Consider the following 57,671-nt stretch of genomic DNA (forward strand, 5'->3'; position numbering starts at 1 on the left):
GCGCCAATAGACCGCAAACGCCCAGGCAAAACCAATCCACAGTGGCAACTGGCTCAGCTGTGGTAGCAGGGCGACAAACTGCGCAGCGAAAATCCACAGTAGGCTTTCGCGCGGCAATAGATCCCGGTTGCTCGCCATCAGCCACCCCACTTGGGAAACAGGGCCAGCGCTGACAACACTCGCTGCTGGTGCTCGGTGCCGAGAGAGGGCGGCAAAGTAGTGCCGGGGATGCGCAGGCCATAGGCAATTCCCTGCTTCTCCGCCTGCAAGACCCAATCACACAGGTTGCTCAGGCGGGTCTCTACATCGCGCCCATCCAACAACTCCCAGTCGAGCCAGAGACGGGTATCGGTGCGGCTCTCATACTCCTTGCTATAGAGATCGCGACCGGCGGCATATTGCTTCCAAGCCAAATGGCGCAAGGAATCACCGGGCTGGTAGGGTTTGAGAGAGGCATAATCATCCCCGCCGCGACGTACCTGGCCGGATGTACCCTCTGCCTGGGCCTTTCCCAACGGCAGGGGGCCAGCGGCGAGTGGTCGCGGACACACCAGGAATTCAACATCCAGGTCGATGCGGCTCCAGCAGCGAAACAGCCCCAGTGGAAAGCGGCTCTCGACTCTTAAGCGCGGCGCCTGAATTCGCCCCCGCTGCAGGGCTGGCAGCGCAATACGGAAGTCCGCCGAGGGCTCCTCACAGAGATCCACATATGCGCCCTCTTCCGGTGGCCAACAAATTTGTATCCACTCCCGTTGGCGTTTGTCCGCTCGGCTCAGATTAATATGTGCCTCGGCGAAATCGCCGGCAAAGGCCGCTTCAGTGCCCAGCAATTGCAGGCGCAGTCCACTCAAATTGGCGAAGGTATGCACAGGCAAGATAACGAAGACACTGATCAGCAAAAAGGTCAGGGCAAAAACCAGATTGTTCTCGTAATTGGTGGCCAGCAGCCAAAGCAAAGCGGTTATCAATAAATAACCAAGCCCCGCGCGGGTGGGCAGGATAAATAGGCGGCTGTGATTTAGGGTGATGTCCCGTGAGCGAGGCGCTCGTCGGCTGAGCCAGCGCTCACCCAGCCTGCGAAAAAAATTTCGCGAGCTTGTACTGGAAGCCTGTCGGGGAAGGTCGCGGATCACACTCATCTGTTTAGGCCGCGATAATATCCACCTGGCGCATAAGGCGCTCTACCAGCTGATCGCCATTGCCGCCATCACTCTGCAAACGGTGCCCAGCCACCGAGGGCAGCACCGCCTGGATATCTTCCGGCAGGACATGGCCGCGATTATGAATCAGCGCCCAGGCCTTGGCAGCACGCAGCAGCGCCAGTGCCCCTCGGGGCGATAAACCCACCGCACAATCTGGGCTCTGGCGGGTATGCAGCACCAAACGCTCTAAATAATCGAGCAGACTGTCAGAGGCCTTCACCTGCCCCACCAGACTTTGCATTTTTTTCAGAGTAGCGAGATCGATACGCGGCTTTAGCTTGGCCAGCTGTTGGCGGGGATCAGCGCCTAAATACAGGGCCCGCTCAGCTTCGCGGTTGGGGTAACCTAGGCTGATGCGCATCAGGAATCGGTCCAGTTGTGACTCCGGCAGGGCAAAAGTACCGGACTGCTGCAGTGGGTTCTGGGTGGCAATCACAAAGAAAGGCTGTGGCAACGCGCGGGTTTCGCCGTCGACACTGACCTGGCGCTCCTCCATTGCCTCAAGCAAAGCACTCTGAGTTTTGGGAGAGGAACGATTGATCTCATCGGCCAGCAGTAGCTGGCTGAAAACCGGCCCCTCATGAAAATGAAACTGCCCGGATTCCCGCTCAAAAATTGATACACCGAGAATATCCGCCGGCAGCATATCGCTGGTAAATTGCACGCGTTTATAGGAGAGACCGAACACCTGCGCCAGAGCATGGGCCAGGGTGGTCTTGCCCATACCTGGCAGGTCTTCAATCAACAGGTGACCTTTTGACAAAAGGCAGGCCAAGGCCAACTTCACCTGACGCTCTTTTCCCAGCAAAACACTGCCAATATCGGAAACGATGGCGGAAACTATTTTTTGCACGGCAAATCCATTACTGCTCATTTTTTTCTCAGGCCAAGGAGCGGCCCGGTGTAAGCACCCGCCAACGCTGTGGGGCGGGTGCTATGGTGCCAAACTCGCAAAAATCGAATTTGGCACCCGCTATTAATCATAGGAAGACAGGGAGTGCCCTGGTTTAAGCAAAGGCCCTGCAAAGCGCCTACAACAAAGACAGCCCCCGCATCAGATCGCGCTTCAGGTCTTCTGCATTCTCCAATCCGACGGAAATACGAATCAGGTTTTCGGTGATGCCCGCGCGGGCTTTGTCCTCATCACTGAGACGCCCGTGGGTGGTAGTAGCCGGGTGTACGATAGTGCTCTTGGCATCGCCGAGGTTGGCGGTGCAAGACAGGATTTTACAGTTGTCAATCACCTTCCAGGCTTCCTCGCGACCACCGCGCACGGAAAAGCTCAACACCGCACCAAAGGCATCCTGTTGTTCGCGGGCCAAGCGGTGCTGGGGGTGTTTGGGCAGGCCGGTGTAGTTGACCTTTTCCACCATCTCCTGTTCATCAAGCCACCAGGCCAGGTCCAGGGCGTTGGTGCAGTGGGCCTGCATACGCAGCTTGAGCGTTTCCAAGCCTTTAAGGAAAATCCAGGCGTTAAACGGGCTCATACTGGGGCCGGCAGTGCGCAGGAACACCACCAGCTCATCCATAACCTCTTTGCGACCCACGGCGACACCGCCCAGGGCGCGCCCCTGGCCATCGAGGAATTTGGTTGCGGAGTGCACCACGATATCGGCGCCAAGCGCCAGTGGGCGCTGCAGGGCCGGAGTACAGAAACAGTTATCCACCACCAATAGAGCGCCGGCGCTGTGGGCCACCTCCGCCAGCGCGCGGATATCCGCCACTTCACACAGGGGGTTGGAAGGGGTTTCCATAAACAGCAGCTTGGTGGAGCCATCCACCGCCTGCTTCCAGGCATCCATATCGGTGAGATCCACATAGCTCACACGCACGCCGAATTTTTCCATATAGCGGCCAAACAGCGCGGTGGTGGTACCAAACACACTGCGAGAGCAAATCACCCGGTCGCCACTTTTCAGCAGCGCCATACAAATACTGAGGATCACGGCCATACCACTGGCCGTGGCTACCGCAGCCTCGCCACCTTCGAGTGCGGCGATGCGCTGCTCGAACATACGAACGGTGGGGTTGGTGTAGCGAGAGTAAACGTTGCCGACACTCTCGCCGGTAAAGCGCGCAGCGGCTTCTGCAGCAGAGGGGAATACGTAACTGGAGGTGAGATAGAGGGCTTCGGAGTGCTCGCCCTCTTCCGAGCGGACCTGCCCGGCGCGAACGGCCAGAGTTTCCAGAGCGTAACCGTCGTCTTCAAACATATACCGCTTCCTAGTCAGTATTTTTTGGAAGCGGTCATATTAACCGAAACAGTCGTGCATGGCGCCCTCTTCTGCCGTGAACAGAGCGCCGCCGGAGATAACTTACAGAGTGCTGGTGTCGGCCTTCTTGTGCTTGGCCTCGTCGTTGCGCGCCGCGTGAAGGCTATCGAGGTAATCTTCGTCAACATCGCCGGTAATATAGTTACCGTCGAAAACGGAGCAGTCGAACTGATCGATTTTCTGCTTACCTCCGCTGGAACTTACGACCAAGTCTTCCAAGTCTTGGTAAATCAACCAGTCTGCACCGATTTCTTCACAGATCTCTTCAGTCGTGCGGTCGTGCGCAACCAGCTCACTGGCAGACGGCATATCAATACCATACACGTTGGGGTACTTCACCGCTGGCGCCGCGCTGGCGAAATAGACTTTCGCGGCACCCGCATCGCGAGCCATCTGAATGATCTGCTTACAAGTGGTACCGCGCACAATGGAGTCATCCACTAACAGCACATTCTTACCGCGGAATTCCAGCTCGATGGCATTCAGCTTTTGGCGCACCGATTTCTTACGCTGTTTCTGCCCAGGCATGATAAAGGTACGACCGATATAGCGGTTCTTCACCATCCCTTCACGGAATTTCACCCCCAGCCGGTGTGCCACAGTCTGGCCGGCGGTGCGGGCGGAATCGGGAATGGGGATCACTACGTCGATATCGTGGTCGGGGCGCAGGCGCAGAATCTTATCTGCCAGGTGCTCACCCTGACGCAAACGCGCCTTGTGTACGGAAACGCCATCCATAATGGAATCCGGGCGGGCGAAGTACACATGTTCAAAAATGCAGGGGGTCAGGGTCGGGTTTTCCGCGCACTGCTCAGAGTGCACAGTACCGTCCAGCTCGATATACAGCGCTTCACCGGGGGCCACATCGCGCACCAGGGTGTAACCCAGTACATCCAGGGCAACAGACTCAGAGGCCACCATATACTCGGTGCCTTTCTCGGTCTCACGCTTACCGTAAACCAGCGGGCGAATACCGTTGGGATCGCGGAAGGCGACGATACCGTAACCCACAATCAGGGCCACACAGGCATAGGCGCCGCGCACACGTTTGTGCACACCGCGCATGGCAGTGAAGATATCTTCAGCCTTAGGCTGCAGCTTATGTAACTTATGCAGCTCATGGGCGAATACATTGAGCAGCACTTCGGAGTCGGAATCCGTATTAATGTGGCGCAGATCCTGCTGGAAGATCTCTTCAACCACATCCCGCACATTGGTGAGATTGCCATTGTGTGCCATGGCAATGCCATAGGGAGAGTTCACATAGAAAGGCTGCGCCAGGGCAGGACCGGAACTGCCCGCAGTGGGGTAGCGCACATGGCCGATACCAAAGTTACCTTTCAGGCGCTCCATATGGCGCGCGCGGAACACATCGCGCACCAGACCGTTGGCTTTTTGCTGGTTCAGGCGATCATCGTCACAGGTCACGATGCCCGCAGCATCCTGCCCCCTGTGCTGCAACAGAGTGAGCCCATCATAGAGCTGCAGATTGACATCACTCTTACCGACGATACCGACGATACCACACATATATTTGACCCTATTGATCGAAAAAGCGGCGCTAGCGCCCGATTAAAATAACTCTACGAAATAGTCCTTCACAGACTTGGCCAGCTCCCGCGCACTGCCCTCAAATTCGAGGAAATGGGGGATTAACACCGACTCACTCCACCAACTATCCTGCTCCACCGGCACCAGTGCCGGGGCCAGAATCAGCAGTGCCATCACCACAATGGCCCCACGCGCCAGACCAAACACCATGCCCAGTACCCTATCGGTACCCGATAAGCCAGTGGCCTCAACAAAAGCGGAGAGCATCATATTCAAAAGCGCCCCAGCCAGGAGCGTTCCGAAGAACAGAATGGCGAAGGCGGCAATCGCCTGGAGGGATGGGGTGTCGACAAGGTTTGAAAGCAGTGGCGCCAGCTGTTCGCGAAACATCATCGCGACCACAAAAGCGGCAATCCAGGTGAGCAGTGACAGGGTTTCGCGCACGAAACCTCGACTAAGGCCGATAAGTGTGGAGATACCCACAATAGCCAGAATGGTCCAGTCAGCCCAATTCATTCAACCCTACCTGCGTGGCGGCTGCTGCCGCGAAGAGCGCGCATTCTAACTTAAGGGACTAAGCGCGTGAAGCCGTAGACGAATCGATTGGAATTTCCTTTCCAAACTGCAAAACTCCGTAGATTAATCACCTTACGGCAGTGGATTTATGCAAAAAAAAGCGCAGATGAATTGCCCTTTAGACGTGCCTCTGCGTGAGGACAGCCACGGGGCAAACAACCAGAGCAAGAAGTGAAAGAAGCCCAGCCAATATCCCAGCCATCCGCGAAATACTGGCACAAGCTGGATAGGTTGCCGCTACTTTGGTGACCAGACCGGCACACCCTCTTTACCAAAGTGCCAACCCGCCGCAAGCCACAGAAACCTCAAGCTTTGAAGCGAAGCACCAGGGTTTGCGCCTGCAGTAGTGCGTCCAGCTCCCGCTTAATAGTCTGTGCGTCGGCTTTATTCACTTTCGGCCCTACAAAGACCCGCACAAAGCGCCCCTTATCCGTTTCCACAGCGCGGGTGTACGCGCGATACCCCTCATCCATCAAACGCATGCGCAGCTGCTGTGCACGGGAATCATCTTTGTAGGAGGCCACCTGAACCACCCAGGCCGTCGGCTGCCCCTGATCATCAACCAATGGCGATGCCGCCTGCTTGGCAGTATCAACTTCCACTGATGAAGTGGAATCATTTGTATCTTTTCCCTTCCCCGGCTGTGTATCGGAGACAGCAAATTTTGCCGCACCCTCTGCGGGGTTAGAGAACTTCTCGGGTACTTCCGGCTGAAAAATTTCCCCAGCCTCCGGTGCTGGCGCCACACCGGCAACAGGCTCCGGCTGAGCAATCTCAATAGGGCTGATATCCGGCTCTGCCGGGATCTGGCTTACCTCGCTGATATGCCCCTTTGACTCCCGGTCCAGTAGACTTGGCAGGAAAATCACGGCGAGCGCAATCAGCACCAGCGCACCGACAATACGCTGTTTAAAGCCGTCGTTCAGCCGCCCTCTGCGGGAGGCCTTATCCTCGCAATTCTCCATTACCCTCGTCTCGCATCTGCTGCAGAACTTCCGCCACAGTAAAGAAGGATCCATATACAAGCAACCTATCCTGTGGATTGAGGGTTGGCAGCAGTTGCCGCAACCCTTCAGCCACTATTGGACAGCGACGATCCACATTCGTCTCATCTACCCCAGCTTCTAGCAGACCGGTGCACAGTGCCTCACCCTCTGCGGCACGACCATTTTCCGGCAGCAAGGCCGGGTGCCAACGGTCTACCAACTTACGCAGAGGAGCGAATAGACCGACGAGATCTTTATCTTCCATCGCCGCAATCAAGGCGTGGGTCTTCCCCTCCACCGGATTGTCCTTCAACCAAGTAGCCAAGTGTTCAGCCGCCGCCGGATTATGCCCCACATCCAACAGCAGATTTCGCTCACGCCAGTAGACTTGCTGACAGCGCCCTGGCAGGGCTATTTGGGCCAAGGCAGCCTCTACTCCCTCCTGGGGTAGCGCATCCAGAAGCGTCAGCGCGGTAAGCGCAGCAGCAATACTGGGGCGCGGCAAAGTGATATCCGGTATTGACAGAACCAAATCGTCAAAGTGATAAATCTCACTCTCACCACTCGAAGTGATACTGAAATCCTGGCCGATAAAATAACTGGAACTGGCCTGCTTTTCTGACGCAGACAGCACAGATTGGGGTGGAGAGCTATCTGCACAGACAAAAGGAGCCCCGGGACGCAGGATGCCCGCTTTCTCGCGGCCGATGACTTCCCGATCGCTACCAAGCCAATCCTCGTGATCTACTGCCACGCTGGTAATAACCGCCAAGTCGGCATCCACCAAGTTGACTGCATCCAACCGACCACCGAGACCGACTTCCAGCAAAGCATATTGCACCCCCGCGCGCTGGTATAACCACAGTGCAGCCAGGGTAGTGAACTCAAAATAGGTAAGGCTGGTCGCCCCGCGAGCAGCCTCCACCGCGACAAAGGACTCCACCAACTGCTGATCCGATACCTCCTCGCCATTGATACGTATCCGCTCATTAAAACGCAATAGGTGTGGAGAACTATAAGCGCCGACGGAGTAGCCGGCGCGGCACAAGAGTGCCTCCATAGTCGCTACGCAGGAGCCCTTGCCATTGGTTCCAGCCACGGTAATCACCGTAGGGGCGGGTTTTTGTACCCCCAGGGCAGCTGCAACCGAAGAGACACGCTCAAGACCGAGCTCGATTTCAGAGGGGTGCAACCGCTCCAGGCGGGTGAGCCAATCTTGTAGTGAGGACATAATTGGATAGATCGCTGGTGGGAGGCAGCAGCCAGGCGTTCTTACTGACTGCTCTTAAGGACCTCCGGGGAATTGGGAAATAATTAATTACCGCTCAGTTTACCCAATAAGCGCGAGACGGTGGTACGCATATCCTTGCGTGGAATAATCATATCGATGGCGCCATGTTCCAGTAGAAATTCACTGCGCTGGAAGCCCTTGGGCAACTTCTGGCGGATGGTCTGCTCGATAATATTGGGGCCGGCAAATCCGGCACGCGCACCTGGCTCGGCCGCATTGATATCGCCCAGCAGGGCCAAAGAGGCTGAAACGCCGCCGTACACAGGGTCGGTCATAATGGAGATATAGGGTACTCCCGCCATCTTCATTTTTTCCAACACCGCCGAGGTCTTGGCCATCTGCATCAAAGAGATCAGGGCCTCCTGCATACGCGCCCCACCGGTGGCAGAAAAGCACACCAGCGGAATACGCTGTTCCAAAGCGCGTTGAGCCGCGCGGGTAAAGCGTTCACCCACCACATAGCCCATGGAGCCGCCGTGGAAGGCAAATTCGAAGGCCACCGCTACCAAGGGCTCTCCATTCAGGGTGCCTTGCATGGCGATCAGTGCATCTTTTTCGCCAGTGGATTTTTGTGCTTGCAAAAGACGGTCTTTGTACTTTTTGACGTCTTTAAACTTCAGGCGATCCACTGGCAACACATCGGTAGCCAGCTCTTCGCGTCCATCTTCATCGAGGAATATATCCAGGCGACGGCGGGCGCCGATGCGCAAATGGTGGTCGCACTTGGGGCACACATCCAGGTTGCGCTCCAGCTCCGGGCGGTAAAGCATGGCGTCACATTTGACACACTTCTTCCATACCCCCTCTGGGACCTTGCTGCTGCCGGCACGTCGCTCGGTGCGAATTACCGCGGGAACAATTTTTTCTAACCAGCTCATCTCGTTTCCAAATCCGGATGCTTTCTGTAGGCCGGTGCATTTTACCGACCGGTGAGTTTCAGGCTACGAATTAAAACACTAAGCTGAACATCAAACTGAGCCAGATCAGCCGCTATTTTTGGTGATCTGGCCAGTTTTTCGCTTAAACTTGGGTGAAAGCCTAGCGGTCCAGTGCCTGGCGCATCTCGCTGACGATTTCCCCCAGCCTCGCCTTGGCTGCAACTAGGTCCGCAGCTTCATCCACCGCGGACACCAGTACACTGCCCACTACCGCCCCGTCGCCATGGGCACTGACTGAGCGCGCTGAGCTGCCATCTTTGATACCGAAACCCACACACAAGGGCAGATCGGTGAAACGGCGAATATGTTCGAGGTTATCGCGCACAGAATCCAGGTCCAAATGGCCAGCACCTGTGACCCCTTTCAGGGAGACGTAATACACAAAACCGCTGGCCAGGCCGGTAATCTCGCGAATACGCTCCTCAGTGGTGGTGGGCGTCAGCAAGAAGATATTGCGCAAATTGCGATCGGCCAATAGCTTGTTGAGCGGACCCGACTCTTCCGCAGGTAAATCCACCGTAAGGGCACCATCAACACCGGCCTCTAGCGCCGCATCGGCAAACTCGCGCTCGCCCATACGCTGGATCGGATTGGCATATCCCATCAGGATAACCGGGGTCTCCGCATCCACCTGGCGGAACTCTTTCACCAACGCCAGGCACTTGCGCAGCGAGGCGCCATTGGCCAGGGCGCGCTCATGCCCCTTTTGGATTACCGGCCCCTCAGCCATGGGATCGGAGAAAGGCACACCCAACTCAATAATATCCGCCCCATTGGCCACCAGCTGGTGCATCAACGGCACGGTATTATCCAGGCCGCCATCGCCGGCGACGATATAAGTTACCAGGGCCTTGCGGCCCTCACCACGCAGTCTCGCAAAGCGGCGATCAATTCTATTTTGTTCTGTCACTGTGTATTCCCTGAGCTACTTCTGGCCTAGTGCCAGCTCACTTGGTCACGATTATTTCGATACGCCCACCCGGGCAGGAGGGCAGAACGCCTCTAAACCTCAATGCCATCGATAGCGGCAACGGTGAAAATATCTTTGTCCCCCCGGCCGGAGAGGTTCACCACGATATTTTGCTCAGGCGCCATTTCAGCTGCGAGCTTCATCGCATAAGCAACCGCGTGGCTGGACTCCAACGCCGGCAGAATACCCTCGGTGCGGGTGAGACGACGGAAGGCATCGAGCGCTTCTTTATCATCGGCGGTAACATACTCCACACGGCCGATATCTTTGAGCCAGGCGTGCTCGGGGCCAACACCGGGGTAATCGAGGCCAGCAGAAACGGAGTGGGTTTCGATAATCTGGCCGTCCTCATCTTCCATCAGGTAAGTACGGTTGCCATGCAGAACACCGGGAATACCATCGTTGAGTGGCGCCGCGTGCTTACCGGAGGCCAGGCCTTCACCGCCAGCTTCAACGCCAAACATCTTCACCTCTGAATCATTGAGGAAGGGGTGGAACAGACCAATAGCATTGGAACCACCGCCGACACAGGCCACCAGGGCGTCGGGCAACTGACCAAAGCGCTCCAGACTCTGACGGCGCGCTTCGCGACCGATAATAGAATTGAAATCCCGCACCAATTGCGGATAGGGGTGAGGACCAGCCACTGTACCAATAATGTAAAAAGTATTATCGACATTCGTTACCCAGTCACGCATGGCCTCATTCATGGCGTCTTTGAGGGTCTTGGAGCCGGACTCCACCGGTACGACTTCGGCACCCAACAATTTCATACGGTAGACATTGGGGGACTGGCGTTTGACGTCTTCAGCGCCCATATAAACGGTGCACTGCAACCCCAAACGCGCGGCCACGGTAGCGGTGGCCACACCGTGCTGGCCTGCGCCGGTTTCGGCAATAACACGACTCTTACCGCTGTGCTTGGCCAACAACGCCTGACCCACGGTGTTATTTACTTTATGTGCACCGGTGTGATTGAGATCTTCGCGCTTAAGCCAGATTCGCGCACCGCCCGCCTGCTCAGTCAGTCGCTCAGCAAGATACAGCGGCGATGGCCTGCCTACGTAGTGCGCCAGATCGTGATCAAAGGCAGCGACGAAATCCGGATCATCTTTCAGGCGACTATACATTGCCTGAAGCTCATCCAGTGCGCTGATCAGCGTCTCCGATACAAAGCGACCGCCGTAGGGACCAAAATGTCCGCTCGCATCCGGGAAGGTGGAAAAATCGATAGCACCTGGCTTACTCACACTCATACTCCGTGGGTCACGTGGTTTTTAAACTATTTGCCTATTTATTAATGCTTGAATAGTTCCTCCTGAACTATTCAAGCATCGCCAGAAAATACTGGCGCAGATGCGTGGATCTGCTGGTATTTACTGGCTCGCGCCGGCACTGCCGGCGGCGGCACTTCCCTGTGCCGCTTTCATCCTATGTAGCGATAGTTCCTCCTGAACTATTCAAGCATCGCCAGAAAATACTGCCGCAGATGCGTGGATCTGCTGGTATTTACTGGCTCGCGCCGGCAATGCCGGCGGCGCCACTTCCCTGTGCCGCTTTCATCCTATGTAGCGATAGTTCCTCCTGAACTATTCAAACACCGCCAGAAAATACTGTCGCAGATGCGTGGATTTACTGGCTCGCGCCGACATTGCCGGCAGCGACACATTCTTGTGGCGCTAAAATATTCTGTCTCGCCAGCTAGTTGTTCTTAGCTGCACGAATAAAAGCACTCACTTTTTGTCGATCCTTGATACCCGGCGCCTGCTCTACGCCGCCGCTGACATCCACGCCCAGAGGCCGCGCTGCCGATATTGCTGCAGCAACATTATCCGCTGTCAGTCCACCGGCAAGTACTATGGACCGGCCGCTTTCCTGAGGAACCCTATCCCAGTCAAAAGTCTCACCGGTACCACCGGGAACACCAGGGCGATAGGCATCCAGTAAAAACCCGCGTGCTTTGGGGTGCTCCTGCATTGCTGCGACAACATCCAAGCCCTCCTTCATACGCAGGGCCTTGATATAGGGCCGGCGAAACTGTTCGCAGTAACGGGCAGCTTCCTCACCGTGAAATTGTAATAAATTAAGAGGAACCAACCCCAAAGTCTGGTCCACTTCACTCTGGGCAGCATCCACAAACAGGCCGGTCAGGGTAACAAAGGGAGGAACCGCCTCGGCAATCACTGCCGCAACCTGCGGATCGATATAGCGGGGACTCGCCTTGTAGAAAACCAATCCCAGTGCATCCGCACCGGCATCAATCGCCATCAGGGCATCTTCTACACGGGTGATGCCGCAAATTTTCACTTGCATCGCTTAACCTGGAGCCAGCCGAGCGGCCAACAAAAATGAGGGAACGCTGGATACTAGCAGATTGACACCGGGGGCGAAACGCGTGCTATTCAAGTGGCGTAGCAGCCTCACGGCTGCATCGGAAGCAAAAGCTAGCTGTTAAGGCTGTGCAAGTGAGCCGAGCGGCAGAGGCACCAGCAGAGGACCCGGATCACAGCTAGGCAACTGAAACTCCTTCGGGTATTGCACATCCACCAGATACAAACCAAATGGCGGCGCGGTAACTCCACCCGCGGAGCGGTCGCGCCTCTCCAGCACTTCTCCCACCCAACTCGAGCTGCGCTCACCCCGGCCCACCGCCATCAGCACACCGGTAATATTGCGCACCATATGATGCAAGAACGCATTGGCGCTCACTTCCAGCACGATCAGCTGGCCAACACGGGCAATATCCAAGCGGGTAATTTCCCGCACAGGGCTTTTGGCCTGACACTGGGAAGCGCGGAAACTGGTGAAATCCTGGCGGCCAATCAAGTGCTTCGCCCCCTCGCGCATGGCATCCAGATCCAGTGGATGCTGGGTCCAGGTCACCTCTGACGAGCTGTGCGCCGAGCGGGTCGGGGCACTGTGAATCAAATAGCGATAAGTCCGCGCATGGGCGGAAAAACGCGCATGAAATTGCGCCGGCATCTCACGAACCCAGCGCACACGCACAGAATCCGGTAACTTGGTATTCACCCCTTGAACCCAGGCGCGCTCCGGGCGCTGGGCACGGGTATCGAAATGAATCACCTGATTGGTGGCATGCACACCGGCATCAGTGCGCCCAGCACAGACCAGGGTGACCGGCTCTGCCGCAATATTTGACAGGGCACGCTCCAGGTGGGCCTGCACAGTTTCCGCCGCTGACTTCTGCTTTTGAAAACCGTGTAACCGCGCACCGCAGTACTCAACTCCCAGCGCAATACGACGCAACCCCTCGGGCAGTTGCTCGCCAGGGGGAACTTCGCCATTGGCCTTGTAAATATATTCGCGTTCAATTGCCTGCGTCATAACGGCAAAATTACTCTATTGATGCCACCTCAAAGTCGAGGAGAGCGTAAAAAAGCAAAATCCAACAATCTGGATATAAACTGGGGGAAACCGGGAATTCTCCGACAACATAAAAAAACCTCGCAACCAGTGCGAGGTTTTTTCAGACGGAGTTGCGAAGCGCTTAAACCATGCGCTCCAACAACTCCTCTGCGCGACTCTTATGCTCGCCGCCGCCATCTTGGGCCACTTCTTTGAGAATATCCTTGGCGCCCTCTTTGTCACCCATATCCATATAGGCCTGGGCCAGCTCCAGCTTGGTACCCATCTCATCGCCGCCTTCGAGTAGGCTCAGTTCGGAGTTGAGATCATTTTCCAAGTTGAAATCCAAGCCGGCAAATTCAGACTCGGTCTCCTGCTGCTGAGTGGCAACAGCCTCACCCGCTTGCTGCTGGGACTCTTGCTCAGAGAGTCCCTGCGCTTGGTCTGCCGTAGCCTCCAACCCCAAATCACTTTCGAGGTCCAGACCGGTAGACAGATCCCCATCGGTGGACTCATCAATCAGGGCCAGCTCCTCCTCGAGAGAAAACTCTTCTTCTACTGAAGCCCCATCGAGGGACAGCTTCTCTCCAGTCGCTTCCAGAGAGGCCATATCAAAATCGAGATCCTCTTCCTGGGGCAGGCTATTGGGCACAGTAGTATCCGCTACAGCGGCGCCATCTTCACTCTGCAGAGATTCAGTAGAGGCAAGGTCCCCGGCAATATCATCGAGATTAATACTGTCGAGGTCCAGTTCCCCATCGAGCTCTGAACCAATCATATCCAGGTCACTCTCGGAGAAAGTCTCCAGTGAGAGCTCATCCTCGCTACCCGCGCTGGACGTAATATCGAGATCAGCCTCCAGAGAGTCCAGTTCCTGGGTCTCAAGACTCTCCTCAATCGCCAGGGCCTCATCGGCTTGCGGCTCTTGCGCGGCCTCTTCCATCATGGAGAGATCCAACTCGAAGTCCAGACCACCAATAGATCCACCGGACTTCGCCTTGTCAGCCGCCACTGCAGACTCTTCGGGCTCCGCTACCAACTCGTCGGCACCCACCTCATGGCTCTCAGCGCTATCCAGCGCCAGGGAATCAAGATCCAATTCTGAGGTATCGAAATCAATTGGCGCCAAGTCTGACGCATTCTCGGCGGCAACTTCCTCTACTGGCGAGTCTTGCAATGCCAATTCCGAAGTTTCACCTGTATTCAGATCACCGAGATCCAACTCACCAAGATCGAGGTCGTCGAGGTTTAGCTCTTCATTATTGTTGGACGCCAGCTGAGAACCATCCTGCTCGCTGTCAAAGGCACCATCGAGATCCAAGTCATCAAGGTTGAACTCATTGTCCAGATCGAGGGATTCACCCGCCTCCAGCGCAGATTCTGTAAAACTATCCTCCAAATCGAGAGACAGTTCTTCAGAGGCTAATTCGCCATCTGCTTTCTCACTATCCAGCTTCTCACCATCCTGGGAGAGATCCATGGTGAGGTCGTCAAGCAGTGAATTGTCGCCATTAAAATCGTCTATAGAGGACTGGGCCGGTTCTGCTGCGGAGAAATCCTGATCCAGTGCAGCACCGATATCATCCAGTTGCGCCGCTTCCAGAGATTCGCTGGAAAAATCCATCGCCGGGGCTTCAAAGTCTGGAGCATCAACAATAGTTTCACGCAGGCGCGCGGCGCGGTCGGCCGCAGGGCCATCGCTGATAGCCAGCAATTGGATGTAGTGATCGTCGAACTTCTCAACGTCCTGATTGTGGGCGTAAACTTCCATCAACATCAGGCGTGCATCTACCACCTGGGGATCTTTTTCCAGGCCCAGCAGCAATTTACTTTCTGCCTCTTCGTACTGCCCAAGGGACAGGTGAATCTCGGCCTCGGAGATGGGGTCATCGGTGCCCACATCACCCAGATCGCCGAGGTCGAAAGCGTTATCGGCTTCCATGCTCTCTACGGCAGCCAATGTCTCATCAGCTTCAGCGGTCTCTTCCGGCATCACCTGCAGAGATTCCTCTGCGGCCAACTGTTGCTCCAGTTGCTGCTCTGCTTCCTGCTCAGCCTGGCGACGACGCCAAGTAAAGAAGCCAAACAGGCCCACTAGCAAACCCGCGGCACCGATGCCGACCAGTTGCATATTGTCGCCAAGCTTCTCCATCAGGCTGGGCTCGGGCTGGGTCTGAACAGACACTACGCGATTGCGCGACTGCGGTTCAGTTTCAGCGACCTGCGTATCATTCTGTTCTGTTGCGTCATCCAGAGACTCAGCGGCGAGGGACTCGTCCAGCTGCGTCTCATCACTCCCCAGCGTATTATCTGCCAGCTCAGCGCTGTCAATATCACTGGTATCAAGGAGCGGGTCAGACAATTCGGCTGCGGCTTGCACCGCAAGCATCTCCTCATTGGAAACCTCTACCAAGGCCTCCATGGTATCGATCTGCTCATCGAGTTCGGCGATACGCTCGCGCAGCTCGGTATTTTCCAGCTGCGATTTATCCAGCTCTTCCTCAGCCACCGTCAGGTCGCCTTCCAGCGCCTCGCTGTCTTCTGCACCGCTTCCAGAACCCGAAATTACAGACTCATTGTCGCCGGGCGCAGTCAGGCTGACACGCCCCTCAACCTCATTGCTGACAATGCGTTCTTCCTCCACCGGGCGCGCATCCAGCGGCGCACCCGTGGCGACTTCCTCAACACTGCTGCGTTGGCGCCAGGAATCATTCTGTTGGGCGACCTCTGAGATTGCCTCGGTGAGGCTCAGGCTGCGCAAATCATCACTGTTTGGCAGACGCAGCACAGCACCTTTTTTCAACAGGTTAATATTGCCGTTGATAAAAGCTTCCGGGTTCAGGCGCTGAATCGCCAACATAGTTTGCTGAACGGAAAAATCACGACTCACACGATTTTCCAGGGCGATCTCCCACAGGGTATCGGCAGAGGAAACCGGACCGTAAACTTGGCTGCTGTCGCTGCTATCTGTGGCAGCGCGCTGCGGCTGACGGCGCACAGGCTCGGGCTGTTGCGCCGCTGGTGTTTCTGCGGGCTGCTCCACTTCAGGCTGGGCAACCGGTTGCTGGGCAGGCTGTACCGGGCGCGGCGCGGGCCTCTGCACCTGGGTGTCGCGGCGTACCTGCTGGCGCTCGCGCTCAGCGGCGCGCACCGGCTGTTGGGCGCTGTTTGGTGAAAACGCCGGCAGGTCCATTAAAAGGGTGTATTCACGCAATAAGCGGCCACTGGGCCAGCGGGTTTCCACCAGGAAATTCAGGAAAGGCTCGCGGATTGGCTCGCGGCTGGTAATACGGACCACCGGCTTGCCACCAGAGTAATCCACATCAAAACGCAGTGAAGTGAGTAGGTAAGAGCGTTCCACACCTGCGCGGTCAAATTCATCCGGCCCCGCGAGGCGCACTTTGATCTCAGCATCGTCTAGACCGCGGATTTGCAACAGGCCAATTTCCGCATCGAGTGGCTGATTAAGGGTGGAGTTGAGTTTGATCTCCCCCAGTCCGAGCGCCAGAGCCGCATTGCTTCCCAGTGCACCGACTAGACCAACTGCAAGTGCCAACTTACGCACACGCATATCCGATTCCCTTTATTGTTAGAATCTTCCCAGGGCATCTGAAAAGCGCGCCTTCAGAAAATCCCCATTACTGAACAGTAATCGTTCGACTATTTGACCGCCGTGCAGGCGGCCACCAACCTTGGCGATTATTTCGCCATTTGCAGCCGGACCAAAGTTAAGATAACACCTTCACTATGGCGGCTAAGTATTAAGTATCAGTAGTTTTTTAGCAACAAGTGAGCAATTTGTGCACAGTTCATTGCAACGTCTTTGCGCAGATTATCCGACACCGCACAAAGATTTATCTGACACTTGCCCAAAAGGCTTTGCCGCAGGCGACCGATGATTGTCACGTCACTGCCCACAGCGTTTTCCGCCGAGGGTTGCTCTGCCAACTGAAGGCGCACACCATTGGCTAACAATGCGCGTATTTTTTCCAGGTCCACGTCTTCGCGTAAAACGATACCCAAATTGGCCAGCTGCCCGTGAAACACAGAAACGGTGTTAATGCTGGCATCCACCGCAACGTTATCGCCGAGCAAACGGCGCAAATCGTGTATCAACGTCAGTTCGCCGAGCGTGTGGCCACTGGCGAGCAGGGCTTCACTGGCACTGAGCTGATTAAACGCGAGGCGGTGCCCAATGGCGGGGTCGACTTCCGCTTCCTGACCGCTGAACATACGCGCTGTCTGTGCCGCTGTGGCATCGATGGCGGCTTTACCCAGTGCAGATACAGGCTGATTGAGTTGCACCTGTACACCCTGCAGTTGTTCTGCCAGTGGAAATAGCGCCTCGGCTACCATGGCCGCACCGGCGCTGGGCAATGCCACCAGACGGCGCTCTGCGTTAGCCAGTTCCGCCGCATTAAATGCCGGATGGATCAGGGCAACGCTCTCATCGCCGCGGGTATTGTTGGCCGCATCCACCACCCAGGCACCACTGTTTTCAGCGCTGGTCATCGCCGCGTTAATGGCATCGCTGGAGTCCAGCAAAATCACCACCTGCCCCTCAGCAAAAGCGAATTTTTCCAGGGCTTGTACAGAGATACTGCGATTGGCGAACACCTGGGGGTCCACTTCGCGCTCCTCGCTCTCCAGCAAACACAGCTGCTCGGCGGTAATAATTTCCCGCTCCTCCAGGATTTCAAGCAGAGGGGCAAAGGCGGCGTTATCAACACCGACGATGACCAATTCGCGGGCGGCTTCGGACATGGCTATTCACTTCGTTGAGTTGGAAAGGAAAAATGAGGGGGCGATTATACCCGTGGGGAAAAATCGAAAAAGCCGCTATGACAACCAGTAGCGGCTTTTTACTTGATGGGGTTCACAGCTTGGCAAAATGTCCTCTATTAACAAGTGCTGCAATAAGCGCCTCCAGATAACTTATACCAAACTGTACCAGTTACAGCTTACCCAGCAAAATCAGCAAGATACGGCGCAGCGGTTCTGCCGCCCCCCAGAGTAATTGATCGCCCACAGTAAAGGCATTCAGGTACTCTGGACCCATGCTTAACTTGCGCAGGCGCCCCACCGGAATATCCAGCTTGCCGGTAACCGCCGTGGGCGTCAGCTGTTGCAAAGTGGCTTCGCGCTCATTGGGTACTACATTGACCCAATCGTTAGCACTGTCCAGCAACTGCTCGATTTCTACCAGCGGCAAATCCTTTTTCAGCTTCACGGTAAAGGCCTGACTATGGCAGCGCATCGCGCCGATACGCACACAGGTGCCATCTACTGGAATTGGGCTCTGGGTTTGCAGAATCTTGTTGGCTTCCACCTGGGCCTTCCACTCCTCACGGCTCTGGCCATTCTCCAACTGAGTATCAATCCAGGGCAACAGGCTGCCGGCCAGAGGCGCGCCAAATTGCGCAGTGGGGAAATCTGCCGAACGCATGCCCGCAACCACCTTGCGATCGATATCCAAAATGGCGCTGGCAGGGTTTTCCAGCTCTGCTGCCACGCCGTCGCGGATCGCACCCATCTGTGTAATCAGCTCGCGCATATTCTTGGCGCCGGCACCGCTGGCGGCCTGGTAGGTCATGGCACTCACCCACTCCACCAGACCGGCCTTGAACAGTCCGCCCAGGGCCATCAGCATCAGACTGACAGTGCAGTTGCCGCCGATAAAATTCTTCTGCCCGACAGCAATTGCGCGGTCGATCACATCGCGGTTGACCGGGTCCAGTACGATTACCGCGTCTTCCTGCATACGCAAGCTGGATGCCGCATCGATCCAATAGCCCTGCCAACCGGCCTCGCGCAGGCGCGGGAAAACCTCTTTGGTGTAATCACCGCCCTGGCAACTGACAATGGCATCCAGCCCTGCCAGCGCATCAATATCGTAGGCATCTGCAAGTGGCGGCAGATCGCGGCCAATATCCGGCGCCTTGCCGCCAGCATTAGAGGTGGAGAAGAAGATCGGTTCAGCGATATGCGCAAAGTCATCCTCGGCGCTCATGCGTTCCAGTAATACCGAGCCGACCATTCCACGCCAGCCGATAAAACCTATTTTCTGCATTGCTTTGTCCTGTTAGTGATGTGATCAGCGTGCGCCACCGAGAAAGCGGCGCGATAGTAAAATGTGACGCCGCGTGCTTACAGCGCGGCGACAACAGCGGCACCCATCTCCGCTGTGGAAACTTTACGGCAACCTTCTGTGTAAATATCAGCGGTACGCAGCCCCTGTTCCAGTACCTCACTTACCGCAGCCTCAATGGCATCCGCCGCCTCACCCATATTCAGGGAGTAACGCAACATCATCGCCGCAGACAGGATAGTGGCCAGGGGGTTGGCAATGCCCTGCCCGGCAATATCCGGGGCGGAGCCATGACAGGGTTCATACAGACCAAAACCATTTTCGTTCAGGGAGGCAGAAGGCAGCATTCCGATAGAACCGGTGAGCATGGCAGCGGCATCGGAGAGGATATCACCGAACATATTGCCGGTTACCATGACATCGAACTGCTTGGGAGCACGCACCAACTGCATCGCGGCGTTGTCAACGTACATATGCGACAGCTCCACATCCGGATACTCCGGCGCCAGGCGGTCCAGCACTTCGCGCCAGAGCACGGTGACTTCCAATACATTCGCTTTATCGACGGAGCAGAGCTTGCCATTGCGCTTTTGCGCCGCTTCAAATGCGGAGCGCGCGATACGCTCGATTTCCGATTCGCTGTACACGTAGGTGTTGTAACCCTGGCGCTCACCATTTTCCAGGGTGCGAATTCCGCGGGGTTCACCAAAATAAATTCCACCGGTGAGTTCGCGCACAATCAGAATATCCAGCCCAGCCACCACCTCCGGCTTGAGCGAAGAGGCGTCGGCCAGTTGCGGATAGAGAATGGCCGGGCGTAGATTGGCATAGAGGCCAAGCCCGCTGCGGATTTTCAGCAACCCCTTTTCCGGACGAATTTCACGCGCCAGGGTATCCCACTGGGGCCCACCGACAGCACCTAGCAATACCGCATCACATTCGCCTGCGGCCTTGAGCATTTCGTCGGTGAGGGGCTCGCCGTGTGCATCGATGGAAGCACCACCAATCAGGCCCTGCTCAAAGCTAAGGCCCAAATGGTATTTACCGGATACGGCCTCCAGCACAGCCATGGCCTGTTCAACAATTTCCGGGCCAATGCCGTCACCCGGCAAGATCATCACTTTCTTTGTCACAGGAATTTCCTTTAATTATTGAACCGCATCGAAAAGCCACGGGGCTTTTTCTCGTCGAGCCGCCTCATAGGAGCGGATATCATCAGCGTGCTCCAGGGTCAGGCCGATATGATCGAGGCCATTGATCAGACAGTGCTTGTGGAAGGCATCCACCTCAAAGGCAATCGCCTCACCACAGGGCTTATGTATATGCTGCTGCTCAAGGTCGACCGTGAGCGTGTAACCTTCCTGCGCGTGAGTTTCCTCGAACAGGCGGTGCACGACCTCTTCTGGCAAAACGATTGGCAGCAACCCATTTTTAAAGCAGTTGTTAAAGAAAATATCGGCAAAACTGGGTGCAATGATTGCACGAAAACCATGGTCTTCCAGCGCCCAGGGGGCGTGCTCACGGCTGGAGCCGCAGCCAAAATTTTCCCGCGCCAGCAGCACCGAGCCACCCTCATAACGGGGGAAGTTCAGAGGAAAATCCGGGTTGATCGGGCGGTTTGAGCAGTCCTGGCCGGGAAAACCCTCATCCAGATAGCGCAATTCATCAAACAAATTGGGGCCGAAGCCAGTGCGCTTGATAGACTTCAGAAACTGCTTGGGAATAATCAGATCCGTATCCACATTGGCGCGATCCATGGGCACTACGAGGCCCTGGTGCTGAGTAAATGCTCTCATCAGGCCATCTCCTCTTGCGCTTGCACTGGTGCCATCTCGCGCACATCAACAAAGTGTCCGGCAATCGCCGCCGCAGCTGCCATCGCTGGGCTAACCAGATGCGTGCGACCGCCGTAACCCTGGCGCCCTTCAAAGTTGCGGTTGGAAGTGGAGGCGCAGTGCTCTCCAGCTCCTAATTTGTCCGCATTCATTGCCAGACACATAGAACAGGAGGGCTCGCGCCACTCGAAACCGGCTTCGACAAAAATTTCGTGCAGCCCCTCGCGCTCCGCCTGGGCCTTGACCGCCTGGGAGCCCGGTACAATCAATACCTGCTTAACACTGTCGGCCTTGCTGCGGCCCTTGGCTACAGCGGCTGCTGCGCGCAGGTCTTCAATACGGGAATTGGTACAGGAGCCGATAAAGACACGGTCGAGGCGAATATCACTGATCTTCTGCCCGGCACTCAGACCCATATACTCCAAAGCTCTCAGCATGCCGGTACTCTTGGTGGCATCGGTTTCGGCGGCGGGGTCCGGCACACTGGCGCTGATGGGCACAACCATTTCCGGCGAAGTCCCCCAGCTCACCTGGGGCTCAATTTCCTCACCTTGTAGTACTACAACCTGATCAAAATCCGCATCGTCATCGGAGTGCAGATGACGCCAAGCCTCAACTGCCCGATTCCACTGTTCGCCTTTTGGCGCGTAGGGCTTGCCTTTCACGTAATCGAGGGTGATCTGGTCTACCGCCACCATGCCCGCGCGGGCACCGGCTTCGATAGCCATATTGCACACGGTCATGCGACCTTCCATGGACATCTTGCGGATGACTTCACCACCGAACTCAATGGCATAGCCAGTACCACCGGCAGTACCGATCTTGCCGATAATCGCCAGTACCACATCTTTGGCAGTAACACCGGGAAACAGAGTCCCATCCACACGCACCAGCATATTCTTCATCTTGCGCTGGATCAGGCACTGGGTGGCCATTACATGCTCCACCTCTGAGGTGCCAATACCGTGGGCCAAAGCCCCCAGAGCACCATGGGTGGAGGTGTGGGAATCACCGCATACGACCGTCATCCCCGGTAGAGTAGCCCCGGTTTCCGGGCCAATCACATGCACAATACCCTGCCCCGGCTCGTTGATACCGAACTGCACCACGTCGAAATCCCGGCAGTTCTCATCCAGGGTCTGCACCTGAATACGGGAGATATCATCGCGGATACCACTGACACCGGCGGCGCGTTCAGCGCTTTCGGATGGCACATTGTGATCGGGAGTGGCGACCAGGGAGTCCCTGCGCCAGGGTTTGCGGCCAGCCAGGCGCAGCCCTTCAAAGGCCTGGGGGGAAGTCACCTCATGAATCAGATGACGGTCGATATAAATCAGTGCGGAGCCATCGTCACGGGTCTTGATCAGGTGGTCCTGCCAGAGTTTGTCGTAGAGTGTTTGCCCTGCCACAGCCGTTCCTCTCAATAATTGTGACCCCGAGTCTAACTAGGCCTGGAAAATAACACCAATTTATATTTATTATTCAATCTATTCCTTTATGGAATTTGAACTTTACTCTGAGGCGCTACCGTGGCCAGAGTTCCCTTATTAGGAGGTATACCGATTGGAAATTCAGTGGTTGAGGGCATTCCTGGCAATTGCCGAGCAGGGCTCGGTATCCGGGGCTGCAGAACAGCTGCACCTGACCCAGCCCGCGGCTAGTAAGCGCCTCGCAGCCCTGGAGCAGCAGTTGCAGGCCCCGCTGTTTGACCGCATCGGCCGGCGCCTGCAACTAACCGATGCCGGGCGCGCCCTACTGCCCCGCGCTCGCCATATCCTCAACGAAATCAGCGATACCGAGCAGGAGTTGCGCGCCCTTGGCAATAATGTCAGCGGCAGCCTGCGTATCGCCACCAGCCACCATGTGGGCCTGCACCATCTGCCGCCAGTGCTGAAGGAATTCAGCAATCGCTACCCACAGGTTGCCCTGGATATCGACTTTGTAGATTCTGAGCAAGCCTACGAAGCCCTAATGGCCGCCAAGTACGAACTGGCCGTAGTTACCCTGGCCCTCAAGGATTACCCCCACCTAAACGCACAAGTCATCTGGCCAGACCCTTGTGTGGTAGTGGCTGCACCCGGCCACCCACTCACCAGAATCCCTGAGCTGGAACTGGCTGACCTAGCCAACTACCCCGCGATCTTGCCGGATCTCAACACCTATACCGGGCGGCTGATCAAGCGGGAGTTCGACGCCTTGGGCTTAAAGCTCACCGCCAAGCTCGCCACCAATTTTTTGGAGACGATCAAAATGATGGCCTGTGTCGGACTGGGCTGGAGCGTTTTACCCCAAACCTTGGTGGATGAGAGTTTGGCGGTATTACCGGTAAAAAAATTGCAGGTCCTGCGTAACCTCGGCGTAATCAGCCATCGTGGCCGCACGCTCAGCAATGCTGCCAGCGCACTGCAGCAGATGCTTTTTGAAGCAAACCCGTGAATTTCTATTTGGCAATTGGTTGATCGAGATTCCTTATAATTCATGCCACTTTTCTGACATGACTTCACACTATTTCAAGGAAACAGAAACATCATATAAACGTCAGTTCGCTCTATTGGCCGACAAATTTGTAAAAATGTGCAACTTACAGCAACAGAAAAAAAATAACCCTGTACACTCCGCGACAAATTTATCACGGAGAGAAGCTCATGAAGAAATCTGCTATTGCACTGTGCGCCCTTCTCAGCAGCGCTACCGCCAACGCGGATACAGTTCTCGGTTTTGATGCCAGCATCGGTGCCTGGCTGCCAAATTACAACGGGGATATTGGTAAAGATGATTTCAATGTAGATGAGCTTTCCCTCAGCGAGGACCACATCACCTTTATCCAGGCCGCACTGGAGCACCCGATCCCCTTAGTACCCAATATCATGCTTGCACACAGCAATATTGATACCGATGGCAGCGCTGAACTGCAAAGCACTGTGACTTTCGACGATGAAACCTTCCAGATCGGCGCAACCATCAACACCGATCTCGACCTCACCCATACCGACGCCACCTTCTACTACGAAATTCTGGATAACTGGGTAAATCTGGACTTGGGAATTACCGCGCGTAAGTATGACGGTGAGTTTACCGCCATTAGTGAAGACCGCGCCGAAAATATCCAGCTAACTGGCTACCTGCCAATGGCTTACGGAATGGCCCGGTTTGACTTGCCATTTAGCGGCTGGTCCATTATTGCTCAGGGCAATGGCACAGCTTATCGCGGCGATACTCTCACAGATTTCACTGCAAAAGTTCGCTGGGATTTCGTACCTGCTGTGGACCTGGCGATTGAGGCCGGCTACCGCGTAATGACCTTAAACCTCGATGAGCTGGATGATCTGCAAAGCGATATTGAAATCAAAGGGGCCTATATTGGCCTCAACCTGCACCTGTAAGCCCAAGCCCTGAATCATTCACATCGATTCGCAAATTACTTCCGGCACGCTATAGCTAGCGCGCCGGAATTCCCCTAAGGTGGGTTCATAATTTCGCCCCTTGAGATACCGCAATGCGAAGCACGAACCTCTCTCAACATCACCGCTTAATATCCCACTAGGTATTCCTGAGGGCCGCAGAAACACAGTAAACTCTCCAGAGTTTCCTTTGAGCATGAACAGCGAGGCGAGCGGGCAGTGCAACCTTTTCTGCAAACACTAGGAATTTCCCACCCCATTCTTCAAGCACCAATGGCCGGTGTATCTACCCCTGAATTGGCTGCGGCCGTCTCCAATGCGGGCGGACTCGGCGCCATCGGGCTCGGCCCCTACTCCCCGCAAAAAGCCGCCGAAAAAATCCAACAAACCCGTGCACTTACTCAGCACCCTTTCAACGTCAATGTCTTTTGTCATCAACCTGCAGTTGCAGATGCCCAACGTGAGGACACCTGGCTCAATTTCCTGGCTCCATATTTCTCAGAATTAGGGGCAACACCTCCACAAATATTACACGAACCCTACCCAAGCTTTCTTGGTAACCGCGAGATGCTTGAGATGCTCCTGCAGGAAAAGCCCGCAGTGGTAAGCTTTCATTTCGGATTGCCCGATCAAGCCACAATCAATGCTTTAAAAAATGCTGGTATCACCCTGATTGCCACCGCTACAACCCCAGAGGAAGCAAAATCCGCAGAAGAAGCGGGAATGGATGCCTTAATTGCTCAAGGTATAGAAGCCGGTGGCCATAGAGGGGTGTTTGTACCTGAGGAAGACCGGGAAATAGGTACACTCGCTTTGGTTCGCCTGCTTTGCTGCCAAAGCAACCTGCCTATTATTGCTGCAGGAGGCATTATGGATGGAGCCGGAATACATGCGGCTCTTTCCCTGGGCGCCAGTGCTGTGCAAATGGGAACCGCATTTATACTTTGCCCAGAGTCCGCCGCTGACGAAAACTACCGAAAAGCACTTAAAAGTGAGCACGCCCATAACACTGCTGTTACTGCGAATATCTCTGGGCGCCCTGCTCGCGGTATCTCCAACCGCTTTTACACTGATCTAAACCGCAACGCCCCGACAAGACCTGACTACCCAATCTGCTACAGTGCTGGCAAAGCGCTCGCCAACGCTTCAAGTACAGCAGACAGTGATAGCTTTGCCGTGCAATGGGCCGGCCAGGGAGCCCCTCTATGCCGGGCACTACCCGCAGCAGAGCTGATTACTACCCTGGTGGCCGAACTGGAAGCCACAAAATAAGCTGAAGGGCATCAGCGGGAAAAGATCGCTATCTTATTTCCATCCAGATCGTGGAAATAAGCCCCTCAGAAGGCTCCAGGGTCTCTATGGCCAAGTTCACCTTCGCTCACAGCACCCAAGCTAAGAGCCATAAAATACGATCAACCTCCTTTTTATTTTCGGCTTTAAGAGCAACCATAGTGCCATCACCAAAGTTGGCAGACTCATTATTGAAAGGCACAGTGAGCGCGAGTTTCGTAGAGGAGTTGAGAAATTCCCAAAAGACCACTCTACCAGACGCATAAATTTCCTTACCCCCAAGTAAGCTAATTAACCGACCATAAAAACTGCGAGCCTGCTCCAGGTTATTGGCACCAAGTGAAATATGTGAAATCACTACAATCACTCCTGTTTAGGGTAATTGACGTAAGATATTGTTTTTAGGAGCAGCGAATCAAAATATAGCCGGGCTATTACCCGGCAACATTTGGTTTATTGTTGATCATCTGAGGCTATCGCCCGAAAGTTACATAACAATCGAGATCAGCGGGAGAGAATTGCCCCAACCGCAGTTTGAACCTCATTATCACTGGCATTGATACCGAAGCAGAAAGACCGATATTCATCACCGCTCCCGCCAAATCTACGGTCAATCTCGGCCAGGCAATGCACCATTTCACCATCCAAAATAAATGAAAGTTCTATTTCCTTCGCCCCGAAGAAGCCACCGCCCTTAAATTCAATTTCTTGGTAGCACCCAGATTTAGAAGAAAAAGCGCCCCCATTCAAATAGCCCTTTTCAACATCTGTCTTCACCAAATCAAAGCCTTCGCTCTCAATCATTGCAATAATAGACTGCACCACCGGCAAGGGCTTTATTTCCAGATAATCTCGATCCTTAGGATCAATGGCAAAATCAATATCCAGTGCCGTTTCCAACCAAACCCGACACTGATTCTTTCGAGCCACCAATGCAGTGATGGGTGTCTCATCGTTTAGCTTGAATTCAAAGGGAATCTCTCTACCCTCACCAGCACCAATGGTAAATGGCTCCATAATTCTTACAGCGCTCAAAATCATGTTGACATGGCTAGTACCATTGTCATTTTCAACTTTCACTTCGGTACAAAGCTTTAAGTTAATAGCTTCAATCGCCTGTTCAATATCACCCCCCTGAACATGGACATTCCCCGTGATTAGCCCTCCCTGAAATACACTCGCGCTTTCCAGTACCGTATCAACCTTAGCCGCACCAATTCCCAGAGAGGCCTTTAACTTCTGCAACATAATTTCTACCAACAATTAAAACTCATCGACCAATACTAAACACAGCACCTACGATAAAACAAGCAGGATCACACAGGTGGAGCACAGCGACAGAAAAAATCTTCCTTAGTCTAATAATGATTACTCTGCATATTCACTTAAATAAATAATCTATCTGCCAAGAATAGAAACCAATGGAAAACTATCATCTACGAATAAAACCGATCATCAGATAAAACAAACTATCAACAACTATCACAACCAAGAAAACGAAAAGGCCATATAAAAATGACCGCCCCCAAGATAAATCAAACTGCAGACGCAACATAAACAAGGGCACGATAAAATACAAAAGCGCTAGCAGAACCAAAAAACGCTTATCAACTCCAACTATCCCAGCTCCAATATTGGCCAATAAGATCAACAATGCCGGCACAAGAACAAAAGCTATAGATGCAAACCCATCCAACCCTCGATTTTTACCCCGTTCAAGGAACTTTAACAAGATAAAAACCACACCTGCCGATACCAATACTTGAAGCATAAATTTCTCCACCTATGCATTTAAAAGCAGCATATTGACTGGCTCTTAGCGCACCACAATAAACCCCAATATAAATTTGGAAAAATCACTACGGACAATAAAAACGCAGGTAAATCTTTCACATACATGGACAGTGTATTGAATTCATATTAACCCCACAAACAGTAGCATTTAGTCCGCAGAAGATACACGGATAACATGACCATCAGGATCCTTTACCAAGAAGGTCTCACCAAAGACATCTGTATATAAGTCTTTATATATATTTATCCCAGCATCCGCCTTCCACTCTTTATAAAGCTCTTTCACTTCGGCATCAGTCTCAAGATTAATACCAATCTCTGCAAATCTTGGTGACTCATGCTCTGGAGACTCGCCACCTGACCAAATAGCAAAATCCGCAACCCCATCAACCTTAAAGACTACATATCTAGGGCTTACAAAGTAGGGTTCAAAATTAAATAAATTTTGATAGTATTCAGCGGAGTGCTTTATATCCGAAACATAAATTAACTGTAAATTGGGTTTCCTGATCTCTATCATGAATACATACCTTTAGTTGTGACTTCAAAACACCCGAAATGAACATGTAACAGACAAATCTGTATTAAGGGTACTACAAACACAATGCATACTCTATTTGAATTTATATAGAAATCACATGAAAAAAGGGTTTGTTAAATCAACATTTATAAAAGATAAGTTAAGATTCAGATAATCCAGGCAATCGCCTTCATTAATTTTATGGGTTCCATCACTATAAAATCCGAAAACTGATAAATGAATATTCCTACTGACTACCTAAGGCTTACCCACAGATGTCGCTTCAAACTCAACCGGAAGCTTACTGAAGAAATAACTTTTCGATACTTTCAGCATTACCAGATGTAGAAATTTTTGTACCACATTACCAAATGTGATTTATTGCACATTTTTCTCAATGAAGCTATTCAATTCAGAAATCGATCGAACAACATACAACTTTTTATTTGTCGATAGCTTTTCCAACCGTTGTAAAAATCTATCATTCCAAAATTTTGGGCAGAACTTTAATATTTTGTAGCTCTCAAGCGTTCCCTTTAAAATGGAACTCCCATTAGGCCAGCCTTCTGGTTTCTTAAACAATCCTGTAAAGAGCCGCTTCGTCACTAACCAATAGGTAACAAAGTAAGGTAAATCTATATAGATAAGCGTATCGGCTTCGCCTAAACGCCTATTAAAAGAATCCAATGAGCTTATTGGCCCAAAGCCTTCAATAATCCACTCTTCGGAAGCGAGAATGTTCCCGTGAGTCTCTTCATAGCTAAGAAGATCTACTTCTTGACCACTCTGCTGATATAAAATGGAATCCAAAGCATACAATTTTATACCGGTTACTGACGCTAGCTTTTTACCTAAAGTAGATTTCCCATTTGCTGGCTTGCCAAAGATTGCTATTTTTTTCATTCCAGTTCCTTCATCTAGTGCAACCCCCAGAGGCAGAAACAAAAAACCCGCCTCTTTGGCGGGTTTGATAAATTAGTAACACATCAACAATCCCACCATTCTTATGGAATGATAAGAATAATTCGAGGAGTTGGTTGCGTTGAAATTGTATTCATCTAATCATCTTGATTTAAGCATCACTCAATGTCAACCACTTGCCTGATAAAAATACCTCACCGGACTGCGCTTTGGCCACCTTCCCTCTAGTCATTGGAGATACCAGCCCAGAAACTAAGAAAAAACAACTACTAAAAACGGTGTCAGTAATTTCTTAGCTTATAGCGCCAATATAGTTTGTGGCGCAATTTTGGCGACTTTATTGTACCTTTTACAATAAAGTCGCCGAGCTTGGAATCACGATTGATGCTGTTAAGAATTTTCTTATTGCGAGAAAGCTATTGTTTTGTCAACCAAGCAGCCATTAACAGATTTGGGCTCATTAAGTTTGTCAATAAGCCAACACTCTTCATAGATTGAACAATAACAGAGCTCTATACCTATAAATTTATCGGTTTCGCCAAGTTTATCTGATTCTTTGCCTGTATATGATAATGGCTTAACCGTATTTTGTGGCGACAGTATTCTATTACTAATGTGGGATTGAGTAATACTAGGTAAATTTGGAATGTCATTCCAAAATTTGATAGGCTCAGATTTGTATTGAACTATCCCATACTTAATTACAGCAGGACCATTCCCACTATTCGTTACACTATACTCAAAACGTGTGGTGTTAAAATTACGATGTATTTCCAACCTTGGCCAAACAGAAGCTCGAGCATAAGCACGATCTACATAAGCAGAATACATGCTAACTATAGCCGTAACGAAACTAATTAATAGAGCTGAGAAAGCAACAACCATCTCAGGTTTTTTGTACCACTTCACATTATCCATGCATTCATATTCCTAAACTTTGGCTCTATCAGCCACATAGCCAATTAACATTGCCAACAGGAGCAGCCAGACCATTTACGGTCAAAGCGGGCTGATCAACCAACCGGCTCCCTGCCAACCATTTTTGACTGGCTACAGCCTGGTAAATTTGCAGGGTAAAATAGCATATTTTCCTTACCAGTTAACTATCTGATTAGCACTCCACAATGAAGCATCAGGCTTGTAGGACTTATTGATTTAAAAGAAAGGCACTTGAATGAAAATGCGCTAGTAGTTTGAAGAAAAACACTCTGGGGAAATGTACTCAAGTAGAGATTGAAGCTTGCAGCAACTACAATCCTTCCAAAAATTGACCGCCACTATAACCGGCATTCTAAATACGCGGTATAGCGCAGCGGAAGCATACTTCAAAATATCTGATTCATTGCCTTGTTATACGGTGAGCTCTCTCTCCATTACAAGGACTTCTAAGCCGCAATAAGTAACTTTTTCTATTGGATTCCAACCCAAACAGCTATAAAGACCTCCGTCTAGATACTCCGTTTGGAGATAGAGCTTCGACACACCAAGCTGTTCTGCTAGTGAGATGATTCTGTCAATGATTGCTTCTACGATTTTCTTTCCGCGATGGGACTTGGAAACATACACACCACCGAGTCAATGTTCCTTTTCTGGGTAAATAGTCATTTCACGATATTTCAACTGTGCCGCACCCAAGATTTCTCCTGATTCAACTGCTATAACGAGAAGTGGTATTTTATCGGTGTTTAGGTAGTCAGAAAGCGATTCTCGAGTTTTAGCCAGGCTATTGCTTTCCCTTAGGTAACCCCATTCCGTAAAATACCACTCCGCAACAATTGGTAACGCTTGTTTATTCTCGGCTAATAGCTGCAATTCCATCTCTCAACCTTTCGTTTGTGGTTTGCCGCATAATATTCACATGCGGCGGTGAAGCGTAGCGTAAGCCGCTCGGCGGCGATAGCGGCGATAGCGGCGATAGCGGCGAACAACATGCCTTCGTTAACTGATTTAACACCCACCATCACCACCCCCTCCATCTCCAAAACCTCCAGAATCACCACCGCTAAAGTGACCGTCCGAGCTAGAGCCCTAAGTTACTCCAAACTTCACTATAAACCACAGTACACTAGAAATTAGGAAGCCCGTAAATACTAACGGAGCGAAGACTAAATTAAGCAAATTTTCGGAAGTTAGATCTATCATGTACCAAGCTCCAACTAGACCAAAAAAATTTATTGTGAATGATTTCATTTACTCTCCTTGTATCACTTAACACCCCGCAAAGGGACGAACAAATAAACGCAGTGTTTTGGCTGTCCCAGCGACCAAAGGGAGCGATTGCTGCGGATTGCTATGTGTTATATTTTACCCACGAAAGATACCTTCTGAGAATTTCCATTTGACGAGCCATAAACCTTGAAAAATTAACTGCACTCCATAATATGAATGCGAGAAGCACAAGTAGCTAATAAATATGAAAGACTTAGGCAATAAAATTGTCCACAATATATACCAAAATCACAGCCGCAAATACAATCCCCGACGAATGGCTTCTTCGACAAAAGCTAAAGAACTAGCTTTCCTTATTTTCCATCAATAATGAGCCTTAATCCTTGAGGCGAATTAAAAGATCTCACATAAAACTCATAATAAAGCCTGCGAGGCATCTCTAAGAACGAATCCACACCCGAATGTTCAATTTTAATCCAATGTAACACTCTTAATTTCCCTTAATTTTAATGTGATAACAAACGACGGCAAAAAACTAACACCACGCTTTATGGCTAGTTTAGAGTGGAACAGTAAACCAGTCCGACAACATGCATTGTTAAGTGGTTCACTCAAGTGCAAGGTCATTTGATTTACCGTAAGCACCACACAGGCAACACATTTCTGGATACCAAAACACTTGTAAGAATGGAATATGCCCTTCAATCTTTTTTAGATCGAAAGTAAAACATACTCAGTGCCTCTTTCTTTTAAATGAACTCTTTTTGAATATTCACCGAACCTATGCTCAGAATTTTCAGGATAGTATTCTATAGTTGCTTCAGCTCCGTAATTTAAGCCCTCAGCATTCATAGAAATTGTCTCCTGGAATGTATTCGATGCAATCTTTTCTACTTTAATGAGCTTATCAAACTCAGACCCCATTTTAGGAGCGATACAAGCAAACGCCAAACTAGAAGCAACCAGACATGCAAGAGTGATTAGAAATCGATTCATAGCTATTCACTTAACGTAAAGCCAACTTGCGCGGGTGTTCTGGTATGAAGCCGGTGAGCACAATAAAGTTATTACTTTAGCAATTTACTCAAAAAACCCCACAAACCCCTTACGTCTAGTTCAACGCCTCGTTATGCGCCTTTCCACTACCGCACACAATACCATTGCCACTAGCGATCAGGGATATCGCCATAAAAACCTATTACACAAGATACTTTTCCTTGCTCATCTATTTCTGTTACGTCAAACCCAGCCATAAGTAACTTGTCTTCCTGATGTATAGCCCAATGGTAGCGATGAAACCCATGCTGAGAATCTACTCCGCTAGCTCTAGAGTAAACCGCACCTGGAAGCTTTGATTTCACTTCATGGACATTTTTTTCAAATCCATCAATACCAGAGACATCAATGGACGGATCAACAAACCGGACATTGTTACTTAGGGCATTTTCAAGGTGATCGCGTACTTTGGTAGAGTCAGGCTCGTTCCATGCCGCCAGCATATAGTCGAGCGCTTCTGGGTAGTCTGCCATATTTTCTTTCTCAAATATCTAGAAAAATTCAGGGTTCAAAAAACGTGATCGCATAACGTTTTGCTCAGCAGGCACCGGAAAGTGCTACCGTAGCGTACAGCACAAAACGCCCAGGGTGTAGGTGATCGGATACGGTAACTTGTTATGTACTGTGGATAGCCAATAATAAATCAAAAGCATTGCTTTCTTAGCTCCTTAAATAGTTCTTTGCCTTTTTCATTTAGTTTACCTTCATCCCGGCCACAAACTTCGATATAAGGTGAATTTATGTGTATTGCTTTAATAGCTCGCTGCCGAATTACTTCTAATTTTGGGTTAGCAATCTCACAGGCCTCAAAGTAATCCCAGCGTTTGTAGTCAACATCATCCTTGATCCATGACTCAAGGAGATTTGCAACCTCCTCAGGCTTCCACTCAACCAAACGCACCTTCCACTTCTTAAATAAGTAGAAGGCAATAACGGCCAAGCCACCTAAGCCCAGCCAATATAAAATGCTCATACTGATTTACGCATAACGAGACTGTAGAAAAACAGTTTTAGAAAAATCTGCCATTTCCCAGATTCCTCCAATTGAAATTTCGGCCAAATTTTATCTATACCACCAAATTTCATTCATTGTATTAAATTTAGGCATCTTGATGCCCTTAATTTATACTCAATCAGTGGATACTGCCATATCTCATCAACTTTTCAATGTTATGTACCAAGCAGAACATCTGCCATTGTCCTTGAACCTTACTTTTTCCTCGTAGCGAGAAGCGATTCAATCGTTTATTGGTACCAATGTTTCCAAATACCGGTTCGACAGCAGACATTCGATGTCCATAAATGGTCTTGCCCTCGATACTATCAACCCTCTTCTTCATCCAGTCGGTGGCTGTCCGTCCGTTTGTCCACGTAAGGGATACTTGCCTTCCGTGTCCTTTTCGAGAGTCAGCAGAGTCTGGGTTTCGCATACACTGACTTTTAAGGCTGCATGCCCTGCAGTCGGTGAGGCGCCCTTCGAACAGTAGTTTCTTCTTACCTTCACTGACATGCTCTTCTTTTAACAAGAGCATGGCTTTTCCTGCAGGACAGATACAGGTTTTCTTTTTCTTGTTGAATGTAAATTCACTAGCTGGGGTAGTCTTCTGGACATTAGCCCTACCTTTTTGATTGCGCTTGCCATACTTGGTTTTTTGCGTTGTAAAAGCTTTATCACGTGAACGGAATTTATTATCAGGTATGTAGGCATTGATGCCGTTCTCTCGCAGGTAGTTGTAGTTAGCGTCGTTGGAGAATCCAGTATCAGCAGTAATGATGACCTGTTTGGCCAAGATGTCTTCATCTATTCCTATATTCTGATAATGGCAACTGATGCCATCAAGAATAGGTTTCAATGTATGATGCTCCTGGCCCTCTCCAAAGGCCTGGGCCTCAACAACTATCTGATGCTTCCTATCAACTGCGGCAACACCGTTATAGCCCTGGATGGTTCCCTTGCTGGTAGTCATCTTAGCTGATTCATTGTCCGTGATATTACTTTTCACTTCTTTAGGTTTTTTACCTTGCCCCATCCTGGGGGAATGATTCTTTAAGAACTGATCAATTTTATCAAAGTGTTTCTGCAGCGTATCCGCCGCTTTAGCTACCGCTTGCTTTCGCTCTTTTTCTTTAGGCTTCCTGCCATCCAGCCTCTTGTGCTCTTTGAGGAAATATTTGATCTTCTTGCGAATTTTTTCCTGCTTCTGTGCTAGCTCTCTAAAAGTCCCCGAATGTTCTTTGCTGGCATTGGATGGCATCTTGCATCCATCTATTGCGAAAAGTTCGTTTCCAAGCAGTCCCTGCTGATCGCAGACCAGTAACACTTGCTCAAACACCGACTCAATCGCATCAGGATAACTGCTTACGAAACTTGCAATACTAGTAAAATGCGGAACGGTATCGCATGACAGTGCTTTGAAGAGGATATTGTTCTCACATTGCCATTGAATTTCACGACTTGAGGTAATGCCTTTTGAGTAAGCAAACAATATGATTTTCAGGAGGATAGCTGGATCATAAGCGGTTCGCCCGCCGCTATCATTTTGATATTTTTTATGGAAGGCAGAGAGGTCGATATGATCATCAATCAGATGATGAAGTGTAAACTCAAAGGTTTCAGGTTGTAATTGTTCTTCGAAATTGATGACGACCATTGCATCTTGGTTGTAATCGTAACGTTTGAAGTTGGGCATATGGATAATCTCGACATCAAGACCTCCATTTTAACAAAAAAGCTACCTTTTAAGAGTTTTTCTACAGCCTGAACGCCGCATTCAGCGGCTTGTCCGCTGCAATGTTTTCTAGCCGAATGCTTTAGTGATATTTGAAAATAAAGCTTTAAACCCTTTAAGGTCAGAAGAAGAAATGTTTTTTGTCTTTTTAAACTCTTCGAGCAATTTACTTTTAAGCTCATTTTTAGCCGACTTCCTAGCCTTCGTATCTGTAGATGTCAATTTCATTACAGTGTCAGTATTCTTTCCATAAACATTGCCAAGCACGGTTTGAGGTAAAAGCCCTTCGATACAATCTTTACCTGCCTCATTCAAACCCACAGCCATGTGGTCATTTTCATTTTCCAAACTAAGTTGATTCATAATCTTTTGCAACTCATTTTTTGCGTCTAGATCGTATGTAATGTAAACACGATTAAATTTTTCAATAACGAATTTCAGCATTATCGAGTTTTTTAGAGCATCCTTTCCTCCATACGCAATAACCTCAACACCTTCCGGTATGGAAAAACCTTTAATCCCTAACGATGAAATATACTCTAAATATTCTTTATCTATTGGACCTTCAACTAATATCGCGTTATCTCTTGATGCTTTTACGACATCACCCCATGGTTCAACAGACTCATGGTTCAATCCTAATATTTCACCAAATGGCTCCATCCACTTATCGCATGAAACATCGACAACAACAGTTTCTTTTAATCTTTGTCTGAATAATTTTCTATCAAGAAGCACGTTAGATTCGGGTTGCTCTTGACAAAGCATGTATGGGCTATGAGTTGTTATGATTATTTGTATCTCAAGCTCTCTTGAAAGCCCTCTAATTACTCTTCCAAACTCAGCTTGAGCAGAAGGATGAAGAAAGCTTTCAGGCTCCTCTATGATAATAATCGGCGTAATTCTATTCTCATCGTTTGTTTGTTGCTTAACCCGACTAGCTGAGAGGATAGACATCATAATTTGAGTTCGATTTTGAGTTCCAGCACCCCAATCATCCAAAGGTACTTCCAAGCCTTTATCTTTAAGGTTTATTCCTAAAGGAATTGAATTCCTGAAGAGTCCTTCGAAAACGGTTAGCTCGACTTCATATTTTTCTTCTAGTTTACCTAGAAGCCCAGACAACTCACCTCTATGCTCTGAAGCAAACTTCTTTACTTTTTTTCTAATTCTTTCTTGCTCTTTATTTAACTCTTCTTTCTCATCTTTTGAGAGTATCATCTCATGGAAACTTCTAGCTCCGGAGGGGCGGTAGATTTTATTACCTCCACCTGTTGAATTGTGGAGAAATACAATATTTGATGAAGATAACCTCTGATATATTTCACCCGTTTCATATTTTTCGAGTTCATTACCGTTAACTAGTATAGATATTTCTTTTTCTTCTTTCTCTCTAATCTTCACTCTCACATCTAGTGTAAAATTCTCATCTAGATCATCTATTTCAGCGATCTTTTTAACGAAGCTGTAAAGACCTGGATCTGCCTCTTTAGAGGCGGTAATGAAATAGTTAAATTCGATTGCTGCACCGCTATTTGCCCATTGGGTTTTAGAGGTTGTGTAAGATATAGAATCTTCATCTTCAAAAAACGAAAACTCCCTTTCTTTCCCTTTAAAAAGAGACCGAATACACTTGATTACAGATGTCTTACCAGCATTATTTTTACCGCTAATAGAAGCAAAGTACCCATCAAAGTTTAAAGTCACATTTTCAAGTGTTCTAAAATTTTTAATCTCTAATTTTTCGATCTTCATTAAATCTATACTTCCTGATGTATGGGATTTCTAACGCCTGGCGCACAGGCAAAGCGCGCAGTGCTTTGCCCAGCCACACGAAGTGTGGCGATTGTGCCGTCACTTGTTAGCTGTATTACTCATGGATGAAGTAAACATCTGTTTCTCTTCCTTCATCTACCATTGGAACCTCAATTGAAACCAGAGCTTCTAAAATAGATATGAACTCATCCTCAGATACAATTCGCCCCTGCTTTTTACTATATAAACTTCTTAGTTCTTTCCTAGAAATACTAATTTTATCAATACTCAACAGGTTCTTCTCATTCAGAAGCTCAACTAGCTTTCTAACATTTTCAGGCGGTGCTTCTGACTCTTGTACGTGCCAGATGAACTCTTGAACCTCTTCTGGTTCATCAATTTCGTAAATAACTGTTCCAGAGATACTTGTATCCGTCTCCTTCTGCCATTGAATTTCTTTGGCGCCGAGAGCACCTAGGAATTCTATAAGAAATTGCTTTCTTCGCATGACTCTCTCGTACAGCTAACGCCCGCATTTGCGGCGGCTGAAGCGCAGCGTAAGCCGTCCGGCCGCGATAGCGGCGAACAACATGCGCTTGTTATACGTGGTTAGCTCCATATAACCCATCCGATTGCCACCCCTAAAACCAAACAAGAAACGCCTATTTTGACCTGTAATTTATACTCTGCTTTATCCTCCATTATTGCGCCTTGAATGTACAAATTTAGAGCTTCTTCAGCTACTTCTGAAGATGGAAACTCTTTATAAAAGTTCAGTAAAGCATTTTGAACTTTGGGAACCCATAAGGATGGATGATCGTCCTCAGAAGGATAATCTAATGCAGACAAAATATGAGGAGCCTGTTTCTTCACTAGTTTCCCGATGTTCTCTGCTTCATCATAATACTGAGATATATCCATTGCCGTATCTACGTATAACGAAAATAGATATGCGGAACCGTTAAGGAAGTTGGCGGTACCTTTGCGCAAGCAAAGGGAATGACAACTTTTAGGTTTCCGCATCATCGGGTTGTTATTTGTTGCTCGTGGCATTGTGTACAAATCCACTACAAATATCTTTCTTGCTACTGTCTACCACGATTCGGAGAGAGAAATTAGCAGCTCTAGGTTCGCGGCCTTGCTTCGAAGCGGCTGCGCCGTCCGCATCAACTTCGTTATGCGAGCGTCGCTGAAGCTTCGAAGCTTACACGAAGGTCGAACCGTTGACTATGGGCTCCCCCGCCAATACTGTTTTTTTATACAGCACCCCAATAATCATCTGCTATTCTTAACGGAACCCTCACAAAACTGGAGCGAGCGACCAATAACGCCCGGCCTGTGTTTTATACACATCATTTAAGTCCATTTAAAGCCTCCGCTGCCTCCATATAATGGAGAAGTTTAGTGTACCCCTGCCAAACGGTTTTAACTCCAGGCTCACCATCGCCGCTCCGCCCCAGAAAGCCTCCAAGTCCTGCCAGCATACGAGTTATATCTCTCATACTTGGAGCTTCATTTGGTGGGGAGGTTTTAGCCTGCATTATCCATATCATACGCCACTCTTTTTCAGAGTAGACTTTCGTACACGATGTATCAGGAAGCGTTCGTGCTCGTGTTGTCATGGAGTGTAGACGCCACCCAATAATCATATAGATTGCAATACAGTTCAGCATTCGCTGCTCGGTTCTAAAGCGATTACTTTCTATCTGGCATCCGCCTTTCACCACTCTAAAATAGGTTTCAATTTCCCATCGACTTCGATACCACTCAATGATAATCCTTGCTTGCTTAAAGTCCTCAACTGCAAGATCGGTCAGCAGCATCCATTCAATACCTTTTTTGCCTTCTGGTGGGCCTAATTCCTTAGCAAAAACTGCGTAGATAGAAAGAGGTCGTTTTGATTTTCCTTTTCCCTGCAATCTTACTTCTGCAATGGATACACTGACCTTAGCTTCCCTTTCTGGCTCTCCATTTCTTTTGGGGATACCTACTGTATATTTTCCGATGGACTTCTGTTTGGTCAAATAGTCCCAAAGTAAAGTCGTATCTTCTCCTTCGATCTCTAAACTACGATTAGCCTTGGCTCGAACAATATAACTTGCACGCCGATGTTCATTTTGATCTTCAGCTAATTGAAACCACTCATGAATATCCCCCTCTCTATCCGCGATGCTCACAATCGTGGTTTCAGGACAGTGCTCTTGTATCTCACAAGCTGATTCATAATGGTCTAGCCAACGTCGACTCTCTTTATCTTGTATCGACTTGGTATAGCGAGAATTAGCGCTAGATTCTTTATCTCGCTGCCACATGCTACCCTCAATAATACCCAGATTATCTCTGGATGGTGTTATAGCGATAGACGTATGTAGGAGCTGCTGATTAGTCTCTTTGCGTCGGAGTGTTCCCATTTCTTTGCTTTCTAAATCGGTAGCAAAATTTAGGAAAGTGGTATCCTGAGGGATAAGAACAACTGGTTGAACCTTGATTCTTTCAAGAGTGGCTGATTTATGGCCACTCATAATGGAGTCAAAGCTGACTTTATCATTTTCGATAAATCGATAGGCTGCAAAGGTTTCTGCCCAAGACTTGTTTGCACAGGGAATACTGCTCTTTGGGTCGGAACTTAAATTACTGAGAATATTGGACAACCGCTTATTCAATCGTGTATCACCCATAACCTGATTTTTCACTTCGTCCCTGACCCAGTCCTGCATAATTATCCAGCCAAATCTGTAGCTCCTATACCGTACAAACTGTAACTCATTGATTTTTATAATAAAACTGAAAAAACTTGTGTATAAAACTTAGCGCCCGGCTAAGCCGCCGGAACGGAGTTGGTTGTTTTGTGCGAGCGTAGCGAAAAAGCACAAAACGAGCAACGCAGTGGAGGTCGGTTTAAGCCGTTTGTTAGCTGTTTACTCGCCGTCAAAGCCGAGGCCCTCTCTTGCCTCACATGTTTCGTAAGATAAAATGCCTTCGTTCTCCCACCTATAAAGCCAATTACACACTTCGCCATAGTCGCCTTCTGGCTCTACGTCGATCGCGAAAAGAGTGCCATCTGCGTTTTCATGGTACGCCTTGAATTGATTAAGTTGAGATAAAAGCGATGCTCGCTCTTGCGCGGATGCTTGATTTAAAAATATGACCCGTAGCGTTTTATGACCGCAATACTCATGAACTTTTAGTATTGAAGGTTTTAAATCATCACTTTCTGGCTTTGCTAATACGATATCGTAGAAATTTATTCCATACGCATGGAAAGGTGTATTTCGCATGCGATATAAATTATCTCCGAGATCCTCAGCCCAGAAAGATTCTCCGCCTACCTCTTCGTTTCTCGGTAAGTCTAAATGAATTTTGGTTAAATTTTCTTCGATCATATGATTTTATAGCTAACAGTTAATTCAAAAGCAGCGTCTACATATCACCCTCCTATATAATTCTGCTGCCCTCAATCAAAGCCAACTTAAAAACCTAGTAAAGTCAAAGAACTACATTGAGTGTCACAAAATAAAACAGGTAGATATATAGCAGCGTCTTTATAATTCAACGCTCTCCCTGCTTTATATCACTTTTCACATCCGTTAAAAATCAACAAGTTATAGAATTTTCCCTAGAAATAGGAGCAGCGTCTTTTGAATTCTGGTATACGAAGCAGGGCTTAGCTATCAGTACTGTATTTCACCAACCTACTATGCACACATGTCCTAACTGGAAGGATTCACTACCAAGTAGAAAATTGGCTTTCTTAGTACACGGTCTTGAAGAGTCGGATACCTCCCTTAAAAAAATCAACAACAGTCTTTTTGGAGCAAAGAAAAGTGAAAGCCCTTACCTCAAAAGCAAAACATCCCACTTCTCTATTAAAGTTCTCATAAAATCACAAGGTCGCTAATAGCCATCTCTCCAGCGGTTGATAAGCTATCCATAGTGGTTTGTCCTCCACTCTGCTATTCTGCGCCCCCTATAAAGAAGCTCTTCGAACTTTGGCCTGGACCTTTCTGTCCAGATCTATCCCGATTGCATGCTTCAAGAACATCAGGTTTGGGCTTGCCGTTCATTATTTGATCGAACGCTTCTGCTAATTAAGCCCCCAGGAAACCTGCCCCCTACCCCAATCTGAGCCGACCGCCACTCCTGCGGAGCTCTTGGGGTTTGCGAACACTTTTGTAACTTACTGATTTTCTTAGAGAAAAATGCCTAAAACCGCAAACAAGACTAAGGCCGCGAAACCCGAACACACCCCCATGATGCAGCAATACATGCGCATCAAGGCCCAGCACCCCCAAGAGCTGGTGTTCTATCGTATGGGGGACTTTTACGAGCTGTTCTTTGATGATGCCAAGAAAGCAGCTGAGCTGTTGGATGTCACTCTTACTGCGCGTGGCAAGTCCGGGGGTGAGCCTATACCCATGGCCGGTATTCCCTACCATGCAGCTGAGGGCTACTTGGCGCGGCTGATTAAAGCTGGTGTTTCCGTTGCCATCTGTGAACAAATCGGTGATCCCGCCACTAGCAAAGGGCCGGTTGAGCGCCAGGTAGTACGTATTGTTACTCCGGGCACGGTCACGGACGAGGCACTTCTCAACGATCGCCGCGATAACCTCCTGGCTGCTATTTCGCACTTGGGCGATGTATTTGGCCTGGCACTGCTGGACCTGGCAACCGGTCGTTTTGTGGTTCAGGAAACAGATTCTCTGGAAGCCCTGGCCGAGCAGGTTCAGCGCCATAACCCGGCTGAGCTACTCGCGCCAGAAGACCTCTCTTTGCCAGTGGAAATTGAACGCCGTGCCGGTGTACGCCGCCGTGCGCCTTGGGAGTTCGAGCTGGAAACCGCCCTGCGCCTGCTCAATCAACAATTTGGCACCATGAACCTGGAAGCCTTTGGTTGCAGTCATATGCACGGCGCTATAGTGGCCGCCGGCTGCCTGCTGCAATATGCACGGGATACCCAGCGCACCGAGCTGCCACACATTCGCGGCCTGCACACCGAAAGCGGCGAGGAAACCGTGGCCCTGGATGGCGCCAGCCGTCGCAATCTGGAAATCGATCTGAACCTGAATGGCGGCGATGATAATACCCTGCTGTCGGTTCTCGACAGCTGTAAAACCGCCATGGGTAGTCGCCTGCTGCGCCGCTGGCTGAACAACCCGCTGCGCCAGCTCACTACCCTGCGCAACCGCCAGGATGCGATTGCTGCATTGATTGAAGAGTATGGTTTCGAGCCCCTGCGCGACGCCCTCAAACCCGTGGGTGATATGGAGCGCATTCTGGGCCGCCTGGCACTGCGTTCCGCACGCCCCCGCGACCTGGCAAGACTGGGTCAGTCTCTAGCCCAGTTCCCCGAAATCCAAGAACAGCTAGCGGATTCCAGTGCCGTCCTACTCAAAGAGCTTTGTGGCCAGATCGGTAAATGGCCGGAAACCGTTGAGTTGCTGCAAAAAGCGATTATTGAAAATCCGCCTGTCGTGATACGTGATGGCGGCGTAATCGCCACCGGCTACGATGAAGAGCTGGATGAGCTGCGCGCTATCAGTGAGAACGCAGGGGATTACCTGGTACAACTGGAACTGCGTGAAAAAGAGCGCACCGGTATCCCCACATTAAAGGTGGGTTACAACCGGGTCCACGGCTACTTTATTGAAATCAGCCGTGGACAGAGTGACAAGGCACCGGCGGAATATATCCGCCGCCAAACCCTGAAGAATGCCGAACGCTTTATTACTCCCGAATTAAAAGAGTTCGAAGACAAGGCGCTCTCAGCCAAGAGCCGCGCCCTGGCGCGGGAAAAGGCCCTCTATGAGGCGCTGATTAATCAACTGAATGAATCTCTGGCTGAGCTTCAAGCCGCTGCGGCCGGTATTTCTGAATTGGATGTTCTGGCCTGCTTGGCTGAACGTGCCGACAACCTGCGCCTGTGCCGCCCTGAGCTGGGCACCGATCCTGGCCTGCATATCACCGGTGGACGTCACCCGGTGGTGGAACAGGTATTGGACGAACCCTTTGTCGCCAACGATATCGAGCTGCGCGACGATCGCCGTATGCTGGTCATTACCGGCCCGAATATGGGTGGTAAATCTACCTATATGCGCCAGACTGCGCTGATTGCCCTGCTGGCGCACTGCGGCAGCTATGTCCCAGCAGACAGCGCCCAGATCGGTCTGCTGGATCGCATCTTTACCCGTATCGGCAGTGCCGATGACCTGGCCGGTGGCCGCTCCACCTTTATGGTGGAAATGACCGAGACCGCTAATATCCTGCGCAATGCCAGTGAACACAGCCTGGTGCTGATGGATGAAATCGGCCGCGGCACCAGTACCTATGATGGTCTTTCCCTGGCCTGGGCCTGCGCTCATTACCTGGCCGGAAAAGTGCGCGCCTTCACCCTGTTCGCCACCCATTACTTCGAGCTGACCGATCTGCCCAATCAATGTGCCGAAGCAGCCAACATCCACTTGGACGCCACGGAGCACGGAGAGGGCATCGTCTTCCTGCACCGCATTCAGGAGGGACCCGCATCCAAGAGTTACGGTTTGCAGGTGGCCAAGTTGGCGGGGATTCCCGCCGATGTACTCACAGAGGCCCGTACTCGCTTGGCGGCCTTGGAGGCCGGCGCCCAGTCAGTAGATGTACCCGTAGCGACTCCCGAGTCCACTCAAGCACCTGAGCAGGCAACGGAAACGACTATAGCGCCAGTACTCTCAGCACCAACTCAAGCTGATTCTCCCCAACAGGTCGATCTTTTCGGCAGTCCCAGCCACCCGGCAGTGGATGCGCTGGAGGAGCTGGACCCAGACGATTTGACCCCGCGCGAGGCCCTGGAAGCGCTCTATGCTTTACGCAAGTTATTGAAGTAAAAGGCCGGGCGGCAATTGTCGCCCAGTGCAACTTGTTATAAACAGTGAACTAAATCGACTGAAAAGCCACTACAATTCGCGCCAGTAATTGATAGAATCCGTGCACGAAAGAATCAGTGCACTATTGAGGGACAATCATGACATTCGTAATTGGGGAAAACTGCATTAAGTGCAAATACACCGACTGTGTAGAGGTTTGCCCGGTAGACTGTTTTTACGAAGGCCCTAACTTTCTAGTGATCCATCCCGACGAGTGTATCGACTGCGCCCTGTGCGAGCCGGAGTGCCCCGCCAATGCGATTTTCTCTGAGGACGAAGTGCCCGATGATCAACAGGAATACATCGAGTTGAATGCCGAACTCGCCGAGGTTTGGCCAAATATCACCGAGAAAAAAGACCCGCTACCCGATGCCGAAGAGTGGGATGGCAAGAAAGGCAAGCTCGACCTTCTCGAGCGATAGCAAAGCACAAAAAGCCGTCTCTGACGGCTTTTTTCTTTTCTGGTCCAGATAAAATTGCCGCATTAAATGAGAATAATAATATTTACGGTATCGAGCATTTTCCTATGCCTGTCTCTGGCAGTACTGGCAGAACCCAAAGAGAAAAAACGTATTGCCCTGGCTTTTAGTGGCGGGCCTGTGCCGGGCATAACCGAATCCCTGTTACACCAGCTTGAAGCCCTGCAAATACCCGCAACTTTCTTTCTGGTTGGCAAGGATATGGAGCGTTATCCCAATCAAACACACGCCATAGTGAGTGCCGGCCACCAGGTGGGAAGTCACGGTTACTCTTATGTCGACTTGGCAAATCTACCTTTGAGTAGTGCCAAAGCAGAGATTAAAAAGACCTGTCTGCTTTTACAGCATCATGGCTATCGAGAAAAACCGGCGATCCTGCCCCCTTTTGGACGTATCTCTGAAGAACTTGGCAGCCTTCTGGCTGCACAAAATTTCGAGTTGGCTCAATGGGACCTGGAGCCTCACCTGCATGTGGATATGAGCAGGCCCGAGCTCATCGCCGACTACATAGTTCAGAATGCCAAAGACCGTAGCGTGGTGATGCTGCACCCAATGTATGCGCATGGTGAGGAGGTGACAGCAGCACTGCCTCTCATCCATGCGCAGACCACGAAACAGGGGTTTTACTTTGTTAGCCTGGATAAGGTCACAGACACTGGCGGTGATAGAAATTTGTAATTACCGACTCCATTCACTACCAATTAAGAGGTTGGGAGTCTGCCCCCCAAAGTTTTGCAACCGGTTCCCTCTATCTTAACTGGAGACCACCATGCTACGTTGGGCCATTATTTTCCTGGTTATTGCACTGATAGCCGCATTTTTCGGTTTCAGTGGTATCGCCACCACAGCGACAGAAATCGCTAAAATCCTCTTCTTCATCTTTATTGTGCTTTTTGTCCTGACATTGATTTTTGGCAGGGGCCGGCCACCCAAGTAGTACCCTTGCGCTATACAAGATTTAACCCCGGCAATTCACCGGGGTTATTTTTGGTGGGGCGTTCTGGTTGGCACCAGGTCCAGCACTTCTGCCAGGTGGTTGAAGCCCAGCACCAGCTCCATAACCCCCAAGGCTTCCAATAACTCATCATCCCCCGCTCCCAGCTTACGTGCCTCAGCGATCAGGTGCTGCCGGTGATCGTCTGGGGATGTATTGGCGTTGCGAGCTAGGTCAAACAGCGCATGCTCCTTCTCGGAAAAGTGCACATTCTTTGGATCTGTGCGAATACGCATGACTTCATCGGGGGTTACCCCGAGCATTTGCAGGGAGGTACTGTGGTGGTAAATGCCATAATCACAGTGATTATCCGCAGAGACCGCCAAGCCAATAGCCTCCTTCAGCTGGGCGGAAAGACAGCCGTGTAACATCACTGCCTTGAACTTCTGCCAATTAGCTAGCAGCAGTCCTTGGTGGTGGGCATAAATCCTAAACAGGCTGGGAATCCCACCCAGCTCATCCTGAATTTCTGCAAAAACCCTGATGGCTTCATCTGAATCAGGGGTCTCCACTAGAGGAATGCTACTCATCGTTCACCTATCCGTTGTCAAACCGGCTCTGTCTAATGGTAGAAATAACTTCCTGGCGCCATAAAACACTGTATATAATCACAGCATGAGAAAGATTATCCACTGCGACTGTGATTGTTTTTACGCTTCGGTCGAAATGCGAGACGATCCCAATCTTCGCGGGCGCCCACTCGCCGTAGGTGGTAGCAGTGACCGCCGCGGGGTAATCTCCACATGCAATTATGAAGCTCGCAGTTACGGCGTGCGCTCCGCCATGCCAACCGCCCAGGCCAAAAAACTCTGCCCTGACTTGATTGTAGTACCCGGCAACATGGCCAAATACCGTGAAGTCAGTCAGCAGATCCGCGAAATTTTCCTCGATTACTGTGACGATATTGAGCCCCTTTCGCTGGATGAGGCTTTTCTAGATGTCAGTAATAGTGGGCGCTGCCACGGTAGCGCTACATTAATGGCGGAGGAGATCCGCCAAAGAGTGAGAGAGACCCTTGGCATTACGATCTCAGCCGGCGTCGCCCCAAACAAGTTCCTCGCCAAGATCGCCAGTGACTGGCGTAAACCCGATGGACTCACGGTAATCACGCCAGAGGAAGTAGATCAATTCGTATTGCGTTTACCGGTGAACAAAATCCATGGTGTGGGCCGAGTAACAGCAGAGAAAATGCACCGCCAAGGAATTCACACCTGTGCCGACCTCAGGCGCTATTCCCAGGTGGAGTTGAGTAAAACCTTTGGGAAGTTTGGGCGCCGTCTCTACGAACTGAGCCGCGGCATCGACGATCGCCCAGTGAGTGGAGATGGCTCTCGCAAGAGTGTCAGTGTGGAGCGCACCTTTAACAAGGATCTCTGTGAGTTTAACGAATGGTTGGAGGAAATGACTCACCTGTATACGCGACTACTAGAACGCCTGGAAAAACTCGGCGATCGTTATGAGGTAAATGGTGCCACCGTAAAGGTAAAATATGCTGACTTTTCCCAGAGTACTCATGAACGCAATAGTCGCGCAGGTCGAATTTCTGAATTTCGCCAGTTACTACAGGAATGTTGGGATAAACGATCGACTCCCATTCGCCTGCTTGGCGTAGGTCTGAGGCTAACAGATCTGCGTGCCGAACACGGTCCCTTACAACTGCCTCTACCACTGCCGGATTTGCCGACACACCACTAACCGGGAGACTTCTCAAGCAAATTATTTTTATAAATAGTTTGCCCTGCCCCCGCAGAACCGGTCGCATTTTTTCTGTCATATTTTCAAACAAAGCGAACATCGACAACTTTAAAGAAAGCACTCTTTATTAAGAGAATTTTTGAGTCAAAAAATTCATTTCGCGCCAATTACCCCTCAGAAAAAGGTTTAAAGCGCCAAACGACCGTTCATCAAGTTATGGCGTTACCCGTTACCCTCTGTAAGCCCTGGCTAAGCAGGGGCATCTATACTTCGCAGGCCAAGAGAGCTTGGGCGGATCTAAAAGCAATAGGCACCCAAAGTCGTTCACTTGGATAAAAAATTTAATGTCTAAACCGACTACAATTTTTATGATCAACGACGCATAAATCCAGACCTAAGCCACCTCTGGCTTTCGGGTTCACTGCGTACGGAGGCACAACACTTTGTCTCGCAAAGCGTTCCAACACTTTTCTGATGAAAAACTGCTCGAGCATTACCGGGAGAAACGCAGTCTTGCTGTATTTGAGCCACTGTATAACCGCCACAAAGACGCTCTCTATCGCTACTGCGTACAAATGGCACCCTCTTCAACCACACAGTTGCTACAGGCCCTGTGGGAAAAAATCTTACAGAACCCTCCGCAACTTCATGGCCGGCTATTTAGAAACTGGCTGTTTATTCAAGTCAACAAAGCTCTGCGGGAACACGTAGACAGCACTACACAATCTGAGGCATTAACCAGTGAGAGTAAGGTTGTCGCAGCTATTCAAAAACTCCCCAAGCTTCAGCGTAACGTATTACTACTGCATATGGAGTGCAAACTCTCCCTGGCCTCAGTAGCTGATATAGAGCGTATCTCACTGAAAAAATGTCGAGAGTATTACCAGTTGGCTCGACAACAAATTGAAACCCTGATCTACGGATCTCAAGCAAAACCCTGGCAAGTGGAGGCCATAAAAGAGTGATTGAGGTAGAAGCATGAGTAACTGGGAGCACCAATACCGCGAAGAGGCGTCAGCTTTTACCTCACCGCAACAGTTAGACAGTGGAATCTTATTACAGGCAAAAGGCTATCAACCGAAAAAGGATATAGGCCGAATCTTATCCGGAGCCTCCCTGAGTTGCGCTTTGGTGACCGCTTTTTTAATGTTGGTACATCCGGCACAGCACCTTGGTGCCCGAACCCCCGCTATGACTCAGAATAATGAGATTCAACTAACCACTCAGGAAATTGCCCAGTGGCAACCTCCTCGGCCAGAACCTGAAGTAAAGGACGACCCATGGCAGACATTACGCAGCCAGGTTAGTGCCGAAAACTATGTTGCTCTTTGCCAAGAATGGCGCCAACAACAAAATAATATTGCGGAACCGGTCTTACCCCGAGAACTGCGTAAGGCAGCGCAGAAACGCTGTCGGATTCTGCCATAGAAACAGTAGCTCTCTTACCAGTGTGCTACGTCTATTTCTACACTTAAGCATCAGTGTCGTTGCAGTGCAAAATGACACTTATAAACAATAAAGTTACAAAGAGTGAGCTGGCCGTGGTGGGCATCTATGGCGCGGGTGGCTCCAATGCCGGTGATAACCAAGCTTTGAGGGCTTGGGTAACCGAAATGGGCGGGGCCATGTTCGGTCCAACTGAAAAAAGTAAAGCCCGGGATTTTCTAATGGGGGCATCCCTACAGCAGAAGCACTTATTACTGCTTGGCTACAGCCGTGGGGGAACCACGGCCATCAACCTGGCCAATTTACTCGGTCGCAAAGGCATATCCCTAAACCACCTGATAATCTTCGATGCACATAGTGTCTTCGATAATAGAATTTTTTATCTCAGATATGACAATGTTCAGCGAGCGATCAATTTTCTGCAGAGAAACCCCAGAAGCGCTGGTCGATATGGCTGGTGGGGAACAAATCCCTACTGGGGAAGCCCACTAGTCTCTAACTTTATCAAAGTTCAAGAAATAGATTTTACCGGTGCATTCTTTAGAAAAGGGATGCCGGTTTCCCATTTAAATATCGTGCGTCAATCTCTTGCTTCGCTCTGACTTCTTAAAGTCAAAGGCAGCGATAAAAAGTAGCAACAAAAATTCTTCACCCATAAAACTCTAGAGAAAGAGCAGAAAGATAACCTACTCATAAACCCCAGCATTTTTTTCAGCACAAGCAATCACTTAATTTCAACCATCTATTCCCAAACCGGTTTCTTGGCTGCTTCTGGGTTCGCATCAATACATGGTTTCCCCATGATTCACTTAGGGAAACGATTAATGCATCTCTAAGTAAGTTCTAATCTTCTTATAGAGTCTCTCCCAGCGCCTTTAAGACTTCCCATATTCTCTTTAGAAATCAATTTTTACTTTGAATATTCCCTTTAGAACACTATCTTCATTAATAACTTATTACATCGAAGACTCATATTCCTTTGCCCCCTTTGAAAAAAAGACAAAAACTCCATATCAAACAAAACATTGTCTTTAGCCTAATATATCTACATTACCCTATTAACCTCAGATATCCGCTAAGCAAGTGAAATCAATATGCCATCAAAAATATTATCGCATCTTAGCCTACTCCTGATCTGCTTCGCCTTCTCAAGCCACGCCAAAGAATTGAAAATTGCCATATCTCAGGATGCCCCCCCCTATGTCATCAATCAGGCGAAGAGTGGGTTAGAAGTCGATGTCATCACCCAGTCTCTTCCAAATTACACCATCTCATTTATCCAAATGGGCTGGGGGGAGATTCTTGGAGCAATAGAGCGAGGTATGGCAGAGGCTGAAGCGAACGTACACGGAAATAATGGAGACCTCTATTATTCAAATGACTATATAGCTTTTATCAACTACGCAATCAGCCGTAAAAAAGATCAAATTAAAATCAATCAACTAAAGGATCTAGTAGGACACCACGTAATAACCTGGACAGGAGCACACAAGGATCTTGGGCCAGAATTTAGCCAGCTCTTCTCTCCCGGAAAGATAGGTGCAAAGAATTATGTAGAATTAGAAAGCTCTCAAGATCAGGTAAGGGAATTCTGGAGGGAAGACAACTCAATTATAATCATTGATAAAAGTATTTTTTCTTATTTCTCCTCTAAAGATGGCCACTCTATGAATGAGGTCGATATCCATACAATCGTTGTACCTGTTCTGACATTTAAAATGGCATTTAAAAATAAAGCAGACAGAGATGCCTTCAATCACGGTCTCAGACAGCTATGCCATAAAGGAATATACGAAGCTCTCCTAAAGCGGTATAGCGTTGCACCAGAAGCCAACATCTGCAAAAACCTTTCGCAATAAGCTTGCTTTTAGGATTCTCCATCGCGGACTGGTTTTCATCAACCAAAAAAATATCAGGTTGTGGGCTGTTAACACCTACCTGCCTTCTCCCTTGCTCGGCAATAAACCTTCAGGAGTGGCAGTGCAGGTATTAACAACACCTATTTTGATCCACCTCAGCTATCAATAAGCCGATAAACCGCCATCCACAGCCAGCGCCTGGCCGGTAACATAAGTCATCTTCGGAGAAAGTAGCATTAACATAGCCGCTACTACTTCTTCCGGCTCACCAAGACGCTTCATCGGACAACCTTCGGCGAGAAAAGCCTGTACCTCTTCCGGGCTGGCCCCTGGGGCCTCCACAGAAGTCACCATTGGCGTCAGGCAATAGAATGGGCAAATGGCATTCACTCGAATACCGTACTTGGCGTTTTCCATTGCTGCAGTTTTGGTCAGCCCAATAACCCCATGCTTGGCGGCAGCATAGGAGGCAATTTTGGGTGCACCCCCCAGCCCTGCCATAGAGGAAACATTGAGAACCACACCGCCTCGATCTTTCATTAATGGCAGCTGGTGCTTGAGACCGAAAAATACGCCCTTCAGGTTTACATTGTATTGATGGTCCATCATCGCTTCGTCAGTCTGCTTCAGGGACATCATCGGTGGAGCGATACCGGCATTATTAACCGCCATATTCAGGCCACCGAACTCAGACTCGGCCAGTCGCACCAGAGCAACACAATCCGCTTCAGAGGAAACATCGCAACGTTGAGCGCGCACCTGGATACCATCACTACCCAGGTCATCAGCGAGTTGCATCAGGCCCTCTTCATTAATATCTCCAAGTACCAAGCGCCCTCCGCGAGATCCCAACTCTTTAGCCAGCAGTTTGCCAAAACCACTGGCGGCACCGGTAATTAGGGCAACCTGGTTGTCGAAATCCAATATTGGATCTTGCATATTAAATTCCCCCACAGGAAGTCATTCCGCCATCCACCACTACGCATTCGCCCGTGGTGTAACTGGAGGCGTTGGAAACTAAGTAGAGTACTGTACCCGCCATCTCCTCAGGCTCGGCGTGACGGTGCATAGGGATATGGCCGATTGCGGTTTTATAAATATCCTCGTGGGTGAAGAGTGCCCCGGCAAACTTGGTTTTGGTCAGCCCAGGCAATAGGGCATTAACACGGATATTGAACTGGGCACACTCCTTGGCAAAGGCTTTGGTCATATTGACTACTGCCGCCTTGGTGATGGAATAGATTCCCTGCCCCACACCAGGCTGCAGGGCATTGACCGAGGCAGTATTCACAATCACACCACCACCCTGCTCACGCATCAACTTGCCCGCTTCCACAGACATAAAGAAATAGCCACGAATATTCACTTCAACCGTTTTTTCAAAAGCCGCGAGGTCGGTATCAAGGATATGACCAAAATAGGGGTTGGTAGCCGCATTGTTAATTAGGATATCCAGCCGCCCAAAGCGTTCGCGGACATCGGAAAACATTTTCAGGATATCTTCCATATTGCCGATATGGCAAGGCACCGCTTCCGCTTTACCGCCGGCATCGACAATCGCATCGGCAACAGCCTGACAGCCTTCAATTTTTCGGCTGGATACCAGCACATGGGCGCCCTGCTCTGCCAAAAGTTTTGCAATTGCCTCACCAATACCCCGGCTAGCACCGGTTACCAGAGCAATTTTTCCAGTGAGATCAAAAAGATTCTTTGCCATTTTTTTATCCTTATCATTTTTCCAAAGCACAATAAAAACGAAATAAATTGTATCGAGATGACCTTCTAACTAACTCGCCTCACTGGCAATGCTCATTGCTGTTTGTGCCAGTGGCGCTACCAGAGCACCGAGGCTCGCCGCATTGCGATTAGAGGCGTTGCCATCCTGTGCGCGTTTGGCCACGCCCTGGACTATCGCCGCTAAACGGAAAAAACTAAACGCCAAATAAAAAGGCCAGTGATCAATGCCCTCAATCCCCATACGCTCACAATACTTGGCCACATAGGCCTGTTCAGAAGGGATACCCAGCGAGGCAATATCCAGCCCCAACAGACCGGACATCTTGTCACCCCCAGCAGGCATGCGCATTTGCATGCACTGATAGGCAAGATCGGCAAATGGGTGGCCCAACGTCGAAAGCTCCCAATCCAGCAGGGCAATCACTTTGGGTTCTTTAGGGTGGAAAATCATATTGTCGAGGCGGTAATCACCGTGTACCAGAGCTATCCGACCATCGTCTTCCGGGAGCGCACTGCCAAGCCATTCAATCAACTCTTCCATCGCCGCAATAGGCTGTGTCTCGGAAGCCCGGTATTGCCCCGTCCAGCGTTCCAGCTGCCGCTGAAAATAGTTTCCCGGGCGGCCGTAATCGGATAACCCCATGGCGTCGATGTTGAGACTATGTAATGCGGCGAGCACCCGATTCATCTCATCGTACATAGCACTGCGCGCAGGAGCATCCACCTCGGGAATTGCCGCATTCCAGAAAATCCGCCCCTCACAGTATTCCATCAGGTAAAACATGGAGCCGATCAGATTCCGGTCTTCACATAAATGAAAAACTTTGGGCACCGGTACATCGGTATCTGCCAGTGCCGACATAACACGGTACTCACGATCCACTGCGTGAGCGGACTTCAATAGTTTTCCCGGAGGTTGCCGACGCAATACATAGGTATTTGAAGGCGTTTCCAGCTTAAAGGTGGGATTGGATTGACCGCCGGAAAATTTACTGACTTTCAGTGGCCCGGAAAAACCTTCAACATTTGCGCTGAGGTATTCCTGCAACTTTTCCAGCGGCAAAGCTTCCACTGAGTTACGTGACTCCTTTACGGTTTCAGACATGCTCCTCTCCCTGTGCAGTCTCTGCGGCATAACGGGCAGCCAGGTTACGTCCCAGCTGCATCATATGTACTTGGTCTGGTCCATCGGCTAAACGGATTGTCCGCGCGTAGGCATAGTGGTGGGCCAAGCTATAGTCCTGGCTCAACCCTGCCGCACCGTGAATCTGGATAGCGCGGTCAATCACCTTGCAGGCCATTTGCGGTGCAACAATTTTAATCATGGCAATCAGGTCTTTGGCCGCTTTATTGCCAAGTCGATCCATTTGCGCCGCAGCTTTTAAAGTTAGCAAACGTGCCTGCTCAATGTCACAGGCAGACCTGGCAATATCCTCCCGCACTGAGCCCTGCTTGCTCATCGGGCGTCCAAATACAATACGATTTTCCGCTCGGCCTGCCATCATTTCCAGGGCGCGCTGGGCCTGGCCAATTAAACGCATGCAGTGGTGAATTCTGCCCGGCCCCAAACGCCCCTGGGCAATTTCAAAACCACGCCCTTCTCCGAAAATCAGATTAGACGCAGGCACCCGAACATTCTCAAAAATCACTTCAGCATGGCCTTCCGGAGCATCGTCGTAGCCAAATACCTGCATGGGCCGAATTATTTTTACCCCAGGGGTATCTGTGGGAACCAGGATTTGCGATTGCTGGCGATGCCGATCCGGATTAGTGGGATCGGTCTTGCCCATCACAATCATGACCTTACAGCGCTTATTCATCAGGCCACTAATATAAAATTTATGACCATTAATCACATATTCATCGCCATCGCGCACGATAGAAGTTTCAATATTCGTAGCATCGGAGGAGGCCACCTTGGGTTCGGTCATGGCGAATGCCGAGCGAATATTGCCCTCCAGCAATGGCCTCAGCCAGGTTTCCCGCTGCGCTTCCGATCCGTACTGGGCCAGCACTTCCATATTGCCGGTATCCGGAGCGCTGCAATTAAAAATTTCTGAGGCAAATAAGACCTTGCCCATCTCCTCCGCCAAAGGCGCATATTCCAAGTTGGTAAGGCCGGCACCATAGCGGGAATCGGGTAAGAATAAATTCCACAGCTCAGCCTCACGGGCTTTTTCTTTTAAAGCCTCCATAATAGGGGGCTCGCCCCAGGGGTCATCCTGCAACTGCTGTATATAAGTACTCTCAGCGGGATACACATATTCCTGCATAAAGTTTTTGAGCCGCTCCAACAGGCCCTGTACCTTTTCTGAATATTCAAACTCCATGTCTTTTCACCTTTAATTGTGTTGTAGGTTTTAATTCAGCTGTAAGTCACGGAAGTGTGGCGCTCATCTCTCTCCAAATGAGGCACGTGATTAAAACTGTTCAAGCTGAGCCCCTGCCCTGCGCTAGAGAAAAAACGGGTAGCGCCGGTATTCTGTATCTGCATATTGAGTTTGATCACCGACTCGGGGGGACCGCCCAATACCTGCCGCACCATCATGGCAATAGCCCCACCGGAACTGACCACCAGAGTTTTACTGCCTTTGGGGCTATCGCTGATTAAATCCAAAACTTCACGAATGCGATTTTCGAATGCCTGCCAACTCTCTGCCGGTGCAATTTCCCCTGCAGACCAGGCGAGCATGCCCTGCATTAGAAAGCGGTAAAAGTCGGCACGGGGTGCATTGGGGCCCGGGGTAGCTGTGGGTTTTTTCTCACTGTAGAGGCGAGCTACTTCAAGGAAGTCGAACTCATTCAATTGGGGAACCACCGTCAAGTGGCCCTCTAAGTCGATGCCAAGGCCTGCACAGATACCCTCGGTAGTTTGCCGATGACGGCGCAGGCTGCCGCAGAAAATCCGGTCAAACTTCTGGCCAGTGCCCCGCCAGTATTCCCCCAGCCAGCGGGATTGCTGCCAGCCGATATCGGAGAGATTGTCGTAATCATCGGCGCCGAAGGACGCCTGTCCATGGCGCACCACGATTGATTCGGCCACAGCGAGTTCCTCTTTTTATGGAACTCCAACCCTAGTCCTCTCGTTTGAATCATCAAAGTTTATTATGCGAATATATGATCATTCACGCTGGTTATGATTGAGGCACAGATGCAGTTGCAAAAAATGGATATGAACCTGTTCTTGGTTCTGGAGGCCATTTATAACTCGGGCAACCTCACCCGAGCCGCTGAGCAGTTACATATCACCCAGCCTGCGGTGAGTAATGCCCTGGCACGTCTGCGCCGTACCCTGGACGACCAACTATTTATTCGCGGCCCATCCGGCATGACTCCCACCCCTCTTACGGAGTCCATTATGCCCAGGGTGCAGCAGGCCCTTTCCCTGCTTGGTACCAGCCTGAATGAACACCGCCAATTCAACCCCGCCCTGGCACACAAAACATTGCGACTATCTATGAACGACATGGCAGAAACCCTACTGCTGCCGCCTCTCTTAGAGCGCCTGGAAAAAGAAGCGCCGGGTGTAACAGTAGAATCATTTCACGTTCCTAGGGATCAGCTTGCCAAGGAACTAGCCGCCAATACATTGGATTTCGCCCTGGATGTCCCTTTGGCTACAGCGCCCCAACTGCAACAACAGCGCCTGCACCAGGACCGTTATCTCTGTATGTTGCGCAATGAGCATCCCTTGGCCCGGGAGTCGAGCCTGACACTGGAACAGTATTTACAACTGGAACATATCCATGTTTCCAGTAGGCGCACGGGTCCTGGCCTGGCGGATATAGCACTGAACAAACTGGGGCGGCGACGCACCATCAAACTGCGTGTACAACACTACCGAGTAGCACCTTTAATCGTATTACGCACAGATTTGGCTCTAACCGTACCGGCGAGTCTGGCCAGTCAGTATTCTGCACGTCTATTTGAACTTCCGTTCCAAATACCCCTGATGGACTGGCACCTGTTATGGCATAAAAATCTACAAGAAGATCCCGCCAATCGATGGCTGCGAGAGCAGCTTCTGGCGGTTTTGGCTGTGTAAATGAACAGACGAAAACCCCTTTAAAAACAGGCATTTCCGCCAAATGAGAATGGGACGCAAATAGCTTAATAAAACGTCAGGAATTGATCACTGAATTCGACCGGAAAGGTCACTGTTTCGCGTCAAAGGCTCTTGTTATCCTGCTGGGCAACGATATGCACTTTTTTGCATATATAAATGAACCCCAAAGGTTACAAGAAGAGAATTTTGCCATGTCCCAAGCCTACCCTAATATGCTTGCCCCCCTGGACCTGGGCTTCACCACCCTGAAAAACCGGGTGCTGATGGGCTCCATGCACACCAACCTGGAAGAACACCCCGGTGGCTTTACCCGTTTGGCGGCATTCTACGCTGAGCGCGCCCGCGGTGGCGTTGGCCTGATTGTAACGGGGGGTATCGCGCCCAACGAAGAGAGTGGCGTATTTAAGGGTGCCTCTAAAATGAACACCCCAGAAGAGGCGCAACAGCACCGGGAAGTGACCGAGGCCGTTCATGCCGAAGGCGGCAAAATCTGTATGCAGATCCTGCACACCGGCCGCTACGCTTACAACGAAAACCTGATTGCTCCCTCCCCCATCCAGGCTCCGATCAACCCTTTCACTCCGCGCGAGCTGACCAGTGAGGAAATCGAAGGCCAGATCGACGATTACGTACGCTGCGCCACCCTGGCCCGCGAAGCCGGCTACGACGGCGTGGAGATCATGGGCTCCGAGGGTTACTTCATTAACCAGTTCATCGTAAAGCGCACCAACAAGCGTACCGATGAGTGGGGCGGCAGCTTCGAGAATCGTATCCGCCTGCCGATCGAAGTGGTTCGTCGTGTGCGCGAGGCTGTTGGCGAAGACTTTATTATTATCTACCGCCTGTCCATGCTGGACCTGGTGGAAGACGGCAGTGACTTCGACGAAGTGGTTGCCCTGGGCCAAGCTATCGAAAAAGCCGGCGCCACGATTATCAATACCGGTATCGGCTGGCACGAAGCGCGCGTTCCCACTATCGCCACCAATGTACCACGCGCCGCATTTACCGATATTACCGCCAAGGTGAAACATCACCTGTCTATCCCGGTAGTTGCCAGTAACCGCATCAATGTGCCGGAAGTGGCCGAAGAAGTGCTGGCCTCCGGGCAGGCCGATATGATCTCCATGGCGCGTCCATTCCTGGCAGATTCCGATTTCGTCAACAAGGCCGCAGAGGGCCGCGCCGATGAAATCAATACCTGTATTGGCTGTAACCAGGCCTGCCTGGATCACACCTTCCAGCTGAAGCTCACCTCCTGCCTGGTCAACCCACGCGCTTGCCATGAGACTGAGTTGAACTACCTGCCTACCGAAAACGTGAAAAAAGTTGCTGTTATCGGTGCCGGCCCCGCTGGTTTGGCTGCCTCCACCGTTGCCGCCGAGCGCGGACACCAGGTAACCCTGTTTGAAGGCAGCGACAAAGTCGGTGGCCAGTTTAATATCGCCAAGCAGATTCCCGGCAAGGCAGAATTCCAGGAAACCCTGCGCTACTTCAAGCGTCGCCTGGAAGTGACTGGCGTTGAAGTCAAACTCAACACTATCGCTACCGCAGAAGACCTGCAGTCTTTTGACGAAGTGATAATCGCCACCGGGATCGAGCCGCGCACTCCACCGATCCCCGGTATTGAGAGCGACAAGGTGTTGGGTTATCTGGACGTACTGAAGCACAAGAAACCAGTCGGCGAAAAAGTGGCCATTATCGGCGCGGGCGGTATCGGTTTCGACGTAGCGGAATACCTGACTCACGACGGCCCCCACTCTACCGAAGAGGAAGTGGTTGCCAGCG

Annotated in this window: 58 protein-coding genes (2 of these 58 cut by a window edge); 15 read left to right on the forward strand and 43 right to left on the reverse strand. The window is 50.5% G+C overall.

All coding sequences use genetic code 11. The features are described from left to right. The 11 genes from ACJJIV_RS04330 to trpB form a co-directional block, all read right to left on the reverse strand. A protein-coding gene (locus tag ACJJIV_RS04330) for a transglutaminase TgpA family protein (protein ID WP_444890874.1) crosses the window boundary here: on the reverse strand, window positions 1-138 show its 5' portion. 1,887 nt of this gene lie to the left of the window's left edge; the window shows 138 of its 2,025 coding nt (coding positions 1-138); the start codon lies at window positions 136-138; its stop codon lies off the left edge, out of view. Continuing rightward, complete coding sequence (locus ACJJIV_RS04335; protein ID WP_444890875.1) at window positions 138-1,139, reverse strand: DUF58 domain-containing protein; 1,002 nt, start codon at window positions 1,137-1,139, stop codon at window positions 138-140. Before ACJJIV_RS04335 ends, ACJJIV_RS04330 begins: the two co-directional genes overlap by 1 nt. A gap of 4 nt (window positions 1,140-1,143) precedes the next feature. Beyond that, window positions 1,144-2,055, reverse strand: coding sequence for an AAA family ATPase (locus tag ACJJIV_RS04340; protein WP_444885921.1), 912 nt, complete (start codon window positions 2,053-2,055; stop codon window positions 1,144-1,146). A gap of 178 nt (window positions 2,056-2,233) precedes the next feature. Next, the gene (locus tag ACJJIV_RS04345; protein WP_444890876.1) at window positions 2,234-3,415 is read right to left on the reverse strand and encodes an O-succinylhomoserine sulfhydrylase; all 1,182 of its coding nucleotides are present in this window, start codon (window positions 3,413-3,415) and stop codon (window positions 2,234-2,236) included. A 102-nt stretch (window positions 3,416-3,517) separates the two neighbouring features. Further along, window positions 3,518-5,005: an amidophosphoribosyltransferase gene (gene purF / locus ACJJIV_RS04350; RefSeq protein WP_444885603.1), complete on the reverse strand. Its 1,488-nt coding sequence runs from the start codon at window positions 5,003-5,005 to the stop codon at window positions 3,518-3,520. A 42-nt stretch (window positions 5,006-5,047) separates the two neighbouring features. Next, entirely contained in the window at window positions 5,048-5,542 is a 495-nt protein-coding gene (locus tag ACJJIV_RS04355) for a CvpA family protein (RefSeq protein ID WP_252085170.1), read from the reverse strand. Between the two features lie 365 nt (window positions 5,543-5,907). Further along, complete coding sequence (locus ACJJIV_RS04360; RefSeq protein ID WP_444890877.1) at window positions 5,908-6,567, reverse strand: SPOR domain-containing protein; 660 nt, start codon at window positions 6,565-6,567, stop codon at window positions 5,908-5,910. Beyond that, window positions 6,548-7,819, reverse strand: a complete 1,272-nt coding sequence (gene folC / locus ACJJIV_RS04365) for a bifunctional tetrahydrofolate synthase/dihydrofolate synthase (RefSeq protein ID WP_444890878.1) — start codon at window positions 7,817-7,819, stop codon at window positions 6,548-6,550. The genes ACJJIV_RS04360 and folC overlap by 20 nt, the downstream gene beginning before the upstream one ends. An 83-nt stretch (window positions 7,820-7,902) precedes the next feature. Further along, the gene (gene accD / locus ACJJIV_RS04370; protein ID WP_252085167.1) at window positions 7,903-8,757 is read right to left on the reverse strand and encodes an acetyl-CoA carboxylase, carboxyltransferase subunit beta; all 855 of its coding nucleotides are present in this window, start codon (window positions 8,755-8,757) and stop codon (window positions 7,903-7,905) included. A gap of 160 nt (window positions 8,758-8,917) precedes the next feature. Then, a complete protein-coding gene (gene trpA, locus ACJJIV_RS04375; protein ID WP_252085166.1) occupies window positions 8,918-9,727 on the reverse strand; it encodes a tryptophan synthase subunit alpha in 810 nt (269 codons plus the stop codon). Between the two features lie 92 nt (window positions 9,728-9,819). Continuing rightward, a complete protein-coding gene (gene trpB, locus ACJJIV_RS04380) occupies window positions 9,820-11,043 on the reverse strand; it encodes a tryptophan synthase subunit beta (protein WP_252085165.1) in 1,224 nt (407 codons plus the stop codon). 104 nt (window positions 11,044-11,147) lie between these two features. Here trpB and ACJJIV_RS04385 point away from each other — a divergent pair, with 104 nt between their 5' ends. Further along, window positions 11,148-11,375, forward strand: coding sequence for a hypothetical protein (locus tag ACJJIV_RS04385; RefSeq protein ID WP_444890879.1), 228 nt, complete (start codon window positions 11,148-11,150; stop codon window positions 11,373-11,375). 113 nt (window positions 11,376-11,488) lie between these two features. Here ACJJIV_RS04385 and ACJJIV_RS04390 read toward each other — a convergent pair whose 3' ends face one another. The 8 genes from ACJJIV_RS04390 to leuC form a co-directional block, all read right to left on the reverse strand. Beyond that, on the reverse strand, window positions 11,489-12,100 hold the full coding sequence (locus tag ACJJIV_RS04390) for a phosphoribosylanthranilate isomerase (protein WP_444890880.1): 612 nt from the start codon (window positions 12,098-12,100) through the stop codon (window positions 11,489-11,491). A gap of 138 nt (window positions 12,101-12,238) precedes the next feature. Next, window positions 12,239-13,132 (reverse strand): tRNA pseudouridine(38-40) synthase TruA, encoded by an 894-nt coding sequence (gene truA, locus ACJJIV_RS04395; RefSeq protein WP_444888439.1) that lies wholly within the window; start codon window positions 13,130-13,132, stop codon window positions 12,239-12,241. Between the two features lie 163 nt (window positions 13,133-13,295). Beyond that, window positions 13,296-16,724, reverse strand: a complete 3,429-nt coding sequence (locus tag ACJJIV_RS04400; protein WP_444890881.1) for a motility hub landmark protein FimV — start codon at window positions 16,722-16,724, stop codon at window positions 13,296-13,298. 197 nt (window positions 16,725-16,921) lie between these two features. Continuing rightward, complete coding sequence (locus ACJJIV_RS04405; protein WP_444890882.1) at window positions 16,922-17,917, reverse strand: Asd/ArgC dimerization domain-containing protein; 996 nt, start codon at window positions 17,915-17,917, stop codon at window positions 16,922-16,924. 190 nt (window positions 17,918-18,107) lie between these two features. After that, complete coding sequence (asd, locus tag ACJJIV_RS04410) at window positions 18,108-19,223, reverse strand: aspartate-semialdehyde dehydrogenase (RefSeq protein WP_444890883.1); 1,116 nt, start codon at window positions 19,221-19,223, stop codon at window positions 18,108-18,110. A 77-nt stretch (window positions 19,224-19,300) separates the two neighbouring features. Then, window positions 19,301-20,359, reverse strand: a complete 1,059-nt coding sequence (gene leuB / locus ACJJIV_RS04415) for a 3-isopropylmalate dehydrogenase (RefSeq protein ID WP_444891693.1) — start codon at window positions 20,357-20,359, stop codon at window positions 19,301-19,303. A gap of 30 nt (window positions 20,360-20,389) precedes the next feature. Further along, a complete protein-coding gene (gene leuD, locus ACJJIV_RS04420; protein WP_252085158.1) occupies window positions 20,390-21,037 on the reverse strand; it encodes a 3-isopropylmalate dehydratase small subunit in 648 nt (215 codons plus the stop codon). Then, window positions 21,037-22,485, reverse strand: coding sequence for a 3-isopropylmalate dehydratase large subunit (gene leuC, locus ACJJIV_RS04425; protein ID WP_252085157.1), 1,449 nt, complete (start codon window positions 22,483-22,485; stop codon window positions 21,037-21,039). The genes leuD and leuC overlap by 1 nt, the downstream gene beginning before the upstream one ends. Before the next feature lie 154 nt (window positions 22,486-22,639). Between leuC and ACJJIV_RS04430 the strand changes: the two genes are divergently transcribed. The 3 genes from ACJJIV_RS04430 (at window position 22,640) to ACJJIV_RS04440 (ending at window position 25,749) form a co-directional block, all read left to right on the forward strand. Then, on the forward strand, window positions 22,640-23,512 hold the full coding sequence (locus ACJJIV_RS04430) for a LysR family transcriptional regulator (RefSeq protein WP_252085156.1): 873 nt from the start codon (window positions 22,640-22,642) through the stop codon (window positions 23,510-23,512). 209 nt (window positions 23,513-23,721) lie between these two features. After that, window positions 23,722-24,459 (forward strand): TIGR04219 family outer membrane beta-barrel protein, encoded by a 738-nt coding sequence (locus ACJJIV_RS04435; RefSeq protein WP_444890884.1) that lies wholly within the window; start codon window positions 23,722-23,724, stop codon window positions 24,457-24,459. Window positions 24,460-24,696: 237 nt separating this feature from the next. Further along, window positions 24,697-25,749, forward strand: coding sequence for an NAD(P)H-dependent flavin oxidoreductase (locus tag ACJJIV_RS04440; RefSeq protein WP_444890885.1), 1,053 nt, complete (start codon window positions 24,697-24,699; stop codon window positions 25,747-25,749). Between the two features lie 106 nt (window positions 25,750-25,855). On the opposite strand, the gene ACJJIV_RS04445 is transcribed toward ACJJIV_RS04440, so the two are convergent. The 18 genes from ACJJIV_RS04445 to ACJJIV_RS04530 all read right to left on the reverse strand — a co-directional run bounded on the left by ACJJIV_RS04445 (window position 25,856) and on the right by ACJJIV_RS04530 (window position 40,094). Continuing rightward, window positions 25,856-26,125, reverse strand: coding sequence for a VOC family protein (locus ACJJIV_RS04445; RefSeq protein WP_444890886.1), 270 nt, complete (start codon window positions 26,123-26,125; stop codon window positions 25,856-25,858). Window positions 26,126-26,271: 146 nt separating this feature from the next. Further along, window positions 26,272-27,015 (reverse strand): sporulation protein, encoded by a 744-nt coding sequence (locus ACJJIV_RS04450; protein WP_444890887.1) that lies wholly within the window; start codon window positions 27,013-27,015, stop codon window positions 26,272-26,274. A 184-nt stretch (window positions 27,016-27,199) separates the two neighbouring features. Next, on the reverse strand, window positions 27,200-27,538 hold the full coding sequence (locus ACJJIV_RS04455; protein WP_444890888.1) for a hypothetical protein: 339 nt from the start codon (window positions 27,536-27,538) through the stop codon (window positions 27,200-27,202). 171 nt (window positions 27,539-27,709) lie between these two features. Then, complete coding sequence (locus ACJJIV_RS04460) at window positions 27,710-28,081, reverse strand: VOC family protein (protein ID WP_444890889.1); 372 nt, start codon at window positions 28,079-28,081, stop codon at window positions 27,710-27,712. A 378-nt stretch (window positions 28,082-28,459) separates the two neighbouring features. After that, window positions 28,460-28,984 (reverse strand): P-loop NTPase family protein, encoded by a 525-nt coding sequence (locus ACJJIV_RS04465; RefSeq protein WP_444890890.1) that lies wholly within the window; start codon window positions 28,982-28,984, stop codon window positions 28,460-28,462. Between the two features lie 420 nt (window positions 28,985-29,404). Further along, the gene (locus ACJJIV_RS04470) at window positions 29,405-29,920 is read right to left on the reverse strand and encodes a hypothetical protein (protein ID WP_444890891.1); all 516 of its coding nucleotides are present in this window, start codon (window positions 29,918-29,920) and stop codon (window positions 29,405-29,407) included. 432 nt (window positions 29,921-30,352) lie between these two features. Then, window positions 30,353-30,568, reverse strand: coding sequence for a GNAT family N-acetyltransferase (locus tag ACJJIV_RS04475; protein ID WP_444890892.1), 216 nt, complete (start codon window positions 30,566-30,568; stop codon window positions 30,353-30,355). Window positions 30,569-30,577: 9 nt separating this feature from the next. Further along, window positions 30,578-30,820: a hypothetical protein gene (locus ACJJIV_RS04480; protein ID WP_444890893.1), complete on the reverse strand. Its 243-nt coding sequence runs from the start codon at window positions 30,818-30,820 to the stop codon at window positions 30,578-30,580. After that, window positions 30,802-31,002, reverse strand: coding sequence for a hypothetical protein (locus ACJJIV_RS04485; RefSeq protein WP_444890894.1), 201 nt, complete (start codon window positions 31,000-31,002; stop codon window positions 30,802-30,804). Before ACJJIV_RS04485 ends, ACJJIV_RS04480 begins: the two co-directional genes overlap by 19 nt. 880 nt (window positions 31,003-31,882) lie before the next feature. Beyond that, window positions 31,883-32,167: a hypothetical protein gene (locus ACJJIV_RS04490; protein ID WP_444890895.1), complete on the reverse strand. Its 285-nt coding sequence runs from the start codon at window positions 32,165-32,167 to the stop codon at window positions 31,883-31,885. A 170-nt stretch (window positions 32,168-32,337) separates the two neighbouring features. Then, window positions 32,338-32,700, reverse strand: a complete 363-nt coding sequence (locus ACJJIV_RS04495; protein WP_444890896.1) for a hypothetical protein — start codon at window positions 32,698-32,700, stop codon at window positions 32,338-32,340. A 170-nt stretch (window positions 32,701-32,870) separates the two neighbouring features. Continuing rightward, complete coding sequence (locus ACJJIV_RS04500; RefSeq protein ID WP_444890897.1) at window positions 32,871-33,200, reverse strand: hypothetical protein; 330 nt, start codon at window positions 33,198-33,200, stop codon at window positions 32,871-32,873. Between the two features lie 160 nt (window positions 33,201-33,360). Then, window positions 33,361-34,917, reverse strand: coding sequence for a transposase (locus ACJJIV_RS04505; RefSeq protein WP_444889496.1), 1,557 nt, complete (start codon window positions 34,915-34,917; stop codon window positions 33,361-33,363). Window positions 34,918-35,025: 108 nt separating this feature from the next. Further along, window positions 35,026-36,711, reverse strand: a complete 1,686-nt coding sequence (locus tag ACJJIV_RS04510) for an ATP-dependent nuclease (RefSeq protein ID WP_444890898.1) — start codon at window positions 36,709-36,711, stop codon at window positions 35,026-35,028. Window positions 36,712-36,826: 115 nt separating this feature from the next. Further along, a complete protein-coding gene (locus ACJJIV_RS04515) occupies window positions 36,827-37,219 on the reverse strand; it encodes a hypothetical protein (protein ID WP_444890899.1) in 393 nt (130 codons plus the stop codon). Window positions 37,220-37,320: 101 nt separating this feature from the next. Next, entirely contained in the window at window positions 37,321-37,632 is a 312-nt protein-coding gene (locus tag ACJJIV_RS04520) for a hypothetical protein (RefSeq protein WP_444890900.1), read from the reverse strand. Between the two features lie 431 nt (window positions 37,633-38,063). Further along, a complete protein-coding gene (locus ACJJIV_RS04525; RefSeq protein WP_444889695.1) occupies window positions 38,064-39,428 on the reverse strand; it encodes an IS4 family transposase in 1,365 nt (454 codons plus the stop codon). A 201-nt stretch (window positions 39,429-39,629) separates the two neighbouring features. Continuing rightward, entirely contained in the window at window positions 39,630-40,094 is a 465-nt protein-coding gene (locus ACJJIV_RS04530) for a DUF4265 domain-containing protein (protein WP_444890901.1), read from the reverse strand. 816 nt (window positions 40,095-40,910) lie between these two features. Between ACJJIV_RS04530 and mutS the strand changes: the two genes are divergently transcribed. From mutS to ACJJIV_RS04550, 4 genes are all read left to right on the forward strand, one after another. Then, window positions 40,911-43,571: a DNA mismatch repair protein MutS gene (gene mutS / locus ACJJIV_RS04535; protein ID WP_444890902.1), complete on the forward strand. Its 2,661-nt coding sequence runs from the start codon at window positions 40,911-40,913 to the stop codon at window positions 43,569-43,571. A 137-nt stretch (window positions 43,572-43,708) separates the two neighbouring features. Then, a complete protein-coding gene (fdxA, locus tag ACJJIV_RS04540; protein ID WP_252085117.1) occupies window positions 43,709-44,032 on the forward strand; it encodes a ferredoxin FdxA in 324 nt (107 codons plus the stop codon). A 66-nt stretch (window positions 44,033-44,098) separates the two neighbouring features. Further along, a complete protein-coding gene (locus ACJJIV_RS04545; protein ID WP_444890903.1) occupies window positions 44,099-44,767 on the forward strand; it encodes a polysaccharide deacetylase family protein in 669 nt (222 codons plus the stop codon). 91 nt (window positions 44,768-44,858) lie between these two features. Beyond that, window positions 44,859-45,026, forward strand: a complete 168-nt coding sequence (locus ACJJIV_RS04550) for a DUF1328 domain-containing protein (RefSeq protein WP_252085115.1) — start codon at window positions 44,859-44,861, stop codon at window positions 45,024-45,026. 44 nt (window positions 45,027-45,070) lie between these two features. On the opposite strand, the gene ACJJIV_RS04555 is transcribed toward ACJJIV_RS04550, so the two are convergent. Beyond that, window positions 45,071-45,613, reverse strand: a complete 543-nt coding sequence (locus tag ACJJIV_RS04555; protein WP_252085114.1) for a carboxymuconolactone decarboxylase family protein — start codon at window positions 45,611-45,613, stop codon at window positions 45,071-45,073. A gap of 85 nt (window positions 45,614-45,698) precedes the next feature. Here ACJJIV_RS04555 and dinB point away from each other — a divergent pair, with 85 nt between their 5' ends. From dinB to ACJJIV_RS04580, 5 genes are all read left to right on the forward strand, one after another. Further along, on the forward strand, window positions 45,699-46,778 hold the full coding sequence (gene dinB / locus ACJJIV_RS04560) for a DNA polymerase IV (RefSeq protein ID WP_252085113.1): 1,080 nt from the start codon (window positions 45,699-45,701) through the stop codon (window positions 46,776-46,778). A gap of 443 nt (window positions 46,779-47,221) precedes the next feature. Then, complete coding sequence (locus tag ACJJIV_RS04565) at window positions 47,222-47,743, forward strand: RNA polymerase sigma factor (protein WP_444890904.1); 522 nt, start codon at window positions 47,222-47,224, stop codon at window positions 47,741-47,743. Between the two features lie 13 nt (window positions 47,744-47,756). Further along, window positions 47,757-48,206 (forward strand): hypothetical protein, encoded by a 450-nt coding sequence (locus ACJJIV_RS04570; RefSeq protein ID WP_444890905.1) that lies wholly within the window; start codon window positions 47,757-47,759, stop codon window positions 48,204-48,206. 71 nt (window positions 48,207-48,277) lie between these two features. Next, the gene (locus tag ACJJIV_RS04575; RefSeq protein ID WP_444890906.1) at window positions 48,278-48,826 is read left to right on the forward strand and encodes a hypothetical protein; all 549 of its coding nucleotides are present in this window, start codon (window positions 48,278-48,280) and stop codon (window positions 48,824-48,826) included. Between the two features lie 492 nt (window positions 48,827-49,318). Continuing rightward, window positions 49,319-50,083: a substrate-binding periplasmic protein gene (locus ACJJIV_RS04580; RefSeq protein WP_444890907.1), complete on the forward strand. Its 765-nt coding sequence runs from the start codon at window positions 49,319-49,321 to the stop codon at window positions 50,081-50,083. 162 nt (window positions 50,084-50,245) lie between these two features. On the opposite strand, the gene ACJJIV_RS04585 is transcribed toward ACJJIV_RS04580, so the two are convergent. From ACJJIV_RS04585 to ACJJIV_RS04605, 5 genes are all read right to left on the reverse strand, one after another. Further along, on the reverse strand, window positions 50,246-51,022 hold the full coding sequence (locus ACJJIV_RS04585) for an SDR family NAD(P)-dependent oxidoreductase (protein WP_444890908.1): 777 nt from the start codon (window positions 51,020-51,022) through the stop codon (window positions 50,246-50,248). Window position 51,023: 1 nt separating this feature from the next. After that, window positions 51,024-51,800 (reverse strand): SDR family oxidoreductase, encoded by a 777-nt coding sequence (locus ACJJIV_RS04590; protein WP_444890909.1) that lies wholly within the window; start codon window positions 51,798-51,800, stop codon window positions 51,024-51,026. Between the two features lie 69 nt (window positions 51,801-51,869). Then, window positions 51,870-52,925: a phosphotransferase gene (locus tag ACJJIV_RS04595; protein WP_444890910.1), complete on the reverse strand. Its 1,056-nt coding sequence runs from the start codon at window positions 52,923-52,925 to the stop codon at window positions 51,870-51,872. Then, window positions 52,918-54,150: an acyl-CoA dehydrogenase family protein gene (locus ACJJIV_RS04600; protein WP_444890911.1), complete on the reverse strand. Its 1,233-nt coding sequence runs from the start codon at window positions 54,148-54,150 to the stop codon at window positions 52,918-52,920. Before ACJJIV_RS04600 ends, ACJJIV_RS04595 begins: the two co-directional genes overlap by 8 nt. A gap of 35 nt (window positions 54,151-54,185) precedes the next feature. Next, window positions 54,186-54,863 (reverse strand): histidine phosphatase family protein, encoded by a 678-nt coding sequence (locus ACJJIV_RS04605; protein ID WP_444890912.1) that lies wholly within the window; start codon window positions 54,861-54,863, stop codon window positions 54,186-54,188. Window positions 54,864-54,971: 108 nt separating this feature from the next. Between ACJJIV_RS04605 and ACJJIV_RS04610 the strand changes: the two genes are divergently transcribed. Continuing rightward, on the forward strand, window positions 54,972-55,865 hold the full coding sequence (locus ACJJIV_RS04610; RefSeq protein WP_444890913.1) for a LysR family transcriptional regulator: 894 nt from the start codon (window positions 54,972-54,974) through the stop codon (window positions 55,863-55,865). A gap of 212 nt (window positions 55,866-56,077) precedes the next feature. Continuing rightward, window positions 56,078-57,671: the 5' portion of an oxidoreductase gene (locus ACJJIV_RS04615; RefSeq protein WP_444890914.1), read on the forward strand. Its footprint extends 443 nt past the window's final position; only the first 1,594 of its 2,037 coding nucleotides appear in the window; its start codon is at window positions 56,078-56,080; its stop codon lies beyond the right edge, outside the window.

It is taken from the genome of Microbulbifer mixtoriginis (SeqCode), from assembly GCF_052466765.1.

Bases quoted from the DNA above. Each gene is read 5' to 3' on its own strand.
- truA (WP_444888439.1), bottom strand. From the start codon at position 13,132: ATGACGCAGGCAATTGAACGCGAATATATTTACAAGGCCAATGGCGAA.
- leuD (WP_252085158.1), bottom strand. From the start codon at position 21,037: ATGAGAGCATTTACTCAGCACCAGGGCCTCGTAGTGCCCATGGATCGC.
- ACJJIV_RS04515 (WP_444890899.1), bottom strand. From the start codon at position 37,219: ATGCGAAGAAAGCAATTTCTTATAGAATTCCTAGGTGCTCTCGGCGCC.
- ACJJIV_RS04510 (WP_444890898.1), bottom strand. From the start codon at position 36,711: ATGAAGATCGAAAAATTAGAGATTAAAAATTTTAGAACACTTGAAAAT.
- purF (WP_444885603.1), bottom strand. From the start codon at position 5,005: ATGTGTGGTATCGTCGGTATCGTCGGTAAGAGTGATGTCAATCTGCAG.
- leuB (WP_444891693.1), bottom strand. From the start codon at position 20,359: ATGATCTTGCCGGGTGACGGCATTGGCCCGGAAATTGTTGAACAGGCC.
- ACJJIV_RS04590 (WP_444890909.1), bottom strand. From the start codon at position 51,800: ATGGCAAAGAATCTTTTTGATCTCACTGGAAAAATTGCTCTGGTAACC.
- ACJJIV_RS04595 (WP_444890910.1), bottom strand. From the start codon at position 52,925: ATGTCTGAAACCGTAAAGGAGTCACGTAACTCAGTGGAAGCTTTGCCG.
- mutS (WP_444890902.1), top strand. From the start codon at position 40,911: ATGCCTAAAACCGCAAACAAGACTAAGGCCGCGAAACCCGAACACACC.
- ACJJIV_RS04525 (WP_444889695.1), bottom strand. From the start codon at position 39,428: ATGCAGGACTGGGTCAGGGACGAAGTGAAAAATCAGGTTATGGGTGAT.
- ACJJIV_RS04450 (WP_444890887.1), bottom strand. From the start codon at position 27,015: ATGTTGCAGAAGTTAAAGGCCTCTCTGGGAATTGGTGCGGCTAAGGTT.
- ACJJIV_RS04555 (WP_252085114.1), bottom strand. From the start codon at position 45,613: ATGAGTAGCATTCCTCTAGTGGAGACCCCTGATTCAGATGAAGCCATC.
- fdxA (WP_252085117.1), top strand. From the start codon at position 43,709: ATGACATTCGTAATTGGGGAAAACTGCATTAAGTGCAAATACACCGAC.
- ACJJIV_RS04460 (WP_444890889.1), bottom strand. From the start codon at position 28,081: ATGATAGAGATCAGGAAACCCAATTTACAGTTAATTTATGTTTCGGAT.
- ACJJIV_RS04495 (WP_444890896.1), bottom strand. From the start codon at position 32,700: ATGGCAGACTACCCAGAAGCGCTCGACTATATGCTGGCGGCATGGAAC.
- ACJJIV_RS04580 (WP_444890907.1), top strand. From the start codon at position 49,319: ATGCCATCAAAAATATTATCGCATCTTAGCCTACTCCTGATCTGCTTC.
- ACJJIV_RS04405 (WP_444890882.1), bottom strand. From the start codon at position 17,917: ATGTCCGAAGCCGCCCGCGAATTGGTCATCGTCGGTGTTGATAACGCC.
- ACJJIV_RS04500 (WP_444890897.1), bottom strand. From the start codon at position 33,200: ATGAGCATTTTATATTGGCTGGGCTTAGGTGGCTTGGCCGTTATTGCC.
- ACJJIV_RS04355 (WP_252085170.1), bottom strand. From the start codon at position 5,542: ATGAATTGGGCTGACTGGACCATTCTGGCTATTGTGGGTATCTCCACA.
- folC (WP_444890878.1), bottom strand. From the start codon at position 7,819: ATGTCCTCACTACAAGATTGGCTCACCCGCCTGGAGCGGTTGCACCCC.
- ACJJIV_RS04570 (WP_444890905.1), top strand. From the start codon at position 47,757: ATGAGTAACTGGGAGCACCAATACCGCGAAGAGGCGTCAGCTTTTACC.
- asd (WP_444890883.1), bottom strand. From the start codon at position 19,223: ATGCAGAAAATAGGTTTTATCGGCTGGCGTGGAATGGTCGGCTCGGTA.
- ACJJIV_RS04390 (WP_444890880.1), bottom strand. From the start codon at position 12,100: ATGCAAGTGAAAATTTGCGGCATCACCCGTGTAGAAGATGCCCTGATG.
- ACJJIV_RS04530 (WP_444890901.1), bottom strand. From the start codon at position 40,094: ATGATCGAAGAAAATTTAACCAAAATTCATTTAGACTTACCGAGAAAC.
- ACJJIV_RS04345 (WP_444890876.1), bottom strand. From the start codon at position 3,415: ATGTTTGAAGACGACGGTTACGCTCTGGAAACTCTGGCCGTTCGCGCC.
- ACJJIV_RS04610 (WP_444890913.1), top strand. From the start codon at position 54,972: ATGCAGTTGCAAAAAATGGATATGAACCTGTTCTTGGTTCTGGAGGCC.
- ACJJIV_RS04520 (WP_444890900.1), bottom strand. From the start codon at position 37,632: ATGGATATATCTCAGTATTATGATGAAGCAGAGAACATCGGGAAACTA.
- trpB (WP_252085165.1), bottom strand. From the start codon at position 11,043: ATGAGTGTGAGTAAGCCAGGTGCTATCGATTTTTCCACCTTCCCGGAT.
- ACJJIV_RS04480 (WP_444890893.1), bottom strand. From the start codon at position 30,820: ATGGAATTGCAGCTATTAGCCGAGAATAAACAAGCGTTACCAATTGTT.
- ACJJIV_RS04575 (WP_444890906.1), top strand. From the start codon at position 48,278: ATGACACTTATAAACAATAAAGTTACAAAGAGTGAGCTGGCCGTGGTG.
- ACJJIV_RS04545 (WP_444890903.1), top strand. From the start codon at position 44,099: ATGAGAATAATAATATTTACGGTATCGAGCATTTTCCTATGCCTGTCT.
- ACJJIV_RS04465 (WP_444890890.1), bottom strand. From the start codon at position 28,984: ATGAAAAAAATAGCAATCTTTGGCAAGCCAGCAAATGGGAAATCTACT.
- ACJJIV_RS04490 (WP_444890895.1), bottom strand. From the start codon at position 32,167: ATGAATCGATTTCTAATCACTCTTGCATGTCTGGTTGCTTCTAGTTTG.
- ACJJIV_RS04585 (WP_444890908.1), bottom strand. From the start codon at position 51,022: ATGCAAGATCCAATATTGGATTTCGACAACCAGGTTGCCCTAATTACC.
- ACJJIV_RS04505 (WP_444889496.1), bottom strand. From the start codon at position 34,917: ATGCCCAACTTCAAACGTTACGATTACAACCAAGATGCAATGGTCGTC.
- accD (WP_252085167.1), bottom strand. From the start codon at position 8,757: ATGAGCTGGTTAGAAAAAATTGTTCCCGCGGTAATTCGCACCGAGCGA.
- ACJJIV_RS04600 (WP_444890911.1), bottom strand. From the start codon at position 54,150: ATGGAGTTTGAATATTCAGAAAAGGTACAGGGCCTGTTGGAGCGGCTC.
- ACJJIV_RS04435 (WP_444890884.1), top strand. From the start codon at position 23,722: ATGAAGAAATCTGCTATTGCACTGTGCGCCCTTCTCAGCAGCGCTACC.
- ACJJIV_RS04400 (WP_444890881.1), bottom strand. From the start codon at position 16,724: ATGCGTGTGCGTAAGTTGGCACTTGCAGTTGGTCTAGTCGGTGCACTG.
- ACJJIV_RS04455 (WP_444890888.1), bottom strand. From the start codon at position 27,538: ATGCTTCAAGTATTGGTATCGGCAGGTGTGGTTTTTATCTTGTTAAAG.
- ACJJIV_RS04360 (WP_444890877.1), bottom strand. From the start codon at position 6,567: ATGGAGAATTGCGAGGATAAGGCCTCCCGCAGAGGGCGGCTGAACGAC.
- ACJJIV_RS04550 (WP_252085115.1), top strand. From the start codon at position 44,859: ATGCTACGTTGGGCCATTATTTTCCTGGTTATTGCACTGATAGCCGCA.
- ACJJIV_RS04470 (WP_444890891.1), bottom strand. From the start codon at position 29,920: ATGGATAATGTGAAGTGGTACAAAAAACCTGAGATGGTTGTTGCTTTC.
- ACJJIV_RS04335 (WP_444890875.1), bottom strand. From the start codon at position 1,139: ATGAGTGTGATCCGCGACCTTCCCCGACAGGCTTCCAGTACAAGCTCG.
- dinB (WP_252085113.1), top strand. From the start codon at position 45,699: ATGAGAAAGATTATCCACTGCGACTGTGATTGTTTTTACGCTTCGGTC.